Genomic DNA, 56,840 nt, shown 5'->3' with positions numbered 1-56,840 from the left:
AGCCCCCGGTCGGTCAGGACCGCCGGGTGGATGCCGCGCGCCAGGTCCCGCAGCTCCTGCAGCGCCGTCTTCACCTCGCCGTGCGCCTCGTCCACCATGTGCGCCGCGGCCCGCGGGTCCTCCCGCAGCTTCTCCTTCGCCAGCCCCAGATCCATGGCCAGGTTGACCAGCCGGGCCTGCGCCCCGTCGTGCAGATCGCGCTCGATGCGCCGCAGATCCTCCGCGGCGGTGTCGAACACCACGCCCCGGTCGGACTCCAGCTCCACCACCCGCGTCACCAGCCGCGACGGTCCGAGCAGACCGTGCACCAGCAGCCGGTCCACCATGGTCAGCGCGCGCACGATCCACGGCGTGGCGATGGTGAACAGCAGCCCGATCAGCGCGGTCACCGTGATCTCGAAGGGATTGTCCAGATAGATCCGGTGCTGTCCGTCGCCGTACAGCTGGATCCCGCCCTGACCGGCGTACATCGGGAAGACCCAGAACCACAGCGGATACGTCAGCAGCGACCAGCCGATCGTCCAGACGGTCACCGAGACGACGAAGGAGAACGTCGCCCACGGCAGATGCAGCACCGCGTACAGCAGGGCCCGCCACGAGGCGCCGCTCTTGAGCACCGCCCCCATCCAGGCCGCGAACCCCTGACGCTTCATCCGCAGCGGCTCCGGCTCGGCCACGTCCAGGCCCAGCAGACCCCGGGCCCGCGTCCGCTCCAACGCCCCGAACCCGCGGCATCCGGCGAGTCCGGCGGCCAGCACCGGAACACCGAGGAAGGTCACCAGCAGACCGGCGCCCAGCGACACCATCGTGACCGCGTAGGTGAAGAGCAGAATGCCGATCGGCAGACCCAGCAGCACATATCCCAGCTCGCGCCAGGCCCGTCCCTCGACCGGGGCCCGCAGCACGGCCGGCAGCCGGTGCCGCCGCTCACCGGCCCTCCCGGGCCGCCCTGCGGGCGTGCTGTCGAGCCCGTAGCCCTGTCCGTACTCCGTGGCCATCGGCGTCGTCCTTCTCCTCGTCCGGCGGCGGTGCTGTCGTGTCTCCAGACTGCTGGGCCGCAGGGCCGCGGACCATGGAGCACGTCGCAGTCTTGGACGGGGGGTTTTCCCCACCCCTCTCGGCCCACGACACCCCGCCCCGCCTCGTCGCCGCCTCGTCCCCGCCTTGTTTCTGCCTCGTCCCCGTTCGCGGACGGGTCGGTCGCCTACGGGCGCGGGCGGGCCGCCCGCGCCTCCTCGGCGAGGGCGCCGGAGCGGTCCCGCCACGGCAGCTCCGCCGTCACCGTCGTCGGGCCGCCCTCCGGCGACTCCACGACGAACAGGCCGTCCACCGCGCCCAGCCGCTCCGCGAGACCCCGCATCCCCGTACCGCCGTCCAGACTCGCGCCCCCGCGGCCGTCGTCCTCCACCTGGATGAGCAGCCGGCCGTCCGCCCGCCACACGTCGACCGCGGCCGAACGCGCCGCGCTGTGCTTGCTGACGTTCTGCAGCAGCTCCGAGACCGTGAAGTACGCGATGCCCTCGATCGCCGCGGCCGGCCGCTCGGCGAGGTCGACCGTCACCTTCACCGGCACCGTGCAGCGGGAGGCCACCGACGACAGGGCCGCGTCCAGCCCCCGGTCGGTCAGGACCGCCGGGTGGATGCCGCGCGCCAGGTCCCGCAGCTCCTGCAGCGCCAGCTTCACCTCGCCGTGTGCCTCCGCGACCATCGACGCCGCCGTGTCGGGATCCTCCAGCAGCTTCTCCTTGGCCAGACCCAGCCCCATGGCCAGGTTGACCAGCCGGGCCTGCGCCCCGTCGTGCAGATCGCGCTCGATGCGCCGCAGATCCGCCGCGGCGGTGTCGAACACCACGCCCCGGTCGGACTCCAACTCGGCTATGCGCCGCTCCAGTTCGTCGGAGGGGGAGAGCAGGCCGCGCACCATGGCCCGGTCCGCGTTGGCCAGTCCCCGCGCGATGAACGGCAGCACCGGCCACAGCACGAACAGCGAGGTCAGCGTGACGGTGAAGGTCACGATGCCCCAGGGCAGCCGTATCGCCTCGTAGAGCATCGTGCGCCAGCCCACCGGGTCCTTCAACGCCATCCACATCCGAGGCAGGAACCCTCCGGGACCACGCAGCGGCAGCGGGCTCGGCTCCTCCACCCGCACCCCGAGCAGTGCCCTGGCCCGCGCCCGCTCCGCCCTGCCCAGCCACCGCGCACCCGCCAGACCGGCCGCGAGCAGCGGGAACCCGATCACCGTGACCGTCAGCCCGAGACCGGTGAACAGCACGGTCGTGACGTAGATGAAGCCCACCAGCGCCGCCGGAAGGTTCGCCAGGAGGTGGGCGATCTCCTTCCAGGTGTGCCGGTCGTAGGCGAGGCGGACCGGCGGCGGACGGTCGTCGGGAGCGGGGAAAGGTTCGGTCATGGGTCTTAGCGTGCCCGGCCGGGGGGACCCGCGCCATGAGGTGGGCCCCTGAGATGCACGGGGGAAATCCCCACCTCCCACATCCGGGTGCGACGGGCTGCTTACGGCCTCCTTATAAGGGCCTAGACTCCCGTGCGTACAGATCGTCGACAGCGAGGGGCGGACGTGCGGGAACCGAGCGGCGTCGATCCGGCCGTGATCGCTTCACAGTACGTCGCGGCGGAGTACTTCCAGGCGTATGCGGTCGTCGGGCTGCTCGCCGTCGTCGGTGTGCTGTTCGTCGCCGTCGCCTTCGGCGCGGGACGCCTGCTGCGGCCGGTGGTCCCCACCCCCGAGAAGCTCATGACGTACGAGTGCGGGGTCGACCCCGTCGGCGAGGGCTGGGCCCACACCCAGGTCCGCTACTACGTCTACGCCTTCCTCTACGTGATCTTCGCGGTCGACTCGATCTTCCTCTTCCCCTGGGCCACCGTCTTCGCCGCCGACGGTTACGGCGCGACCACCCTGGTGGAGATGTTCATCTTCCTCGGCTTCCTCGCCGTCGGCCTGCTGTACGCATACAAGAAGGGCGTCCTGACATGGACGTGACCCCCGCCAACCCGACGGGCGTCGGAGCCGGCCCCGGAGCGGCATCCGGGACGGGCTCCGAACCGGTGCTGCTGCCGGATCCCGCCGTGCTCCCCGCCGAGGGCGCAGGAAGGCTCGGCGCGCTCTCCCGACTCGCCCCCGAGCCGATGAAGGTCATCCTCAACTGGGGCCGCCGCTACTCGCTCTGGGTCTTCAACTTCGGCCTCGCCTGCTGCGCGATCGAGTTCATCGCCGCGTCGATGGCCCGTCACGACTTCATCCGCCTCGGGGTCATCCCCTTCGCGCCGGGGCCGCGCCAGGCCGACCTGATGGTCGTCTCCGGCACGGTCACGGACAAGATGGCGCCCGCGGTGAAGCGCCTGTACGAGCAGATGCCCGAACCGAAGTACGTCATCTCCTTCGGCGCGTGCAGCAACTGCGGCGGCCCGTACTGGGACTCCTACTCCGTCACCAAGGGCGTCGACCAGATCATCCCGGTCGACGTCTACGTCCCCGGCTGCCCGCCGCGGCCCGAGGCGCTGCTCCAGGGGGTCCTGAAGCTCCAGGAGAAGATCGCGCGGGAGTCGCTGGGAGAGAGGTACGGGGCGGGCGAGCGGGGCGCCCCGGGCACCCGGGGCGCGTCGGCGGCGGCGCTGCGGAGCGGACTGGTGAAGCCGCCCACGCCGGGGGAGCCCGGTGCGGCGACGTCCGGCGAAGGGGAGGACCGGTGACCGGGGTCGGCTGGCTCCCCGCCGACGCCGAGGAGCTGTTCGGTACGGAGGCCACGGCCGAGGAGTCGTACGACGTCCTGACCGTCGACGTCCCGCCGGCCTCCTGGATCCCCGCCCTGGAGGCCGCCCGTGACCGGCTCGGCTGCACGTACTTCGACTGGCTGAGCGCGGTCGACGAGCCCGGCACCGGCTTGTACGTCACCGCGCACGTCGTCGCCCTCTCCCCGGTACGCCGCCTGCTGCTGCGGACGACGGTCCCGCACGACGCCCCGGCGCTGCCCTCCGCCGTGGAGGTCTACGCGGGGGCCGCCTGGCACGAGCGCGAGACGCACGAGATGTTCGGTGTCGACTTCACCGGCCACCCGGCCCTGGACCACCTGCTCCTGCCGGACAACTTCGAGGGCCACCCGCTGCGCAAGGACTTCGTCCTCGCCGCCCGCGTCGCCAAGGCCTGGCCGGGCGCCAAGGAGCCCGGGGAGCCCGCGGCGGGCGTCGAGCACGGCGGCCCGAAGCGCCGCCAGATGCTCCCCCCGGGCGTCCCCGACCCGAACGAATGGGGCCCCCTGAAGGGCAAGCTCCCCGCGGCTCCGGCCCGCGCCGCGGGCCGGACGGCCGCCGGCCCGGGGCGCACTCCCGGCGAACGCCCGGTCCGCCGCACCCGTACGGCGGCGCAGGGCTCGGCGAGCCAGTCCGCCCCGACAGGGGCCGGGAGCGGCCCCGAGGACCGGACCGTGGGCCGGCCCACGGCGCGGGCGACGGGGCCGCGTCGCACCCGCTCGGCCGCTGAGGGCTCCGCGAGCCAGCGGGCCGACCGGGCCGCCCCCGAAGCACCGGCCCCCGAAGTGCCGGCCCCCGAAGTGCCGGCCGCCGACACCGCGGCACGGCCCGAAACGACCGCACCGGCCACCCCGACCGCGCCTCCTGCCCGTCCCGCGCGGCCCCCGCGTCGTACCCGCAGCGCGAGCGAGGGGTCGGCGTCCCAGCGTGCCGAGGCGACACCGCCGGAGCCCACCGGAACAGAGGCATCGGACGGGTCCGGGGCGTCGGACTCCGGGCCCGCTGCCGCACCGCGCAGTCCGGACGCCCCCTGGCACCACGCCCGTCCCGCCTTCGGCCGATCCGAACGCGACCCCGAGCCCCGCCCCGGGGACGCCCCGGAGCCGCAGTCGAAACCGGGGCCGAAACAAGAACCGAAACAGGAACCGGAACCGGAACCCCCGGCTTCCGATGACCCCGACCCCTCAGGAGGTCCGTAGTGAACGACGTACTCGACGTCGCCCTGCGACTCCTGCTCGTCTTCGTCGTCTTCCTCACCTTCCCCCTGATCGTCGGGCAGACCGAGCACAAGGTGATGGCCCACATGCAGGGCCGTCTGGGCCCGATGTACGCGGGTGGCTTCCACGGCTGGGCCCAGCTCATCGCCGACGGTGTGAAGTTCGCGCAGAAGGAGGACGTGGTTCCGGCCGGCGCGGACCGCCGTGTCTTCCAGCTCGCCCCGGCCGTCTCCCTCCTGCCGTACCTGCTGGTCCTGCTCGCCGTCCCGATCGGGCCGGGCGAGGGCGCCGTCGGACAGGTGCTGGACGCGGGCGTGTTCTTCGTGCTCGCGGTGATGGGCGTCGGCGTCCTCGGCTCGCTCATGGCCGGGTGGGCCTCCGCCAACAAGTACTCCCTCCTCGGCGGTCTGCGTACCGCCGCCCAACTCCTCGCCTACGAACTGCCGATGCTGCTCGCCGCCGCCTCGGTGGCGATGGCGGCCGGCACCGTCTCGCTCGTCGGCATCCTCGACGCCTTCGCGTGGTGGTGGCTGCCCTGGCAGATCGTCGGCGCGATCGTCTTCTTCGTCGCCGGCCTCGCCGAACTCCAGCGTCCGCCCTTCGACATGCCCGTCGCCGACTCGGAGATCATCTTCGGGGCGTACACCGAGTACACCGGTCTGCGGTTCGCGCTCTTCCTGCTCGCCGAGTACGCCGGGATCGTCGTCCTGTGCGCCCTGACCACCGTCCTCTTCCTGGGCGGCTGGCACGGCCCGTGGGGTGCCGACGGCCTCGGCTGGGTCTGGACCCTGCTGAAGACCGCGGTCCTCGCCTTCGTCGTCATCTGGCTCCGCGTCACCTATCCCCGGCTGCGCGAGGACCAGCTGCAGAAACTCTCCTGGACCCTCCTCGTTCCCCTCGCCCTCGCCCAGATCGCCCTCACCGGCGTCGTCAAGGTGGTGATCTCCCCGTCATGACACCCCCTCCTGGCTTCCCCGGCTCCGGCCTGGCCAAGGGCCTGGCCGTCACCCTGCGGACGATGACGAAGAAGTCCGTCACCGGCCAGTACCCGGACGTCCAGCCCGACCTCGCGCCCCGCACCCGCGGTGTGATCGGCCTGTTCGAGGAGAACTGCACGGTCTGCATGCTGTGCGCCCGCGAGTGCCCGGACTGGTGCATCTACATCGACTCCCACAAGGAGACCGTCCCGGCGACGACACCCGGCGGCCGTGACCGCAGCCGCAACGTCCTCGACCGCTTCGCCATCGACTTCTCCTTGTGCATGTACTGCGGTATCTGCATCGAGGTCTGCCCTTTCGACGCCCTGTTCTGGTCACCCGAGTTCGAGTACGCCGAGACCGACATCCGCGACCTCACCCACGAACGCGACAAGCTCCGCGAGTGGATGTGGACGGTCCCGGCCCCGCCGGCCCTCGATCCCGCCGCCGAGGAACCGAAGGAACTCGCCGCCGCCCGCAAGACGGCCGACAGACTGGCCGCCGCCCAGGCCGCCGCGGAGGCCGACCCACAGACCGGGCCACAGACCGGGCCACAGCCCGAGCCGCCGACCGCCGGCCCGACCGAGCCGAAGAGGGAGGAACCGTGACCCTCGCCGCAGCCGCCGGTACGGCCCCGCAGGGCTTCCTCTCCCCGACCGGTGTGGAGATCGCCTTCCTCCTCGTCGGCCTGGTCACCTTCGGCGCCGCCGTCGTCACCGTCACCACCCGGCAGCTGGTGCACGCCGCCCTGTGGCTGGTGGTGGCCCTCGGCGGACTCGCCGTCGAGTACCTCCTGCTCACGGCCGAGTTCATCGCCTGGGTGCAGGTCCTCATCTACGTGGGTTCGGTCATCGTCCTCCTGCTGTTCGGTCTGATGCTCACCAGAGCCCCCATCGGCCGCTCCCCGGACGCCGACTCCGGCAACCGCCCGGTCGCCCTCGCCGTGGCCGTCGCCGCAGCCGCCGCCCTGGTCTGGGTGGTCGTCGACGCCTTCCGCACCACCTGGATCGACCTGGACGGCGCGCCCGCAGGCTCCACCGACGTGATGGGCGCGAGCCTCTTCCAGCACTGGGTCCTCCCCTTCGAGGCCCTCTCCGTCCTCCTCCTGGCCGCCCTCGTCGGCGCGATCGTCCTCTCCCGCCGGGCGAAGGCGGGCACGAAGACGGACGCCCCGCGCGGCACGGAGGGGGAACGCTGATGCACCTCGCCTATCCCGCCGTACTGTCCGCCCTCCTGTTCTGCACCGGCCTGTACGGAGTCCTCGCCCGCCGCAACGCGATCCTGGTCCTCATGTCGGTCGAGCTGATGCTCAACGCCGTCAACCTGAACCTGGTCGCCTTCGACGTCTGGCTCAGCAAGGCCGCCGAGGAGACCCTGCACTCCGGTCAGGCCCTCGCCCTGTTCACCATCGCCATCGCCGCGGCCGAGATCGGCATCGGCCTGGCGATCGTCCTCGCCGTCCACCGCAGCCGCGGGACCGCGGACATCGACAAGCTCCGCGACACCGCCGAGGGCCACGACCCCGACAGCGACGCCGACGCCCCCACGACCCGGGCGGCCGTCACGAAGGCTGAGGCCACCGCGTGACCACGACCACCCTCGCCGTCCTCGTCCCCCTCCTCCCCTTCCTCGGTGCGATTGCCGGACTGCTCCTGGGCCGCACGGCCCCCGGTTTCGTCCGCCCGCTCGCCGTCCTGCCGACCGCCGCCTCCCTCGTGACGGCCGCCGCGGTCGCCGCGCGCCAGGGAGGCGACCGGGCCGTCGACGCCGCCACCGAGCTGACCCCCACCGGCTCGGTCCCCATCGAACTCGCCCTGTACATCGACGGCTTCGCCGCCCTCACCGCCGTGCTCGTCGGTGTCGTCGCCACCTGCGTGCAGATCTACTCGACCGGCTACCTCCGCGACGATCCGCGCTATCCCTCCTACGCCGCTCTCGTCTCCCTGTTCACCTCCGCGATGCTCCTCGTCGTCTACTCCGGCGACCTGATCGTGCTGCTGGTCGGCTGGGAGGTCATGGGCATCTGCTCCTACTTCCTGGTCGGCCACTACTGGGAGACCCCCGAGGCCCGCGCCGCCTCCCTGAAGGCCTTCCTGGTCACCAAGCTCGGCGACGTCCCCTTCCTCATCGGCCTGTTCGCCCTGGCCACCGACGCCGGGTCGTTCCGCATCACCCGCGTCCTCGACGCCGTCGCGAACGGCGGCATCGACCACCCCACACCGATCGCCCTGCTGCTCCTGGCGGGCGTGGCCGGCAAGTCGGCGCAGTTCCCGCTGCACACCTGGCTCCCCGACGCGATGGCGGGCCCGACCCCCGTCTCCGCGCTGATCCACGCCGCGACGATGGTCGCCGCCGGTGTCTACTTCGTCGCCCGCCTCCTTCCGCTCTTCGAGGCATCCCGGGCCGCGATGACCGTCCTCGCCGTCATGGCCGCCGTCACCATGGCCGGCTCGGCGCTCGCCGCTCTCGCCCAGGACGACATCAAACGGGTCCTCGCCTACTCGACGATCGGCCAACTCGGCTACATGACCGGCGCACTCGCCCTCGGCGACCGCGGAGCCGCCGTCTTCCACCTCCTGTCCCACGGCGCCTTCAAGGCGCTCCTCTTCCTCGCCGCCGGCGTGATCATCCACGCTGCCGGCACCAACTCGCTGGCCGCCATGTCCCGCATGAGCCACCTGCGCGACCGCGTCCCCGACGCCTACTGGACGATGACCGTGGCGCTCCTCGCGCTCGCCGCGATCCCGCCGTTCAGCGGTTTCTTCTCCAAGGAGGCCGTCCTCGGAGCCGCCGAACACGTCGTCACCGGCCACACCGAGCAGACCTCCGCCGCCGTGGGCTGGATCGTCCTCCTCTCCGGCCTCGCCACCGCCCTGCTCACCGCGGCGTACGCGATGCGCCTGTGGCTGCTGGCCTTCCGCGGACACGGCACCGAGGTCCCCGACCACGGCAGACAGCCCCTCACCATGACCGCCGTGCTGTGGGTGCTCGCCGTCCCGTCCCTCGCGCTCGGCGGTTTCGCCTTCCGCGTACTGCCCGACTGGTTCGACGGCCACGACCTGACCCCGACCCTCACCACTTCCGTGCTCGGCACGGGCGTGGCCCTGGTCGGCGGCATCGTCACCTACGCCACCTGGCGCCACACGACCGCACACGCCGCCCGTACCCCCCTCGGCGCCGTCGCCGCCCACCCGCACGGCGACGCCGGGCAGGTCGAGGCGGAGGCCGTCGCCAGTCACGAACCCGCCTACGGGGACATCGCGTACGCACCGGACCCCTCGGACCCCGGACGGCTGCTGCTCGGCCCGCTGCACCGCCACGCGGCCGTCGGCTTCCACCTCGACGCCGTGTACACGACCCTCTTCGTCCGCCCCGTCCGGGCCGCGGCCTCTCTCGTCCGGTTCCTCGACCGAGAGGTCGTCGACACCTACGTACGCGGCGCGGGAACGCTGCCCCGGTGGCTCGGGACCGCCGTACGAGGCGCCCAGACCGGCAACCTGCAGACCTATGTGAGCGCGCTGCTCGCCGGCACCGTCGTCCTCGCGGTCGCCGTCGTCCTCGTCGCGACGGGAGTGTGAGCAGACGTGATCGATATCAGCGAGTCCGTGATGCAGTTCCTCCTGGCGTTCCTCGTCGTCGGCCCGCTCCTCGGCGCCGCCACCGCCCTCCTGCCTGCTCCACCCGGACTCAAGGGGAGATCACCCGACCAGGCCGTGCTCCGGCACGGCGTGACGGTCACCGGCGCCGTCCTCATCGCTGCGATCGTCCTCGCGCTCGGCTTCGACCACGACCAGCCGTCGAAGATGCAGGCCACGACCGACATCAGCTGGATCCCCGCACTCGACGTACGGATCCACCTCGGCACCGACGGCATCTCCCTCCCCCTTCTGGTCCTGACCGCGCTGCTGACCTTCCTCAGCGCGCTGTACACCTACTTCGAACCGCCCGCGGGCCCGTCCCCGAAGGCGTTCGTCGCCCTGCTGCTCGTCCTCGAATCCGGCACCCTCGCGACCTTCGCCGTCCTGGACCTGATCCTGTTCTTCCTCGCCTTCGAGACGGTCCTGATCCCGATGTACTTCCTCATCGCCCGCTGGGGCGGCGAGGGCCGGGCCGAGGCCGCCTGGAAATTCATCCTCTACACGCTGCTCGGCTCCGTGGTCATGCTGCTCGGCCTGCTCCTGATCGGAATCAAGGCGGGCACATTCGACATGGTGGCACTCGCCACTGACAACGGCCGGTCACTGACCGTGTCCGTGCAGGTCATCGCCGTTCTGGCGATCGGGATCGGGCTCGCGGTCAAGACCCCGATGTGGCCGCTGCACAGCTGGCTGCCCGACGCCCACACCGCCGCCCCCACCGTCGGCTCGGTCCTGCTGGCCGGCGTCCTGCTGAAGATGGGCACCTACGGGTTCGTACGGATCCTGCTCCCCGTCGCACCGGACGGTTTCCGCACCTTCGCGCCCTACCTCGGCGCCTTCGCCGTCGTCGGCATCATCTACGGGTCCCTCGCCTGTCTGGCCCTCGCCAAGGAAGGCGCCAAGGGCGACCTCAAACGCCTCATCGCCTACTCCTCCGTCGGCCACATGGGCTTCGTCCTCCTCGGCATCGCCACCATGACCCCGACCGGCGTCAACGGCGCCCTGTTCGCCAACATCGCCCACGGCCTCATCACCGGCCTGCTCTTCTTCCTGGTCGGCGCCCTCAAGGACCGCACCGGCACCGTCGACCTCGACACCCTGGCCCGCGCCTCCTCCGACCCGCACGCCCCGGCGACCGGCGCCGCCCTCTACGGCAGGGCACCGCGCCTCGGCGGGCTGCTCGCCTTCGGCGCCGTCGCCTCCCTCGGCCTGCCCGGCCTCGCCGGATTCTGGGGCGAGATGCTGGCCCTCTTCGGCGCCTTCGAACCCGCCGCCGGACTCAGCCGTCCCGCCTTCCTCACCTTCATGTCGATCGGCGCCTTCGGCACCCTGCTGACCGCCGCGTACCTGCTGATCGTGGTCCGCAGGGTCTGCATGGGCGCCGATCCGCAGCACGCCCCGGCCCTCCCCGACGTCCGCGGTCACGAGTTCGCGTCCTGGACCCCGCTCGTCGTCCTCACCGTCGTCACCGGACTGTGGCCCGGCGCCCTGATCGGACTGACCGACCCGGCCGTGCAGCAGCTCCTCGCAGGAGGCAACCGATGAGCTCCCTCGTCCAGTCCGTCGACTGGCTGGCCATCGCACCGCCCACCATCGCGGCCCTCGTCGGACTCGCCGTCCTCGTCACCGACCTGTTCGTCAGCGAGGCCAGGAAACAGCTGCTCGGCTGGCTCGCGGTCGCCGGACTCACCGCCGCCACGCTCATGCTGCTGCCCCTCCTCGACGCCGACCGCAGCACGTTCTGCCTGGTCGGCGACCCCGGAGTGTGCAGCTACACCGCCGACCGCTTCACCCTGGTCATCCAGTTCCTGGTGCTCGGCGGCGCGCTCCTGACCGCCCTCCTGTCGGCCACCGCCCTCAAGGACGCCGACAGACGGCTCCCCGACGGCGAGTACTGGTTCCTGCTCCTGTCCTCCGCCGCGGGCGCCGCACTGCTGCCCGCCGCCCGCGACCTCGCGACCCTCGTCGTCGCCCTGGAGGTCGCCTCCCTGCCCGCCTTCGCCCTGGTCGGCCTCCGCCACGGCGACCGGAAGTCGTCCGAAGCGGCCCTGAAGTTCTTCCTGTCCTCCGTCACCGCCACCGCGGTCAGCCTCCTCGGCGTCAGCTTCCTCTACGCCACCACCGGAACCCTCCACCTCACCCTGATCGCCGAGCGCGTCCAGAGCGTCGACGGACAGCTCCACACACTCGCCCAGACCGGCGTCGTCCTCACCCTCGTCGGCTTCGCCTTCAAGACGGCCGCCGTCCCCTTCCACTTCTGGGTGCCCGACACCTACGTCGGAGCCCCCCTGCCCATCGCCGCCTACCTGTCCGTCATCGGCAAGGCGGTCGGCTTCACCGGCCTGATCCTCGTCACCGTCGTCGCCCTCCCGTCGTACGCCGACGTCTGGGGTCCGGCGCTCGCCGCGCTGGCCGCCCTCACCATGACCGTCGGCAACGTCGGCGCCCTCAGACAGCAGGCCACGCGCGCGTACAGCGCGGTACGCCTCCTCGCCTGGTCCTCCGTCGGCCAGGCCGGCTACCTCCTGGTGCCGATCGCCGCCGCCGCGTACTCCGGCGACGCCGAGAAGTCGATCGGCTCCACGCTCGCCTACGCCCTCATGTACGGCGCGGTGAACCTCGGAACCTTCGCCGTCGCCGCCCTCGTCGGCCGCACGCGGCCCCTCAACCGGGTCTCCGACTACCGCGGCCTGTACGCCTCCGCCCCGCTCACCGCCCTGCTCCTGGGCTTCTTCCTGCTGTGCCTCGCCGGGCTCCCGCCCGGCCTCATCGGCCTCTTCGCCAAGGTCACCGTCTTCTCCGCGGCCGTCGACGCCGGACTCGGCTGGCTCGCCGTCGTCATGGCCGTCAACGTCGTCATCGCCCTGGTCTACTACCTCCAGTGGACGGCACTGCTGTTCCGCGCCCCCGAGGGCGAACCGGCCGGGCACCGCTTCCCGGTCCCGCTCACCACCGCGATCACCCTCACCGGAGTCCTCGGCATCGTCCTGTCCGGCGCGCCCCAGCTGATCCTGCGCCTCACCGACACCGGCCTCTTCTGACGCTCAGGGCGCCAGGAGACCGCCGGTTCCGGCCACCGGACCGAGCGGCGAGCACGGCGTCACAGCCGCCGCCACCACCGCCGCCCCCGCTGCCGTCACCCGAACGGCTTACACGCGCCACCGCGCGCACAAGGGAACCGGGGACCTTCGCCCGGCGTTGACGAGTAAGGGAGGGTCCACTGGACGTGAGGCCGGGACAACCCGGGGCCCTCGCAGGTCAGAAGGAAGATCAGCGAACCGGGGTTCCCCCGCCGCACGACTTGGAGGACGTACCGTGCACCGCCGGCACAACGGGCTCAGGACCGCGCTCCTCCTCGGGGGACTGTCCGCACTCATCATCGTCATCGGCAGCTTCTTCGGCCGCATGGGGCTCGTTGTCGCCGTCGTGATCGCCCTGGGCACCAACGCCTACGCGTACTGGAACAGCGACAAGCTCGCCCTGCGCGCGATGCGCGCCCGTCCGGTGAGCGAGTTCGAGGCCCCCGGGCTGTACCGCATGGTCCGCGAGCTCTCCACCCAGGCCCGCCAGCCCATGCCACGCCTGTACATCTCCCCGACCGAGGCGCCGAACGCGTTCGCCACCGGCCGCAACCCGCGCAACGCCGCCGTGTGCTGCACCGAGGGCATCCTGCGCCTGCTGGACGAGCGTGAACTGCGCGGCGTCATCGGCCACGAACTCAGCCACGTCCACAACCGCGACATCCTGATCTCCTCGGTCGCCGGAGCCCTGGCCTCCGTGATCATGTTCCTGGTCAACTTCGCCTGGCTGATCCCCATCGGCCGCTCCGACGACGACGACGGCCCCGGTCTCCTCGGCATGCTGCTGATCATGATCCTGGGCCCGCTCGCCGCCTCCCTCATCCAACTGGCCATCAGCCGCTCCAGAGAGTACGAGGCCGACGCCTCCGGCGCCCAGCTGACCGGCGATCCCCTTGCCCTCGCCAGCGCACTGCGCAAACTGGAACTGGGCACCAGACAGCTCCCCCTGCCGCCCGAGCCCCGCATCGAGACGGCCAGCCACATGATGATCGCGAACCCGTTCCGCCCGGGCCAGGGGATCACGAAGCTGTTCTCCACCCACCCGCCCATGACCGAACGCATCGCCCGACTCGAGAAGATGGCAGGTCGCCCGCAGTGAAGACCATCCTGAACATCATCTGGCTCGTCCTGAGCGGCTTCTGGCTGTTCCTCGGCTACCTGCTCGCGGGCGTCCTCCTGTGCATCACGATCATCGGCATCCCGTTCGGCATCGCCGCTTTCCGGATCGGTGTCTACGCCCTCTGGCCCTTCGGGTACACGGCGGTCGAGCGCCGGGACGCGGGCGCCCCCTCCTGCATCGGGAACGTGCTGTGGCTGGTGCTCGCCGGCTGGTGGCTGGCCCTCGGCCACATCGCCACCGGCATCGCCCTGTGCGTGACGATCATCGGCATCCCGCTCGGCATCGCCAACTTCAAGCTGATCCCCGTCTCGTTGCTCCCGATGGGCCGCGAGATCGTACGCACCGACCAGCCGTTCTCAGCCCGCCTGTAGCGCGGGGGAGCGGTACGGGCGGGAAGAGGTACGGCGGGGGAGCAGGCCGGCACCGGCATCCGGGGCGGCCCGTTCCCCCGCCGTACTCGCTGCATCCGCCGTACCCGCCCTGTGCGCCCTGCTCGTGGTGCCCTACCGCCCGGCGGTTCCCCACCCACGCCACCGCCGCACCCCGTAGGCCGCCGCGCCCACCGCCAGCACTCCCGCGCCGACGGCCACGGAGGCCCCGGGCAGTGAGAACGCCAGGACCAGGCACCCGGCCAGTCCGAGAGCAGGCAGCACCCGGGCCGTCGGCCCCGGACGAAGCGTCCAGGCCGACGCGTTGGCCACCGCGTAGTACGCCAGCACCCCGAAGGAGGAGAACCCGATCGCACCCCGTACGTCCACCGTCGCGGCCAGGACGGCGACCACCGCTCCCACGGCCAGCTCCGCCCGGTGCGGCACCTGGAACCGGGGGTGGACGGCGGCCAGGGCGCCCGGCAGATGCCGGTCCCGGGCCATGGCGAGTGTGGTCCGCGAGACACCCAGGATCAGGGCGAGCAGCGACCCCAGCGCGGCTGCGGCCGCCCCCACCCGTACCACCGGCGTCAGCTCCGCGAACCCGGCCACCCGCACCGCGTCGGCCAGCGGCGCGCCGGCACCGCCCAGTCCCTCCGCCCCCAGCACCGAAAGGACGGCGATCGCGACAGCCGCGTACACGACCAGCGCGATACCCAGCGCCAGCGGGATCGCGCGCGGGATGGTGCGTGCCGGATCCCGCACCTCCTCACCGAGGGTCGCGATCCGGGCGTACCCGGCGAAGGCGAAGAACAGCAGGCCGGCCGCCTGGAGGACTCCGCCCACGCCGCCCGACGCCCCGACGGTCAGGCGCCCGGCAGCGGCCTGCCCCGAGGTCAGGGACACGACCACCACGAAAGCGAGGACAGCCAGGACCACGGCCACGATCACCCGCGTCAGCCACGCCGACTTCTGCACACCGCCGTAGTTCACCGCGGTCAGCGCCACGACGGCGGCGACCGCCACGGCGTGGGCCGGCCCCGGCCAGACGTACGCGCCGACGGTGAGCGCCATCGCCGCACAGGAGGCGGTCTTCCCGACCACGAACGCCCAGCCCGCGAGATAGCCCCAGAACTCCCCCAGCCGTTCCCGCCCGTAGACGTAGGTGCCGCCGGAGGCCGGATACCGGGCGGCGAGGCGGGCCGAGGACGTGGCGTTGCAGTAGGCGACCACGGCGGCGACCGCCAGCCCGAGGAGCAACCCGGATCCCGCCGCCTGCGCGGCGGGCGCCAGGGCGGCGAAGATCCCGGCCCCCACCATGGAGCCGAGACCGATGACGACGGCGTCGCCCACGCCGAGCGTGCGGCGCAGTTCGGAACCGGAGTGGGAGGTCATGGGATCGCACCCTACTGATCACGGCAACCGTCACATGTACGGGCGGCGTCCTCCACACCAAGACAGCACGAACACCCACCTGGACCGGACGCACCGGCCGGAGCAGGTGAGAGCACGGAGCGAGAGGGGCAGGGTTCACGGTATGACGATCATCAGCTGGATCATTCTGGGGCTGCTGGCCGGAGCGATCGCGAAGTTCCTGCTCCCGGGCCGCGATCCGGGCGGCTTCATCGGCACGACCCTGATCGGCGTCGCCGGTGCGTTCATCGGCGGCTGGATATCGGCCCGCTGGCTCGACCACCCGATCACCAAGGACTTCTACGACGGCGCCACCTGGGCCGCCGCGATCGGCGGCTCACTGGTCCTCCTGGTCGCCTACCGCATCCTGTTCGGCCACTCACGCGACTGACTGCGCCCCGGAGACCCGTCCGACGGACGAGGAGGGCGGGCGCACCAAGGCACCCGCCCTCCTCACACACGCGGTGCGCGACACGCACGCGTCACCCACGGACGTCACCGGCGAGAGCCCACGCCCGCCCTCACCCCACGCCCATGACCCTTCCGCCTAGCGGTAGTTGACGAACTGCAGGGCGAAGTCGAAGTCCTGTCCCTTGAGCAGGGCGATGACGGCCTGCAGGTCGTCACGGCTCTTGGAGCTGACCCGCAGTTCCTCGCCCTGCACCTGGGCCTTCACACCCTTGGGGCCCTCGTCGCGGATGAGCTTCGCCACCTTCTTCGCGTTCTCCTGGGAGATGCCCTCCTGGATCGACGCGAAGATCTTGTACTCCTTGCCCGAGAGCTGCGGCTCGCCTGCGTCCAGGGCCTTCAGCGAGATGCCCCGCTTGATCAGCTTGGACTGGAAGACGTCGAGGACGGCCTTCACCCGGTCCTCGGAGTTCGCCTCCAGGAGGATCTTCTCCCCGGACCACGAGATCGAGGCACCCACGCCCTTGAAGTCGTAGCGCTGCGAGATCTCCTTGGCGGCCTGGTTGAGGGCGTTGTCGACCTCCTGCCGCTCGACCTTCGAGACGATGTCGAAACTGGAGTCGGCCATGTCCTGTGGCTCCTTGTATCAGGGTCCGTATCGGGCCGCGATCGGGCTGCGACCCGGATGCGTACCGGCTACCGGCATACGGGGGCGGCCCTCGGGCCCGGCATCGGTCCCGGGCCGCCATCCGCACAAGCCTAGTCACCCCCGGGCTTCCGGGCGGTGATCAATCGGGTGGCGAAGCACCCCCGCTCATCAGGTATCGTTTACGTCGTTGCCATGGAGCGCCACCGCAAGGCGGTTCGAAACGGCAATCTTGGCGGTGTGCCCGAGCGGCCAAAGGGAGCAGACTGTAAATCTGCCGGCTCAGCCTTCCCAGGTTCGAATCCTGGCGCCGCCACACAGAAGCGAGGGGCCCGTGACCTGCTGAAACAGCAGGTCACGGGCCCCTCGTCATGTGCTGCTGTGATTGACGGACCGTCTCACTCTGTCTCGCGTCTGAACGTCCCACCTCGGGATGCGCGGACGGAGCGTGGACGGGATTTTCCGCCCGTCACCCGTGCTGTCCCAGACGTGCGGAGATCCTGGCGTCCGCGGCCTCGTCTCCGTCCTTGAGGAACTAGGCGTACACGCGGAAGAGCACCGCCACGCTGTGGCCGGCGCGCTCGCTACGAGCTGAGGTTCCACGTCGGAGCTGAGCCACGTGGATACCGCCGCATGACGAAGGTCATACGGCCGCTCGGCCAACACCGACTCGAATTCCGCCGGGGGGGGGAGCGCTCGCGAGCGAGCCTCGGCCCAGACTTCGCCGTACCCGGTGTCCTGGATGAGCCCGCCGCGGCGCCTCGCCGAACACGGCCGCGAGGTCCGTGAGCGGGTCCCGCTCCTCGCCGCGGTCGAGTACCCGCAGCGTGGTCACCCCGTCGCGCAGCCGCCTGGCGCGTTCGGCCACCTCGGTGGCGGTCTCGATGTCGATGTAGTGGGTGCGCGCCGTGAGGGAGGACTGGCCGACCGGAATGGCAATGCCGTGGGAGGCGACCACCACGGTGCCCTTGTCCAGACCGGGGCGCAGCAGGTTGGGGACGGCGCCGCTGTCGACGGCCTTGTCCCCAACGCCATTCGGGCCTGCGGCTCGGTGCCCAGGACGAGGGAGGCGCGGGGGTGGGCGCCCTCGCGGACGAGTTCGGGAAGGTTCTGGTCGGTGGGGCCCTGGGTGCCCTGCCACAGCAGCACGTCGACCGCCCGGCCCTGGTTGTGGATCTTGCGGGTGGCCATGAAGCAGCGGGAGGTGGCCTTGGCGCCGCCGTAGGGGCGTCCGTCCTCGCCCTTGGCGGGGCACAGGAACGCCACCCGCGCTTCGTCTGCCAGGATGATGAGTGACGGGAACGTCGCGCTCGGGTCGGTGCGGCGCACCTCGATCCGCCGGTTCATCCCCTCGACCGCGTTCTCGACCATCTCGGTGGCTTGAATGACGTGGTCGTCGGACGGGCCCTCGACGAGCACCTCGGCGATGCCGTCGTACATGCTCCAGTCACCGACGCCCTTGAGGTCGGCAATCCAGAACTGCACGGAGCGGTCCAGCGACAGCCACAGGGCGAGCGAGCGCAGGGCGGTGGTCTTGCCCTGGTGGGAGCGGCCGGTGATGAGCAGGTGACGCTGATACACGCTCAGCTCTGCGGCGTCCCCGCGCAGGTTCCGGCCCCACGGGGCCTTGACCTTCTTGCCGTCGGCGGTGATCGTCTCGTCCGTGACCGGCGGAGAGGGGCCGATCGGCTCGTCCAGCGCCCCTGAGCCGGCGATCCACAGCCGCACCGTGTCCACGCGGCGACACGCTTCGCCTGGACGTACGACTTCAAGGTTCCTGACTCAGCGAAAGCGGAGGGCGAGAGCAAGTGATCTCACCACAGGCATGGGCCGACGCTCAACGGCTCTGGGACTTCCAGCAGATGAGGCACGAGCTGCGTCCATGCTCTGTCGCGGTCGGACTCGGCAGCCATGACCTCGGAGTCGCGGACACCACCGCCGATCTCTACCACCGGGGCATGATGCCGCTGATCGTCTTCACCGGGGCGACCAGCCGCACCACACGCGACCGCATGCCGCGCGGCGAGGCCGAGCACTACCGCGAGCGGGCGATGGAACTGGGGGTGCCGGCCGATGTCATCCTCGTTGAGCCGCGGGCCCGGAACACGGGGGAGAACATCCGCTTCTCGCGCGCACTGCTCGAGGAGCACCAGGTCGCTGTGTCGTCCGTCCTGCTGGTCAGCAAACCGTACGAGGAACGACGGGCCTATGCGACCGCACGCAAACTGTGGCCCGAAGTCGAGTGGCTCAGCACGTCCACGCCCATGACCTTGACCGAGTACGTCGACTCCCTCGGGGACGCGCGCCTGGTGATCGACATGTTGGCCGGGGCCCAGCAGCGGCTCATGGTCTACCCGCAGCAGGGATTCATGATCGACCAAAGCATCCACGAGGACGTGGCCGCAGCGTATGAGCGCCTGCGCGACGCCGGCTTCACGAGTCGACTCGGTCCGGACGCTGCAGAGCGGAAGTGATGGTGCTGGAGGAGCCCCGCGTGACGTGCTGCGGCCATGCTTCAGCCATCACGAGGTGCCTCGTGCGCTCTGCAGAAGCGCACGGCGCGGACGCACACAGCCTCTATGGCTGGATCGGTCAACTCCGTTCCGCCGACCCATGCCGCCAGGACACGGCCTGGAAAGCGCAAGGTCGCCGGTTCGACCCCGGCCCCGGCCACAGTCCGAAGACCCCGTTCGCCGGAGCGGGTCCTTCGTCGTACAAGCGGGCGCACATGGCAGGTGGGTCGGGGGCCGTTGGGCACCGGACTGCTGAGGCCGTGACGTCGCTCCTCGAGAGCACGAACGAAGCCGCTCCGGGAGGTGAGCTGTACCCGCTTCACCGGATGGCTGCGGTCCTTCCGGAGTAGTAAAAGTCGCCGATGCTTGTCCTGCGAGATGCGCTGAGCAGGTGGTCGGGAATCTGAGTGCCGAGGGGCTTCGTCGTGTTGCACGTCGGCGTGGTGTCAGTCGGCGTCGACACCACGGCAGACCTGCGCCGTCCAGGTCCGAGGGCCGGGACCGGGTGCAGTGGGTGGGTCTGATCGCGGTAAGTCTCCCAGGGCTCGCCGCTCTGGGGGCGCTGCTGTTCACCTGGATGCAGGTCGGACAGGCCGGCAAGGAACTCCGGATCTCCGAGCAGGGACAGATCACCACTCGGTTCAACGCCGCAATCGGCAACCTGGGGTCGCAGTCCCTGGACATCCGCCTGGGCGGTATCTATGCCCTGCAGCGCATCATGGAGGACTCCGTCCGTGACCACCCCGCGGTTGTGTCCGTACTGGGCGCCTATGCACAGCGGCATGCCGGGTCGAGTACAGAAAGCTTGAAGAAACCGCTTGGCGACATTTCTGACTCCGTGACGCCGAAGCCAGACGTCCTGGCAGCCATCGCCACACTGGCCAGGCGCAACCCCGACCGAGACGCCGGAGCATTCATCGACCTGAGTAAGACCGATCTCCGCGGCCTCCACTTTCCTGGTAAAGCCGCCATCAAGCTCCCTGGGGTGAGCTTGTACAACGCGGACTTGCGCCATACGGATTTGCGCGGAGCGGATCTTCGGGCCGCGAATCTGAACGGCGCGCACCTGAACAGTTCTTATCTAGACAAGATCAATCTCCAGGGGGCGATCCTGGCCAGGGCGACCCTCGCTCAAGTGAGTCTTCGGGACGCGAATCTACGGGACGTGGAAGTGACATGCGGGGTCATTGGGCTGCCCAGGCGAGAAAAATGCGTAGACCTGCAATGGAGCATTCTAGACGGGGCGGATCTTCGAAACGCCAAGTTGAGCGACGTGAACCTTAGCGATGCGTCTTTGAGGGGTGCAGATCTTCGTGGCGCGGACCTTACTCGCGCGAATCTGACCGGCACGGACTTCAGCGGCGCCAAGCTGGCCGGCGTGAAGCTGGAGGGCGCAAAGCGGGCCGACGCCACCGGGCTGCCAAAGGAGGGGTAGCGGACTGGCAGGAGCCGCCCGATGGAGAAGAGCGGCCGCTTCGTGAGTCGCATGTGGACCAACGCCTCGTGATTTCGTTGGCGCTGAGGCTTTCGCACAGATCAGACAGGGGGCTGCCATGAAGCTCTACGTCCTGGAAACCGTCATGGCAGCCACGCCAGCAGCGGGGGAAAAGTGGCATGACGTCCGGGAGCGTCCTCACGGTGATCTCGCACGCCTACTGCACGCAAGGAGGCAGGAAGCCGCGCGAAGCCGTGTTTCCCCAGCCTTCCCCAACTGATGGCATAAACGGGTGAAACCATGGGTCACAGTGAGTGGACTCAGCCCGCTTTAAAGCTGCCGCCTCTTGCAATGGCATCCTCCTGATGAGGTGTGAATGAAGACAGGCAGACGAACCGTCGCGGTGGCCACGCTCGTTGGGGCGCTGGGGCTCCCGGTGCTGAACGCGCCGACGGCTCAGGCGGCGGACACCGGTATCACCGTGTCGGACATCGTCATCAACAACGGCAAGCCGATCGTCGTCGGCACGTCGAAGGAGGTGGAGCCGCCCATCAGTTTCAACATGGCGCTGCCTTCCGGGTACAGCACTGCCGACCCCTCCCGCTACGATGCGTACCCCTTCCTCTACCGCGGCAGCATCAAGACGGCGGCCGACACCGGAGAGGACTTCATCCAGCCGGGCAGCTACACCTGCTACGAGATCGACTCCAAGCGTGCTCGCTGCGAGGGCAACCTCTACATCGACCCGCACCCGAGCCAGGAGCACGTCGACTCCAACAGCGACGCCACGACCTGGAAGGTCGGCGTCTCGCTGAAGCTGTGGAAGGCCAGTGGCGGCCTCAAGGCCGGGGAACTGGAGACGCGGTCCACGACCGCCCAGCTCAAGCGTGCGGCCAAGGCAACCACCAACGCCTCGCCGGAGCCGGTCACCAAGGGCAAGCCGATCACCGTCACGGGCAAGCTGACCCGCGCGAACTGGAGCACGAAGAAGTACGGCGCTTACAGCGGCCGTAAGGTCAGCCTTCAGTTCCGCGCCAAGGGCGCCGACACCTTCAAGACGGTCGAGAAGGCCACCACCAGCAGCACCGGGGGCCTGAAAGCCACGGTCACCGCCTCGGTCGACGGCTCGTACCGCTGGGTGTACTACGGCAACTCCACGACTGGCGTCGCCACCAGCGCGGCCGACTACGTCGACGTGCGCTGACGCCCTCGGTACAGGGTCGGGATCTCGCCGCTCTCGGCCCTCGTCAGTGTGACCCCCCATCAGGCCGCGTAACCCGCGTTCCGCCACGGCGGCGGTCGGTGGGGTGCCTGTGGGGCAGATGGGCGGCAGGCCGAACAAGAACCAGGCCAGGCGGATCACCTCACGCGGTCTGTGAATCTGCCGGCTCAGCCTTCCCAGGTTCGAATCCCTGCGCCGCCACAACCGAAGACCCCCTCCCCACCGCGGAAACGCGGTGGGGAGGGGGTCTTCGGTTTACGGGGTGTGCCGTGGGGCGAGGGGCGGGGGACACTGGCGCCATGTCGTCCCGTCGTAGGCAGTGCCCCGAGTGCCGTCGTGAGATCGCCGTAGTGGCCGGACGGTATGCGCGTCACGATCCGCCCGGCGCCCGGGGGACCGGAGAGCTCACCTCGTGCGCGGGTTCCCGTCGACACGCCGGGCTCGGTGCCGGGCAGCCCGCGCTGGACGGGTACGTCGTACCGGAGTTCCCGGGACAGATGCCGCTGTTCTAGCGGCATCTGTCCCGGGAAGCCTGTCGGCGGCTGAGCGGCTCAGTTTCCCGCGACCGACTTCACCGCCACCGAGACCGGCACGGGCCCGCTGATCAGTTCCAGGGTCAGGCCCGCTGTCGCGGAGTTCTCCACCAGTTCCGCCAGGACGGCGGCCACGTCGTCCCGGGGGATCGGGCCCCGGCCGGTGTGCGCCTCCAGACGGACCAGGCCGGTGCCGGCTTCGTCGGTGAGCATGCCGGGGCGCAGGATCGTCCAGTCGAGGGCGTCCAGGCCGCGTACGTACGCGTCGGCCTCGCCCTTCGCGCGCTGGTACACGTCGAAGACCTCGTCCCCCTCGTGGGCGGGGTCCGCGCCCATCGAGGAGACGACCACGAACCGCCGTACGCCCGCACGGACCGCCGCGTCGGCGAAGAGGACCGCCGCGGCCTTGTCCACCGTCTCCTTGCGTGCCGCGCCGCTGCCCGGACCGGCGCCAGCGGCGAACACCGCGGCGTCCGCGCCCCGGAGTTGCTCCGCCACCTCCTCCACCGACGCCGACTCCAGGTCGAGTACGACCGGTTCGACGCCGAGCTGCCGCAGCGCGTCGGCCTGTTCGGGTTTGCGGATGACGCCCGCCACTTCGTCCCCGCGCGCGACGAGCAACCGCTCCAGCCGCAGCGCGATCTGACCATGACCACCAGCGATGACAATGCGCATGTCTTCGACCGTACGCCGGGACGATCGCATCCGCCCGCGACGCCCCGAACACGGCCTCCCGAACGGGACAGGCCTACGACGTCTCGCCACGTCCCTGCCGGGGCAGCCCTCGTCCCGGCTCCGCGGGCGGTGCCGTCGTCGGACCGCAGTACTCGCGCACCGCGCTCGTGCGGGTCACCACGCGCCCTCGGTGCACCACGACCCGGCTGTACGCCAGAGACAGGGCCGCCGGCAGCCGGTCGCCGCGGACCGCGAGGAGTTCGGCGGGGAAACCCGCCTCCACCCGTACCTCGGGAAGCCCCAGGGCCGCCCGTGCCGAGGTGCTCACCGCGTCGTAGGCGTCCTCGGGGGACAGTCCGTGACGGGAGGCCAGCAGGTACGCCGCCTCCAGCGGGTCGCCCCGGCCGACCGGGTTCGACACGTCCCGCAGGGCACCGCTCCCGGCCACCACCCGGACGCCCGCCGCGCGCAGCAGCCGTACGGGAGCCGTGCCCCGGCGGTCGACGCTGCCGCAGCCGCCCTGCGGCAGGCACACCACGGTCACCCCGGCCGCCGCCAGTTGGTCCGCGGTCCGCGAGGCCGCTTCGGCGGGCAGCCGTCCGAGGCCGCCGCACGGGCTGAGCGTCACCCCCGGTCGCAGCCCGCCCGCCATCGCCGCGAGCCGGGCCAGGCGGGCGGGGTCGGCGGTGTCGGTGTGCAGATCGACGGGGACGCCGTGCTCGGCGGCGACCTCCAGGACCGCCTCCACATACCCCGTGGGGTCGGGGTCGAGGTCCGGACAGCCGCCCACCACCGACGCGCCCATCTTCACCGCGTCCCGCAGCATCGCGAGCCCGTCCGCTCCGGCCGCCCCGGTCAGCACGCGCGGCATCGCCGCCGTCGTCAGCTCGGTCAGCCCGCGCAGCGCGTGTTCGACCTCCAGTACGGCGGTCAGTGCGCCGAGCCCGGTCACGTCGTCCACGCGGACATGCGCCCGCAGTGCCGTCGCCCCGTGCCCGAGCTGGAGCAGCGCGGCCTCCGTCGCCCGGCGCCGGACGTCCTGGGGGTCGTAGGAGACGGGGCCGTCGGTGTCGGCGGAGAGGGCGGTGTCGGCGTGACTGTGCGGCTCGGCGGGGGCCGGAAGGAGCAGATGGCCGGTGAGATCGACCCGGGTGCCGCCTTCACGGGTGCCGTCCGAGGTCAGGCTGCCGGCCGTGCCGACCGCCTCGATGCGCCCGCCACCCAGCCGCACGTCCACGGTCCGGCCGTCGGTGAGCCGCGCGCCGCACAGCAGGAGCGGCTCCGGGGCGACCGGGCCGAAGGGCGACGAGGGCGACGAGGGGGGCGGCGGCTGAGGCCGACTGTCGGGCATCGCGCTCCTGGGGCTCGGACTGCGCGCGGTCGTCGCAGGATCACACAGAGAGAAGATCACGCAGAGTGAGTCGAGCCTAGGGTGGTCGCCCACCCCTCGCCGGGAGGAGCGCAATAGTCGTACCGGCGTGGTCGAGCGGGAGCTGCTTCGCCCGCGGGACGTGCGCGCCACGGGGTGGGTCAGGGGTCGCGAAACGGATTTGGGTGAACGGCGGCGGAGCGTGTAATGTCTTCCTCGCTCGCCCCAATAGCTCAGTCGGCAGAGCGTCTCCATGGTAAGGAGAAGGTCAACGGTTCGATTCCGTTTTGGGGCTCTGGTGTGTGAGGTTCCCGCCGCGAGGCGGGGCCCGACCGCATCGCAGCGGTGTAGCTCAGTCGGTAGAGCAAGCGGCTCATAATCGCTGTGTCACCGGTTCAAGTCCGGTCACCGCTACACGCAGTAGCCGATTGCGGGGTCGGTCCTTCAGTCGGCTACTCTTTCTGTGTTCATTCGTCTATCCGTTCGTCAAGGAGCACTCACGTGGCTGCCACCGACGTCCGCCCGAAGATCACGCTGGCCTGCGTGGAGTGCAAGGAGCGGAACTACATCACCAAGAAGAACCGGCGTAACAACCCGGACCGTCTTGAGATGAAGAAGCACTGCCCGCGTTGCAATGCGCACACCGCGCACCGCGAAACGCGATAAATCAGGCTCGCACGCGAGGCCGTCCCCGTTGTCAGGGGGCGGCCTCGCGTCGTTCTGCCCACCGGCCGACCACGGCCGTACCGGATTCAGGCCGCCCAGGGCCGGACCAGACACAGCCAGACACAGGAGGTGCCGCGCGCATGGCGCTCGACCAGTCCTTCGTGGGACGGAGCTACCCGCCCACCGATCCCTATGAGGTGGGCCGGGAGAAGATCCGCGAGTTCGCCGAAGCGGTGGGGGACGCCAATCCGGCGTACACGGACGCGGAGGCCGCCAAGGCGCTCGGCCACCCCGATGTGATCGCCCCGCCGACCTTCGTGTTCGCGATCACCTTCAAGGCCGCCGGCGAGGTCGTCGCCGATCCCCGGCTCGGTCTGGACTACAGCAGGGTGGTGCACGGCGACCAGAGGTTCGCCTACCGCCGCCCGGTGCGCGCCGGAGACCGGCTCACCGTCACCTCGACCATCGAGGCGATCAAGTCGATGGCGGGCAACGACATCCTGGACATCCGCGGCGAGGTGCACGACGAGGCCGGCGAGCACGTCGTGACCGCCTGGACCAAGCTGGTGGCCCGGGCCGCCGAGGAGGCGTGAGCAGCATCATGACGGCGAAGATCCCCTACGCCGACGTCGAGGTCGGCACCGAGCTGCCCGCGCAGACGTTCCCCGTGACCCGGGCCACCCTGGTCCAGTACGCGGGCGCCTCCGGTGACTTCAACCCCATTCACTGGAACGAGAAGTTCGCCAAGGAGGTCGGCCTGCCCGACGTCATCGGGCACGGCATGTTCACCATGGCCGAGGCGATCCGTGTGGTCACCGACTGGGTGGGCGATCCGGGTGCGGTCGTCGAGTACGGCGTCCGCTTCACCCGGCCGGTCGTCGTCCCCAACGACGAGCAGGGCGCCACCATCGAGGTCAGCGGCAAGGTAGCGGCCAAGCTCGACGACCACGAGCGCACGGTCCGCGTCGACCTTACGGCGACCAGCGCCGGGCAGAAGGTGCTGGGGATGTCCCGGGCGGTCGTACGACTCGCCTGACCCGCGGGTTCCCGTGCCAAGGGGCGTCCTCCGCGGAGGACGCCCCTTGAGCCGTCCCGCCGCGCCTCGCTTCTTTCCGCGGTCAGCGCTTGACCGAGTTAGTGATTGAGTACTAACTTCGTTGCATGGCCAGGATGAGTGCGGAGGAGCGGCGCGAGAGCATCGTCCGCGCGGCGAGCGCCGAGTTCGCCCGCGGCGGCTACCACGGCACGTCGACCGAGGCGATCGCCAAGCGGGTCGGCGTCTCGCAGCCGTACCTCTTCCGGCTCTTCCCGGGGAAGAAGGCCATCTTCCTGGCCGCGGCGGAACGCTGCGTGGCGGACACCATCCGCATGTTCACGGAGGCCTCCGAGGGGCTGGAGGGCGAAGAGGCCCTGCACGCCATGGCGAGCGCTTACACGCGGACCATCGCGGAACGCCCCGAGCTGCTGATGATGCAGATGCAGATGTACCTCGCGGTGGCGGCCGCCGAGCAGGAGGGTGACCGCGAGTTCGGTGAGACGGTGCGCGCCGGCTGGCTGCGGCTGTGGGACGTCGTCCACCTCGCGCTGGGGGCCGACGCCCACGAGACGACGGACTTCATGGCCCACGGCATGCTCATCAACTGCCTGGCCGCCATGGGGTTCCCGGCCGGACACCGGGTCTGGGAAGGGCTCGACCTGTCGGCGCGACTCAAGGGCGCGCCGGAGGAGTAGCGGAGGGGGAAGGGGCGGGAGGCCGCCGCCGTCTTTCCATGAGCAGGAAAGTTAGTCATCAATAACTAACAAGATCATCCCCCGGGGGAGCGATGACACGGATGACGCAAACGGCACAACGGACCACCGCACGTGGAGGGCAGGCCGTCTGGGCCCTCGTCATCACCAGCGTCGCCGGCTTCATGGCGGCCCTCGACAACCTCGTCGTCACCACCGCACTGCCCTCCATCCGCGAGGACCTGGGCGGCGCCCTGCACGACCTGGAATGGACCGTGAGCGCCTACACGCTCACCTTCGCCGTCCTGCTGATGTTCGGCGCGGCCCTCGGCGACCGCTTCGGCCGCCGTCGGCTCTTCATCACCGGGATCACCGTCTTCACCGCGGCCTCCGCCGCGGCGGCCATGGCACCCGGCATCGACTCACTGATCGCCGCCCGCGCGGTGCAGGGCGCCGGCGCCGCGGTCATGACGCCCCTCACCCTCACCCTGCTCACGGCGGCCGTGCCCGAAGCCCGGCGCGGCGCGGCCTACGGCGTCTGGGGAGCGGTGAACGGCCTCGCCGTGGCCTCGGGGCCGCTGGTCGGCGGCAGCCTCACCGAGCACATCTCCTGGCAGTGGATCTTCTGGCTGAACGTCCCGCTCGGCCTGGCCCTCATCCCGCTGGCCCGCCTGCGCCTCGCCGAGTCCCACGGCACCGGGGCCCCGCTCGACCTGCCCGGCACCCTGCTCGCCGGCGGCGGCCTCTTCGGCATCGTCTACGGCCTGGTCCGCGGGCCCGTCGACGGCTGGACCGGCACCACCGTCCTGACCGGCCTGTTCACCGGGACGGCGCTGCTCGTCGGCTTCGTCCACCACAGTGTCCGGGCCAGGAACCCCATGCTGCCGATGCGGCTGTTCCGCTCCCGCGCCTTCTCCGGCATCAACGCGGCGAGCCTGCTGATGTTCCTCGGCATGTTCGGCTCGATCTTCCTGCTCAGCCAGTACATGCAGGGCGTACTCGGCTACTCGCCCACCGAGGCGGGCCTGCGGATGCTGCCCTGGACCGGCATGCCGATGCTCGTCGCCCCGATCGCCGGCATCCTCTCCGACCGCCTCGGCGGCCGCCCGGTCGTCGCCACGGGCCTGTTCCTGCAGGCGCTCGGCCTCGCCCACCTCGCGGTGGTGGCGACGGCCGACGCCTCCTACGCCGCCCAGCTGCCCGCCCTGATCGTCAGCGGCATCGGCATGGCGCTGTACTTCGCCCCGGCCGCCCACCTGGTGATGTCCAGCGTCCGCCCGGAGGAGCAGGGCATCGCCTCCGGAGCCAACAACGCCCTGCGCGAGGTGGGCGGCGCACTCGGCATCGCGATCATGGCGTCGATCTTCGCGGCCCGCGGCGGCTACGAGTCCGGCCGGGCCTTCGTCGACGGCATGCGGCCGGCGCTGGTCACCGGCGCCGCGGCAGTCGCCTTCGCGGGCATCGCGGCCCTGTTCGTGCCGGGCCGCGGGCCCGCCGCCCCCCGCCCGACCTCGGCCGCTCAGACGCCGGAGAAGGCGCCGGAGACAGCGCTGGAAACGGCCTCCTGAACGTCTCGAAGCACCACTCACCCGCGCACCCGCGCCCACTCCCAGCACGGAAGGACCCGGCCATGCCCACCCTCCCCTGGACCGTCCCGAACCCCCCGCCGCCCCACACCGAAGTGCACGTCTTCGCCTCCCGCTTCGAGACCCGCACCCTCTGGGGAGCCCTGCGCTTCCTCCTCAGGACCCCCGGCGTGTGGCGGCAGGTCAGCAGGGCCCCCGGCGCGTACGGAGCCTCCCTGAAGGCAGAGCCGCTGCGCCGGACCTTCTGGACCCTGTCCGCCTGGGAGTCCAAGAGGGCCCTCGGCGAGTTCGCCCGCACCGGCCCGCACGGACCGACTGCCCGAGGGCTCGCCGCACAGATGCGCGACGCCGAGTTCGCCGGCTGGACCGCGAAGAGCGAGGACCTCCCCGTCGACTGGTCCGAGGTCCGGCGCCGCCTCTCCTGAGGGCACCCGTGTGAAGGCGCGCCCACCGCCCCCGCCGGCCCGTTCCGGCGGGGGCCTTAGTCTTGAGCCCGTGCAGGAACTCCACGACGCCCCCCTCGCCCCGCTGACCACGTTCCGCCTGGGCGGACCCGCGACCAGGCTGGTCACCGCGACGACCGACGACGAGGTGATCGCCGTCGTCCGCCAGGCCGACGCCGACGGCACGCCGCTGCTGCTCATCGGCGGCGGTTCGAACCTGGTCGTCGGCGACAAGGGCTTCGACGGCACCGCGCTCGTCATCGCCACCAAGGGCGTCACCCTCGACGGCACCCGCCTGGAACTGGCGGCGGGCGAGGTGTGGAGCGACGCCGTCGCCCGCACCGTGGAGGCCGGACTGGCTGGCATCGAATGCCTGGCCGGCATCCCCGGCTCGGCGGGCGCGACCCCGATCCAGAACGTCGGCGCGTACGGCCAGGAAGTCTCCTCCACGATCACCGAGGTGGTCGCCTACGACCGCACCGCCGGTGAGACGGTCACCCTGGCCAACGAGGAGTGCGCCTTCTCCTACCGCCACAGCCGCTTCAAGGCCGACCCCGAGCGCTACGTCGTCCTGCGGGTCCGCTTCGAGCTGGAGGACGCCGACGGCCTCTCCGGCCCCGTGAAGTACGCCGAGACGGCCCGCGCCCTCGGCGTGGAACAGGGCGACCGCGTCCCCCTGGCCGCGGCCCGCGAGACGGTGCTGGGGCTCCGCGCGGGCAAGGGCATGGTCCTGGACCCCGAGGACCACGACACCTGGTCGGCCGGCTCCTTCTTCACCAACCCCATCCTGACCACCGCGGAGTTCACGGCCTTCCGGGACCGGGCGCGGCAGCTCCTCGGCCCCGACACGGAACCCCCCGCGTACCCCGCGGGCGAGGGCCACACCAAGACCTCCGCCGCCTGGCTGATCGACAAGGCCGGCTTCACCAAGGGCTACGGCGACGGCCCGGCCCGCATCTCCACCAAGCACACCCTCGCCCTCACCAACCGTGGCCACGCCACCACCGAGGACCTCCTGGCCCTCGCCCGCGAGGTCGTGGCCGGCGTCCACCGGACCTTCGGCATCACCCTCACCAACGAGCCGGTGACCGTGGGCGTCACCCTCTGACCGCCGGCCCCCTCGGCCCGGGCCCCTCCGACGGCGCCCTCACGTCCCCGGCCCCACCAGCCACGCGTCGATCCCCGCCAGCAGCTCCGCCTTGACCTCCTCCGGCGCCACCGACCCCCGCACCGACTGCCGTGCCAGCTCCGCCAGCTCCGCGTCCGTGAACCCGTGGTACTGGCGCGCGATCTCGTACTGCGCCGCCAGCCGCGAGCCGAACAGCAGCGGATCGTCCGCCCCCAGCGCGAGCGGCACGCCCGCCTCGAACAGCCGCCGCAACGGCACGTCCCCCGGCTTCTCGTACACCCCCAGCGCCACGTTCGACGCCGGGCACACCTCGCACGTCACCTGCCGGTCCGCGAGCCGCTGCAGCAGCCGCGGGTCCTCCGCCGCCCGCACGCCGTGCCCGATCCGGTCGGCCTCCAGGTCGTCCAGGCAGTCCCGCACGGACGCGGGCCCGGCCAGTTCACCCCCGTGCGGCGCCGACAACAGCCCGCCCTCGCGCGCGATGGCGAACGCCCGGTCGAAGTCCCGGGCCATTCCGCGCCGCTCGTCGTTGGACAGACCGAACCCGACGACCCCCCGGTCGGCGTACCGCACCGCCAGCCGGGCCAGCGTGCGCGCGTCCAGGTGGTGCCTCATCCGGTTCGCGGCGACCAGCACCCTGATCCCGAGCCCGGTGTCCCGCCGCGCCACGTCCACCGCGTCCAGGATGATCTCCAGCGTCGGGATCAGCCCGCCCAGCCGCGGCGCGTACGACGTGGGGTCCACCTGGATCTCCAGCCAGCCCGAGCCGTCCTTCAGGTCCTCCTCCGCCGCCTCCAGCACCAGCCGGTAGATGTCCTCCGGCTCCCTCAGACAGGAGCGGGCGGCGTCGTACAGCCGCTGGAACCGGAACCAGCCCCGCTCGTCCGTGGCCCGCAGACTCGGCGGTTCCCCGCTGGTCAGCGCGTCGGTCAGCGTCTCGGGGAGGCGCACGCCGTACTTGTCGGCCAGCTCCAGTACGGTGGCGGGCCGCATCGACCCGGTGAAGTGCAGGTGCAGATGGGCTTTCGGCAGCAGGGAGACATCACGTACACGTTCCATTCCAGGATGGTGCCGCACGTCCCGGCAGCCCCGGTAGCGCTTTCCCTGAACGTGGTCTTGCTCGCACATGAGACCTGGTGAACGGAAGCGGGCCGCCTCCCGCGAAGGGGAGGCGGCCCGCCGGGGCGCTCACGGTGCGGGGACTCAGTCCCGCGCCTCCGCCAGCAGCTTCTGGATCCGGCTCACGCCCTCCACCAGGTCCTCGTCGCCCAGCGCGTAGGACAGCCGCAGGTACCCCGGGGTGCCGAAGGCCTCGCCGGGCACGACCGCGACCTCGACCTCCTCCAGGATGAGCGCGGCCAGTTCGACGGAGTTCTGCGGCCGCTTGCCCCGGATCTCCTTGCCGATCAGGGCCTTCACCGACGGGTAGGCGTAGAACGCGCCCTCGGGTTCCGGGCAGACCACGCCGTCGATCTCGTTGAGCATCCGCACGATGGTCCGGCGCCGGCGGTCGAAGGCCTCACGCATCGTGGCGACCGCGTCCAGGGAGCCGGAGACCGCGGCCAGCGCTGCCACCTGGGCGACGTTCGACACGTTCGACGTGGCGTGGGACTGCAGGTTGGTCGCCGCCTTCACGACGTCCTTCGGGCCGATGATCCAGCCGACCCGCCAGCCGGTCATCGCGTACGTCTTGGCGACGCCGTTGACCACGATGCACTTGTCCCGCAGCTCGGGCAGGACGGCGGGCAGCGAGGTGAAGACGGCGTCGCCGTAGACCAGGTGCTCGTAGATCTCGTCGGTCAGCACCCACAGCCCGTGCTCGACCGCCCAGCGGCCGATCGCCTCGGCGTCCTCGGCGCTGTAGACCGCGCCGGTCGGGTTCGAGGGGGAGACGAACAGGACGACCTTGGTCTTCTCCGTCCGCGCGGCCTCCAGCTGCTCCACGCTGACCCGGTAGCCGGTCGTCTCGTCGGCGACGACCTCGACCGGGACACCGCCGGCCAGCCGGATCGACTCCGGGTACGTCGTCCAGTACGGCGCCGGGACGATGACCTCGTCGCCCGGGTCGAGGATCGCGGCGAAGGCCTCGTAGATGGCCTGCTTGCCGCCGTTGGTGACGAGGACCTGGGCGGGGTCCACCTCGTAGCCGGAGTCGCGCAGCGTCTTCGCGGCGATCGCGGCCTTCAGCTCGGGCAGTCCGCCGGCCGGCGTGTACCGGTGGTACTTCGGGTTCCTGCACGCCTCGATCGCGGCGTCGACGATGTAGTCCGGAGTCGGGAAGTCGGGCTCACCGGCTCCGAAGCCGATCACCGGGCGCCCGGCGGCCTTGAGGGCCTTGGCCTTGGCGTCCACGGCGAGGGTGGCGGACTCGGAGATCGCACCGACCCGGGCGGAGACCCGGCGCTCGGTGGGAGGAGTTGCAGCGCTCATGAACCCATCGTTCCAGACCGGAAACCCGTCCGGCAGGGGGGTTTCACAGACTGAGCAGATGCCGGCAAACCCCTGAACACCAGTCCGTATCCGTTCTTCCGGAGCCCCGCGGCCTGGACGATCTTGCACCAGAAGGCCCGTCCCGGGCGCTTTCTGTTCGACGCCCGGCGTCGGAACACGTACACTCACACCTCGTTGGCCTTCACCGGCTGCCCTCGCCGGGTGCACACCAAGCATCCGTGTGAATGCGGTACGTTGGGGGACACACAAAGGGTCGTAGCTCAATTGGTAGAGCACTGGTCTCCAAAACCAGCGGTTGGGGGTTCGAGTCCCTCCGGCCCTGCTGCACACACCTCAGCCAGGATGTGTACGCATGTACGTACAGCAATGCATCGCCGTGCGGCTCATACCGGGCGCGGCACGGCCACGACCCGGAATCAGGTGAGGACGAGTGACGGACGCCGTGGGCTCCATCGACATGCCTGATGCCGAGGACGAGACGCCGGACGCCAGGAAGAAGAACCGCAGGGGCGGCAAGCGGGCCAAGAAGGGCCCACTGAAGCGTCTGGCGCTCTTCTACCGGCAGATCGTGGCGGAGCTTCGTAAGGTTGTCTGGCCGACACGCAGCCAGTTGTCTTCGTACACCACCGCGGTGATCATCTTCGTGGTCTTCATGATCGGCCTGGTCACTCTGTTCGACTATGGGTTCGGTCAAGCCGCGAAGTACGTCTTCGGCTGAGCCGCCAGCGAAGAGCGCCGAGGTACCCGGCGCTCATTTTCGCGTGTTCCACCCCTATGTATCCAGGAAGAAGCAGCCACCGTGTCTGACCCGAACGTGAACGACGCCGTTGAGCCTCGCGGCGAAGGGGCCGAGTCCGTCGAGGACCAGCTCGACGCCGTCGAGGACGCGGACAGCGAGGTCTCCGGGGCCTCCGCCGAGGTCGAGGCTGCCGACGCCGCCGAGGACGAGGCCGGGGAAGCCGACGCCGCCGAGGAGGTCGAGGAGGTCGAGGACGTCCGCGACCCGGTCGAGAAGCTCCGCGAGGAACTGCGGATGCTGCCCGGCGAGTGGTACGTCATCCACACCTACGCGGGCTACGAGAAGCGCGTGAAGGCCAACCTGGAGCAGCGGGCCGTCTCGCTCAACGTCGAGGACCTCGTCTACCAGGCCGAGGTGCCCGAGGAAGAGATCGTCCAGATCAAGAACGGTGAGCGCAAGACGGTCAAGCAGAACAAGCTGCCCGGCTACGTCCTGGTCCGCATGGACCTCACCGACCAGTCCTGGGGCGCGGTGCGGCACACGCCGGGCGTCACTGGCTTCGTCGGCGACGCCTTCAACCCGTACCCGCTGACCCTGGACGAGATCGTCAAGATGCTGGCCCCGGAGGCCGAGGAGAAGGCCGCCCGCGAGGCCGCCGAGGCCGAGGGCAAGCCGGTTCCGCAGCGCAAGGTCGAGGTCCAGGTGCTGGACTTCGAGGTCGGCGACTCGGTCACCGTCACCGACGGCCCGTTCGCCACGCTCCAGGCGACCATCAACGAGATCAACCCGGACTCCAAGAAGGTCAAGGGCCTGGTGGAGATCTTCGGCCGCGAGACGCCGGTCGAGCTCTCCTTCGACCAGATCCAGAAGAACTGACCCATCCCGAACCGCCGGCTCCGCCGGCTCCGCTGGGCAGAGTCCAGGACAAACGCTTCCGCGCAGGTCAGGCGAACGCTCAGGCGCCCGCCTGACCTGCGCGGTTTTTGGCCGCACATCCATACCCGCTATCGTTGTGCGGTATGCCTGCGTCCGGGCTGGTCCCGTCGCGCAGGCAGGACCCGAATGGAAAGGACCCGGAGAGCCATGCCTCCCAAGAAGAAGAAGGTCACGGGGCTCATCAAGCTCCAGATCCAGGCCGGTGCCGCCAACCCGGCCCCGCCGGTCGGTCCCGCGCTGGGCCAGCACGGCGTCAACATCATGGAGTTCTGCAAGGCCTACAACGCCGCGACCGAGTCGCAGCGTGGCTGGGTCATCCCGGTGGAGATCACGGTCTACGAGGACCGTTCCTTCACCTTCATCACCAAGACCCCGCCGGCCGCGAAGATGATCCTCAAGGCCGCGGGCGTGGAGAAGGGCTCCGGCGAGCCGCACAAGACCAAGGTCGCGAAGATCACGCGTGACCAGGTCCGCGAGATCGCCACCACCAAGCTGCCCGACCTCAACGCCAACGACCTGGACGCCGCCGAGAAGATCATCGCCGGCACCGCCCGTTCCATGGGCGTCACGGTCGAGGGCTGACCTCCACCTCCGTAAGCCAAGCAGAAGTGTGGAAGGGCCGGCTCGGCCCGGACCACGACTCCTAAGAACCCACAGGAGCTTTAAGTGAGCAAGCGCAGCAAGTCTCTCCGCGCTGCGGACGCCAAGATCGACCGGGAGAAGCAGTACGCCCCGCTCGAGGCCGTCCGTCTCGCCAAGGAGACCTCCACGTCCAAGTTCGACGGCACCGTCGAGGTCGCCTTCCGTCTGGGTGTCGACCCGCGCAAGGCCGACCAGATGGTCCGTGGCACCGTGAACCTCCCGCACGGCACCGGCAAGACCGCCCGGGTCCTGGTCTTCGCGACCGGCGACCGTGCCGAGGCCGCGCGTGCCGCGGGCGCCGACATCGTCGGCGCCGACGAACTGATCGACGAGGTGTCGAAGGGCCGTCTGGACTTCGACGCCGTCGTCGCCACCCCGGACCTCATGGGCAAGGTCGGCCGCCTCGGCCGCGTGCTCGGTCCCCGTGGTCTCATGCCGAACCCCAAGACCGGCACCGTGACCCCGGACGTCACCAAGGCTGTCAACGACATCAAGGGTGGCAAGATCGAGTTCCGCGTCGACAAGCACTCGAACCTGCACTTCATCATCGGCAAGACGTCCTTCGACGAGACCAAGCTGGTGGAGAACTACGGCGCCGCGCTGGACGAGATCCTCCGTCTGAAGCCGTCCGCCGCGAAGGGCCGCTACATCAAGAAGGCCTCGATGACGACCACGATGGGCCCGGGCATTCCGCTCGACCCGAACCGCACCCGCGACCTCCTCGTCGAGGAGGACCCGGCGGCGGTCTGAGCCTGACGGCTCGCCCCGATCGGTCACGGGCCCCGCGTCCGCAGCGTCCCTGCTGCGGGTGCGGGGCCCGTTCCGGTCCCGGTGGGTGGGCCGGGTGGTCTGCGCTACGGTGCGGCCACGGGGTTCGCACGGGAGAGGGCGGGGGCGGACAGGGGTGGGACCGGGACCGATGACGATCACGACCGTGCACCGTACGGGCCTCGTGCTCGCGGCGACGATCGCGCTCGCGGCGCTGACCACGCTGACCGCGATCTCCGCCTGCATCTCCTCGACCGCCTCCGGCCCTTCCGGTTCCGACGGCCGTGGTGCCGGCGCCGGAGAGCGGGACGAGGCGTCCCGCCTGCGGTCCGTCACGGCGCTGCGGTCCGCCGAGCGCGCCACCGCCGACGCGGGCTCCGCCCGTGTCGAGTCCACCACGACCATGGGCTCGCTGATGTCCATGACGGCCGCCGGCACCCTCGCCTGGGACGGCGGACTCGTCGGCGCCCTGACCATCACGTACACGGACGGCGCGGTGGCCGACGCCATGCGCCGCCTCGGCAGCACGTCGATGGAGGCCCGCTACCTGCCCGACGCCTACTACGCGCGCATGGGCGACACGTTCGCCGCGCGGACGGGCGGCGCACGCTGGCTCCGGTACGGCCACGACGAGCTCGAGGACGTCGCAGGCGGTGGGGCCGCCGGTCTCGGGCACCGGATCCAGGGCTTCACCCCCCAGCAGTGCGTGAAACTGCTGCTGGCCTCCGGCGACGTGCGGAGGGTCGGTGAGGAACGGGTACGGGGCACGCCCGCCACGCGCTACTCCGGCACGGTGGAACCGGCCCGCCTGAAGACCCGGGACCCGGGCCCCGGTGCGGGGCGGGCGGACGGACCGGCGGATCTGGCGGAGCAGTTGACCAAGGCCGGGGTCACCGCCCAGACGGTGGACGTCTGGGTCGACGACCGGGGCCTGCTGGTCAAGAAGGTGGAGCGGGCGAAGACGGCGACGGGCCGGCTCACCCAGACCGCCTACTACGCCGACTACGGCGTGAAGGTGACGGTCGAGGCTCCCCCCGCCGCCGACACCCAGGACGCCACGAACATGCCGGACGGCCGACGCGCCATCCCCTGAGCCGTCGTCCGCCGCATCCCCCAGCAAGCCCCTCCGGGAGCCTCCGGCAGAACTCGAAGGCCGCTGTCAAAGGTGTGAGATAGGGTCAAAAACCTTGCTGTGCACAAGCTATGCGTTCCCTGGGGGGATTCGATGAGAGCGTCCATACCTGCCGCCGGACTCACCGCACTCGTTCTTGCGGCCGGCGCGGTCGGCTGCTCCGGTGGCTCCGAGGAGTCGCCCGAGATGACGCCGGCGGCTGCCGTGGCCAAGGCGGCGAAGACCACCGAGGACATCACCTCCTTCCGCTACACGATGACCGGTGAGGTCCCGGAGCAGGGCAAGATCGAGATTGAGGCCTCGATGCGAGCCAAGCCCGATGTCGCCATGAGCATGCAGATAACGGCTCCCGGCGAGGGTGCACAGGAGAAGGTGGAGATCCGGCTCGTCGACAAGGCCATGTACATCGGCGGCGGCGCCGAGATGGCCAAGGAGATGGACGGCAAGAGCTGGATGAAGTTCGACATGGCCGCGCTCGGCGCCGACGCGGAGTCGAACGAGCTCGGCGCCCCCCGCCAGGCCGAGCAGGACCCGGCCACCGAGTCCACCTTCCTCGCCGGCGCCAAGGACGTGAAGAAGATCGGCACCGAGAAGATCGACGGGGTCGAGACCACCCGCTACTCGGGCACCATCACCCTCGACGACCTGCGCGACTCGCTCAAGAAGAAGGACGCCAAGGCTGCCGAGGCCGGGGAGAAGAGCCTCAAGAAGTACGAGAAGATGGGTGCCGAATCGCTCACGATGGACATATGGGTCGACGGCGAGGATCACACCAAGCAGTTCCGGATGCGCGGCGAGACGCCCCAGGGCCCGCTGGACATGACCACCAAGTTCCTCGACGTCAACAAGCCGGTGATGATCGAGGCCCCGCCGGCCGAGGAGACCGCCGACCTGGCCGAGATGATGAAGGAAGCCGAGCAGGGCTGACCGGCCTGGTCCGCCCCGGACTGGGCGGGTCGGCCGGCTCCGGGGAACGGATTTGCCTCGCGGCGATCCGTTCCCGTACTCTCCTGAAGAAGCCAAAGACCGCTGGTTGTTGCCGTGCGCTCGTCAGAGGGTGCGGTGGCCGAAGGATCCGCTGAACTGCGGACGGCCCGCGCAGGTGACAGTGGAAGAGTTCCCGGAATTCGCTGCCGCGAGGATGCGAATCACCGGTTGAGCCTCGCCCCGTGCGCCTGCGCCCGGGGCGTTTCGTTTTTCCCAGTCCTCCTTCGGGTCCGCGCGGTCCGAATCACCCGGAAGGAGGCCGAGACTCTATGGCGAGGCCCGACAAGGCTGCTGCGGTTGCCGAGCTGACGGACAAGTTCCGCAGCTCCAACGCCGCTGTGCTGACCGAGTACCGCGGTCTCACCGTGGCGCAGCTCAAGACGCTGCGTCGTTCGCTCGGTGAGAACGCTCATTACGCCGTGGTGAAGAACACGCTGACCAAGATTGCGGCCGACGAGGCCGGGATCACGCTGGACGACCAGCTCTTCGCTGGTCCGACGGCGGTCGCCTTCGTCACCGGTGACCCGGTGGAGTCGGCGAAGGGTCTCCGTGACTTCGCCAAGGACAACCCGAATCTCGTCATCAAGGGCGGTGTCCTTGACGGCAAGGCGCTGTCCGCCGACGAGATCAAGAAGCTTGCGGACCTCGAGTCCCGCGAGGTTCTGCTCGCCAAGCTGGCGGGCGCCTTCAAGGGCAAGCAGACCCAGGCTGCCCAGGTCTTCCAGGCGCTCCCGTCGAAGCTCGTCCGCACCGTGGACGCGCTCCGTGCCAAGCAGGACGAGCAGGGCGGTGCCGAGTAATTCGGCTCGCTTTCCGGCCCTCGCCGCATGAGGTGAGGGTCGCTGCGGGCCCGACGTCTGCGCAGTAATGCCGTAAGGCACACGCCCGCCTCACCCAGTACATCCGGCATCTGCCGATTTAGTGGAAGGACCGCCATCATGGCGAAGCTCACCCAGGACGAGCTGCTGGCCCAGTTCGAGGGCATGACCCTGATCGAGCTCTCCGAGTTCGTGAAGGCCTTCGAGGAGAAGTTCGACGTCACCGCCGCCGCCGCGACCGTGGCCGTCGCGGGCCCGGCCCAGGGTGGCCCGGCCGCCCCGGCTGAGGAGGAGAAGGACGAGTTCGACGTCATCCTCACCGGTGCCGGCGACAAGAAGATCCAGGTCATCAAGGTCGTGCGCGAGCTGACCTCCCTCGGCCTGAAGGAGGCCAAGGACCTGGTCGACGGTGCGCCGAAGCCCGTCGTCGAGAAGGTCAACAAGGAAGCCGCCGACAAGGCCAAGGAGGCCCTCGAGGGCGCCGGCGCCTCCGTCGAGGTCAAGTAAGACCTTCCGGGTCCGACAGGACTCCAGCGGCCCGGCTGAGCCGGTTCCGCACCGCGTCCACCAGGACGTGTAACGCGTAAGCGCCGAGGAGCGATCATCCAACCGGGTGGTCGCTCCTCGGTGTCTCCGGGGCCCGGTGGCGGCTGCCTTGCCCCCGGGACGGCGGAGGGTATGGTGATCTTCGATGCGGCTCTCCACGGGCCGCGAAGAGTCGCCTGTTGAAGGGCGGTTCGGGCAAGGGGGGCCTTGACGAACTGCACGCAGCGCGCAATTCTCAGGACGCGTCGTCACAAGGATCCGAATCCGAGGCATGGATCGACGGCGAAGAGGGCAGTATCACGGTGCGTCGAGGGCACGACTGTGCCGCAGGAGTTGAGAACAACGAGGGCCTCTGAGGGTCTCGAAAACCCGCACTGGACATCAGTGTGCCAAGTGGCTACACTGACCCTTTGCGCTGCCTGTTAGCTGTCCCCTGCCCGTCACCAGGGGTCTGCCCTCACTTGAGCACAGACGATCAGACCTCTCTGACCTGGTCTTTTCCGGTCGGACGGAGAAGTGTCTGGCATCGTGTCCCGTGGGGGGCCGGCACGCGCGTAGTGAGTCCGAGCCCTCGGAAGGACCCCCTCTTGGCCGCCTCGCGCAATGCCTCGACCGCGAATACGAACAACGCTGCCAGCACCGCCCCGCTGCGCATCTCCTTTGCAAAGATCAAGGAGCCCCTCGAGGTTCCGAACCTTCTCGCGCTGCAGACCGAGAGCTTCGACTGGCTGCTCGGCAACGACGCCTGGAAGGCTCGCGTCGAGGCCGCTCTGGAGAACGGTCAGGACGTCCCCACCAAGTCCGGTCTGGAGGAGATCTTCGAGGAGATCTCCCCGATCGAGGACTTCTCCGGGTCGATGTCGCTGACCTTCCGCGATCACCGCTTCGAGCCGCCGAAGAACTCCATCGACGAGTGCAAGGACCGTGACTTCACGTACGCGGCGCCGCTCTTCGTCACCGCCGAGTTCACCAACAACGAGACCGGCGAGATCAAGTCCCAGACCGTCTTCATGGGCGACTTCCCGCTCATGACGAACAAGGGCACCTTCGTCATCAACGGCACCGAGCGTGTCGTGGTGTCGCAGCTGGTCCGTTCGCCCGGTGTCTACTTCGACTCCAGCATCGACAAGACGTCCGACAAGGACATCTTCTCCGCCAAGATCATCCCGTCCCGGGGTGCCTGGCTGGAGATGGAGATCGACAAGCGCGACATGGTCGGCGTCCGCGTCGACCGCAAGCGCAAGCAGTCCGTCACCGTCCTGCTCAAGGCGCTCGGCTGGACCACCGAGCAGATCCTCGAGGAGTTCGGCGAGTACGAGTCCATGCGCGCCACCCTGGAGAAGGACCACACCCAGGGCCAGGACGACGCGCTGCTCGACATCTACCGCAAGCTGCGTCCGGGCGAGCCCCCCACCCGCGAGGCCGCGCAGACGCTGCTCGAGAACCTCTACTTCAACCCCAAGCGCTACGACCTGGCCAAGGTCGGCCGCTACAAGGTCAACAAGAAGCTGGGTGCCGACGCGCCGCTCGACGCGGGCGTGCTGACCGTCGAGGACGTCATCTCGACGATCAAGTACCTGGTGAAGCTGCACGCCGGTGAGATCGAGACCGTCGGCGACAGCGGCCAGACCATCGTCGTCGAGACGGACGACATCGACCACTTCGGCAACCGGCGCCTGCGCAGCGTCGGCGAGCTCATCCAGAACCAGGTCCGTACTGGTCTGGCCCGGATGGAGCGCGTCGTGCGTGAGCGCATGACCACGCAGGACGTCGAGGCGATCACGCCGCAGACCCTGATCAACATCCGGCCGGTCGTCGCCTCCATCAAGGAGTTCTTCGGCACCAGCCAGCTGTCCCAGTTCATGGACCAGAACAACCCGCTGTCCGGGCTGACGCACAAGCGTCGTCTGTCCGCGCTCGGCCCGGGTGGTCTCTCCCGTGAGCGGGCCGGCTTCGAGGTCCGTGACGTGCACCCCTCGCACTACGGCCGCATGTGCCCGATCGAGACGCCCGAAGGCCCGAACATCGGTCTGATCGGCTCGCTCGCCTCCTACGGCCGGGTCAACGCGTTCGGCTTCGTCGAGACCCCCTACCGCAACGTGAGCGACGGCCAGGTCACCGACGACGTCGACTACCTGACCGCCGACGAGGAGGACCGCTTCGTCATCGCGCAGGCCAACGCGCCGCTCACCGACGACCTGCGGTTCGCCGAGCCCCGCGTGCTGGTCCGCCGCAAGGGCGGCGAGGTCGACTACGTCAGCCCCGACGAGGTCGACTACATGGACGTCTCGCCGCGCCAGATGGTGTCGGTCGCGACCGCCATGATCCCCTTCCTCGAGCACGACGACGCCAACCGTGCCCTCATGGGCGCGAACATGATGCGTCAGGCCGTGCCGCTGATCAGGTCCGAGGCCCCGCTCGTCGGCACCGGCATGGAGTACCGCTCCGCCGCCGACGCCGGTGACGTGGTCAAGGCCGAGAAGTCGGGTGTGGTCCAGGAGGTCTCCGCGGACTACATCACCACCACCAACGACGACGGCACGTACATCACGTACCGCCTGGCCAAGTTCGCCCGCTCCAACCAGGGCACCTCGGTCAACCAGAAGGTCATCGTCAACGAGGGCGACCGCGTCGTCGAGGGCCAGGTCCTCGCCGACGGTCCGGCCACCGAGAACGGTGAGATGGCGCTCGGCAAGAACCTGCTGGTCGCGTTCATGCCGTGGGAGGGCCACAACTACGAGGACGCGATCATCCTGTCGCAGCGCCTCGTGCAGGACGACGTCCTCTCCTCGATCCACATCGAGGAGCACGAGGTCGACGCCCGTGACACCAAGCTCGGCCCCGAGGAGATCACCCGGGACATCCCGAACGTCTCCGAGGAGGTCCTCGCCGACCTCGACGAGCGCGGCATCATCCGCATCGGCGCCGAGGTCGTCGCCGGCGACATCCTCGTCGGCAAGGTCACGCCCAAGGGCGAGACCGAGCTGACCCCCGAGGAGCGCCTGCTGCGCGCGATCTTCGGTGAGAAGGCCCGTGAGGTCCGCGACACCTCGCTGAAGGTGCCGCACGGTGAGATCGGCAAGATCATCGGCGTGCGCGTCTTCGACCGCGAGGAGGGCGACGAGCTTCCCCCCGGTGTCAACCAGCTGGTGCGCGTCTACGTCGCGCAGAAGCGCAAGATCACCGACGGTGACAAGCTCGCCGGCCGCCACGGCAACAAGGGCGTCATCTCGAAGATCCTGCCGATCGAGGACATGCCGTTCCTGGAGGACGGCACCCCGGTCGACATCATCCTCAACCCGCTGGGTGTGCCGTCCCGAATGAACCCGGGACAGGTACTGGAGATCCACCTGGGCTGGCTCGCCAGCCAGGGCTGGGACGTCTCCGGCCTCGCGGACGAGTGGGCCGAGCGCCTCCAGACGATCGGCGCCGACCGCGTCGAGCCCCGGACTAACGTGGCGACCCCCGTCTTCGACGGTGCCCGTGAGGACGAGCTCAGCGGCCTGCTGGAGCACACCATCCCGAACCGCGACGGCGAGCGCATGGTGCTCCCGAGCGGTAAGGCGCGGCTGTTCGACGGCCGCTCCGGTGAGCCGTTCCCGGAGCCGATCTCGGTCGGCTACATGTACATCCTCAAGCTGCACCACCTGGTCGACGACAAGCTGCACGCCCGCTCGACCGGTCCGTACTCGATGATCACCCAGCAGCCGCTGGGTGGTAAGGCCCAGTTCGGCGGCCAGCGCTTCGGTGAGATGGAGGTGTGGGCGCTGGAGGCGTATGGCGCCGCGTACGCCCTCCAGGAGCTGCTGACCATCAAGTCCGACGACGTCACCGGCCGTGTGAAGGTCTACGAGGCCATCGTCAAGGGCGAGAACATCCCCGAGCCGGGCATCCCCGAGTCCTTCAAGGTCCTCATCAAGGAGATGCAGTCCCTGTGCCTGAACGTGGAGGTGCTGTCCAGCGACGGCATGTCCATCGAGATGCGTGACACCGACGAGGACGTCTTCCGCGCTGCGGAGGAGCTCGGCATCGACCTGTCCCGGCGCGAGCCGAGCAGCGTCGAAGAGGTCTGACGGGAGTTCCGGTCCGGAGGTTCAGCGATGAGGATCCCTGAACCTCCGGCCGGCCCCAGGACCCCCGTTTCAGACCCCACGACTTACGACCCTGAGAGGGATTGACGCATAGTGCTCGACGTCAACTTCTTCGACGAGCTCCGGATCGGCCTGGCCACCGCTGACGACATCCGTCAGTGGAGCCACGGCGAGGTCAAGAAGCCCGAGACCATCAACTACCGCACCCTCAAGCCGGAAAAGGACGGGCTCTTCTGCGAGAAGATCTTCGGTCCGACCCGGGACTGGGAGTGCTACTGCGGCAAGTACAAGCGCGTCCGTTTCAAGGGCATCATCTGCGAGCGCTGTGGCGTCGAGGTCACGCGTGCCAAGGTGCGCCGTGAGCGGATGGGCCACATCGAGCTGGCCGCGCCCGTCACGCACATCTGGTACTTCAAGGGCGTCCCGTCGCGCCTCGGCTACCTGCTCGACCTCGCCCCGAAGGACCTGGAGAAGGTCATCTACTTCGCGGCGTACATGATCACGTACGTCGACGAGGAGCGCCGCACCCGCGACCTGCCCTCGCTGGAGGCGCACGTCTCCGTCGAGCGCCAGCAGGTCGAGAACCGTCGCGACGCCGACCTCGAGGCCCGCGCCAAGAAGCTCGAGACCGACCTGGCCGAGCTCGAGGCCGAGGGCGCCAAGGCCGACGTGCGCCGCAAGGTGCGCGAGGGCGCCGAGCGTGAGATGAAGCAGCTGCGCGACCGCGCGCAGCGCGAGATCGACCGTCTCGACGAGGTGTGGAACCGGTTCAAGAACCTCAAGGTCCAGGACCTCGAGGGCGACGAACTGCTCTACCGCGAGCTGCGTGACCGCTTCGGCACGTACTTCGACGGCTCGATGGGTGCCGCGGCGCTGCAGAAGCGCCTGGAGTCCTTCGACCTCGAGGAGGAGGCCGAGCGCCTCCGCGAGATCATCCGGACCGGCAAGGGCCAGAAGAAGACCCGCGCGCTCAAGCGCCTCAAGGTCGTCTCCGCGTTCCTGCAGACCAGCAACAGCCCCAAGGGCATGGTGCTGGACTGCGTGCCGGTCATCCCGCCGGACCTGCGTCCGATGGTGCAGCTGGACGGTGGCCGCTTCGCGACCTCCGACCTGAACGACCTGTACCGCCGCGTGATCAACCGCAACAACCGCCTGAAGCGGCTTCTCGACCTCGGCGCGCCCGAGATCATCGTGAACAACGAGAAGCGCATGCTCCAGGAGGCCGTCGACGCGCTCTTCGACAACGGCCGCCGCGGCCGCCCGGTGACGGGCCCCGGCAACCGCCCGCTGAAGTCGCTGTCCGACATGCTCAAGGGCAAGCAGGGCCGCTTCCGTCAGAACCTGCTCGGCAAGCGCGTGGACTACTCCGCGCGTTCCGTGATCGTCGTCGGTCCGCAGCTGAAGCTGCACCAGTGCGGTCTGCCGAAGGCGATGGCGCTGGAGCTGTTCAAGCCGTTCGTGATGAAGCGCCTGGTCGACCTGAACCACGCGCAGAACATCAAGTCGGCCAAGCGCATGGTCGAGCGCGGCCGCACCGTGGTGTACGACGTCCTCGAAGAGGTCATCGCCGAGCACCCGGTCCTGCTGAACCGTGCGCCCACCCTGCACCGCCTCGGCATCCAGGCCTTCGAGCCGCAGCTGGTCGAGGGCAAGGCCATTCAGATCCACCCGCTCGTCTGCACCGCGTTCAACGCGGACTTCGACGGTGACCAGATGGCCGTGCACCTGCCGCTGTCCGCGGAGGCACAGGCCGAGGCCCGCATCCTGATGCTGTCCTCGAACAACATCCTCAAGCCGGCCGACGGCCGTCCGGTGACGATGCCGACCCAGGACATGGTCCTCGGTCTGTTCTTCCTCACCACCGACGGCGAGATGCGCGACACCAAGGGCGAGGGCCGGTCCTTCGCCTCGGTCGCCGAGGCGATCATGGCCTTCGACGCGGGCGAGCTGTCGCTCCAGTCGAGGATCGACGTCCGCTTCCCGGTCGGCACCATCCCGCCGCGTGGGTGGATCCCGCCGACGCGCGAGGAAGGCGAGCCGGAGTGGCAGCAGGGTGACAGCTTCCGGCTGAACACCACCCTGGGCCGTGCGCTCTTCAACGAGCTGCTGCCCGAGGACTACCCGTTCGTCGACTACGAGGTCAGCAAGAAGCAGCTCTCCGAGATCGTCAACGACCTCGCCGAGCGCTACCCGAAGGTCATCGTGGCGGCGACGCTCGACAACCTGAAGGCGGCCGGCTTCCACTGGGCCACCCGTTCCGGCGTCACCGTCGCCATCTCCGACGTCGTCGTCCCCGAGGCGAAGAAGGAGATCGTCCACGGTTACGAGGCGCAGGACGAGAAGGTCCAGAAGCAGTACGAGCGCGGTCTGATCACCAAGGACGAGCGCACGCAGGAGCTCATCGCGATCTGGACCAAGGCGACCAACGAGGTCGCCGAGGCGATGAACGACAACTTCCCGAAGACCAACCCGATCTTCATGATGGTGAACTCGGGTGCGCGCGGCAACATGATGCAGATGCGTCAGATCGCCGGTATGCGTGGTCTGGTGTCGAACGCGAAGAACGAGACGATCCCGCGGCCCATCAAGGCCTCGTTCCGCGAGGGTCTGTCCGTGCTGGAGTACTTCATCGCCACGCACGGCGCCCGCAAGGGTCTGGCGGACACCGCGCTGCGGACCGCCGACTCGGGTTACCTCACCCGTCGTCTGGTCGACGTCTCCCAGGACGTCATCATCCGCGAGGAGGACTGCGGCACCGACCGCGGTCTGAAGCTGCGGATCGCCACGCGGGAGGCCGACGGCACCCTGCGCAAGGCGGACGACGTCGAGACCAGCGTGTACGCCCGCATGCTCGCCGAGGACGTCGTCATCGACGGCAAGGTGATCGCGCCGGCCAACGTCGACCTCGGTGACGTGCTCATCGAGCAGCTGGTGCACCACGGTGTCGAGCAGGTCAAGACCCGCTCGATCCTGACCTGCGAGTCCGCCGTCGGCACCTGCGCCATGTGCTACGGCCGTTCGCTGGCCACCGGCAAGCTGGTCGACATCGGTGAGGCGGTCGGCATCATCGCCGCCCAGTCCATCGGTGAGCCCGGCACCCAGCTGACGATGCGTACCTTCCACACCGGTGGTGTGGCCGGCGACGACATCACCCAGGGTCTGCCGCGTGTCGTCGAGCTCTTCGAGGCCCGTACCCCGAAGGGTGTCGCCCCGATCTCCGAGGCCGCCGGCCGCGTCCGGATCGAGGAGACCGAGAAGACGAAGAAGATCGTCGTCACCCCGGACGACGGCAGCGACGAGACGGCGTTCCCGATCTCGAAGCGCGCCCGTCTGCTGGTCGGCGAGGGCGATCACGTCGAGGTGGGCCAGAAGCTCACCGTGGGTGCCACCAACCCGCACGACGTGCTGCGCATCCTGGGTCAGCGGGCCGTCCAGGTCCACCTGGTCAACGAGGTGCAGAAGGTCTACGACTCGCAGGGCGTGTCGATCCACGACAAGCACATCGAGATCATCATCCGGCAGATGCTGCGCCGCGTGACGATCATCGAGTCCGGCGATGCCGAGCTGCTGCCCGGCGAGCTGGTCGAGCGGTCGAAGTTCGAGGCCGAGAACCGTCGTGTGGTGCAGGAGGGCGGTCACCCCGCTTCCGGCCGTCCGCAGCTGATGGGTATCACCAAGGCCTCGCTGGCGACCGAGTCGTGGCTGTCGGCGGCGTCCTTCCAGGAGACGACCAGGGTCCTCACGGACGCGGCGATCAACGCCAAGTCCGACTCCCTGATCGGCCTCAAGGAGAACGTCATCATCGGTAAGCTCATCCCGGCCGGTACGGGCCTGTCCCGTTACCGCAACATCCGGGTCGAGCCGACCGAGGAGGCCAAGGCCGCGATGTACTCGGCCGTGGGCTACGACGACATCGACTACTCGCCGTTCGGCACCGGCTCCGGCCAGGCCGTTCCGCTGGAGGACTACGACTACGGTCCGTACAACCAGTAGGCGAGTCGCCCGAAGTACCGCAGGGCGGTCACCCCGTACACACCGGGGCGGCCGCCCTGCGGCGTTCCGCGACCGGGCCGGTGAGGTACGCGAGCGACCTGTACCGGTTTCGTGACGCGCAGCCCGTGCCGTAAGGCTTTGCGCGGGCGCATGATGGAATGACGTGTGAAGTCGGGGGAGGTACCTGGTGTCGCAGTCGCCGTATCCGTCGTGGCAGCCCTGGCAGGGGCGAGGTGTTCCGCAGCCGTGGGGCGGACCGGGCGGGCCGCAGCAGGGCGGGCCGCCGATGCTGGCCTCGCACGCGGACCGGGAACGCACCGTGGACGTGCTCCGGGCCGGGTACGCGGAGGGCCGTCTGGACCAGCAGGAGCTCGAGCGGCGGGTGGCGCGGGCCTACCAGGCCCGTACGGTGGCGGATCTCTCGCTGCTGGTGGCCGATCTGCCGCAGGGCCCCGTGCCGCAGACCGCGGCGGTGCAGCAGAGCGCGGCGCTGCAGCAGCACGCCGCCCCCATGGCGCCCGCGACGTTCCTGCCCCGGCAGAAGACCAACGAGAAGGCGATCGGGTCGATGGTGTGCGGGGTGCTGTGCCTGGCGACGGGCGGGGTGACCGGCATCCCGGCCGTGGTGCTGGGGCACATGGCCCGTGCGGAGATCCGGCGCTCGGGGGAGCAGGGGGACGGGCTCGCGGTGGCCGGGCTGGTGCTCGGCTGGCTGTCCACGGCCGGCTGGGCCGCTTTCCTGCTTCTCCTGATCATGCTCGGTGCCGCGTCGGGGTGACACGCAGGGGAACGGGAAGGGGGCCGGAGCCGCCCTTTCGAAGATCATTCCCTTTCGCGGGCTTCACTCGCTCCGCGCGGAGGTGGGGCGACGGCCCATTTGTTTTGACCGCAGCCAATGCTATAGGTACGCTCAGACCTTGTGCCTGGGGTGTGCCCTGGCCTCCGCGTGTGCCGTCAGACCGCGCCGGGGGCTGTGAACGGCCACCGCGATCATGCGCTTCTTTCTGCCTTGCGCCGGGAGTCCGCGGGATTCGACACACCCGACCGCGTGGGTCGGTGACGTTCCAGGTTAGCTGTACCTATCGGCACACAGAAACCGGAGAAGTAGTGCCTACGATCCAGCAGCTGGTCCGCAAGGGCCGGCAGGACAAGGTCGAAAAGAACAAGACGCCCGCACTCGAGGGTTCCCCTCAGCGTCGCGGCGTCTGCACGCGTGTGTTCACCACCACCCCGAAGAAGCCGAACTCGGCCCTCCGTAAGGTCGCGCGTGTGCGTCTGACCAGCGGTATCGAGGTCACTGCTTACATTCCGGGTGAGGGGCACAACCTGCAGGAGCACTCCATCGTGCTCGTGCGCGGCGGCCGTGTGAAGGACCTGCCGGGTGTTCGCTACAAGATCATCCGTGGCTCCCTCGACACCCAGGGTGTCAAGAACCGCAAGCAGGCCCGCAGCCGTTACGGCGCCAAGAAGGAGAAGTAAGAATGCCTCGTAAGGGCCCCGCCCCGAAGCGCCCGGTCATCATCGACCCGGTCTACGGTTCTCCTCTGGTGACCTCCCTGATCAACAAGGTGCTGATGAACGGCAAGCGCTCCACTGCCGAGCGCATCGTCTACGGCGCCATGGAGGGCCTTCGCGAGAAGACCGGCAACGACCCGGTCATCACGCTGAAGCGCGCTCTCGAGAACATCAAGCCGACCCTCGAGGTCAAGTCCCGCCGTGTCGGTGGCGCCACCTACCAGGTGCCGGTCGAGGTCAAGCCCGGCCGCGCCAACACCCTGGCGCTGCGCTGGCTGGTCGGTTACTCCCGCGCCCGTCGCGAGAAGACCATGACCGAGCGTCTGCTCAACGAGCTCCTCGACGCCAGCAACGGCCTCGGCGCCGCTGTGAAGAAGCGCGAGGACACGCACAAGATGGCCGAGTCCAACAAGGCCTTCGCGCACTACCGCTGGTAGTCGCTACCCACATCGAGACCGAGAGAAGACTGAAGCCTTATGGCTACCACTTCACTTGACCTGGCCAAGGTCCGCAACATCGGGATCATGGCCCACATCGACGCGGGCAAGACGACCACCACCGAGCGGATCCTGTTCTACACCGGCGTGTCGTACAAGCTTGGCGAGACCCACGAGGGTTCCGCCACGATGGACTGGATGGAGCAGGAGCAGGAGCGTGGCATCACGATCACCTCTGCTGCGACGACCTGTCACTGGCCGCTCGAGGACAACGACTACACGATCAACATCATCGACACCCCGGGGCACGTCGACTTCACCGTAGAGGTGGAGCGTTCCCTGCGTGTGCTCGACGGTGCCGTGACCGTGTTCGACGGTGTCGCCGGTGTCGAACCGCAGTCCGAGACGGTGTGGCGTCAGGCCGACCGTTACGGCGTGCCGCGTATCTGCTTCGTCAACAAGCTGGACCGTACCGGCGCGGACTTCCACCGCTGCGTCGGCATGATCAAGGACCGCCTGGGTGCGCAGCCGCTGGTCATGCAGCTGCCGATCGGCGCCGAAGCCGACTTCAACGGTGTCGTGGACCTGGTCCGCATGAAGGCGCTCGTGTGGTCCGCCGAGGCCGCCAAGGGCGAGATGTACGACGTCGTCGACATCCCGGCCACGCACGTCGAGGCCGCCGAGGAGTGGCACGGCAAGCTGGTCGAGGCCGTCGCGGAGAACGACGAAGAGATCATGGAGCTGTACCTGGAGGGCCAGGAGCCCACCCAGGAGCAGCTGCACGCCGCGATCCGTCGCATCACCATCGCGTCCGGCAAGTCCACCGACACCACCATCACCCCGGTGTTCTGCGGCACCGCGTTCAAGAACAAGGGCGTTCAGCCCCTGCTCGACGCGGTCGTGCGCTACCTCCCGACCCCGCTCGACATCGAGGCCATCGAGGGCCACGACGTCAAGGACCCCGAGGTCGTGATCACGCGCAAGCCGTCCGTGGACGAGCCGCTGTCGGCCCTCGCGTTCAAGATCGCGAGTGACCCGCACCTCGGCAAGCTCACCTACGTCCGGGTCTACTCGGGCCGCCTGGTGTCCGGCACCGCCGTGCTGAACTCCGTCAAGGGCAAGAAGGAGCGCATCGGCAAGATCTACCGCATGCACGCCAACAAGCGTGAGGAGATCGAGTCGGTGACCGCCGGCGACATCGTCGCCGTCATGGGCCTGAAGCAGACCACCACCGGTGAGACGCTCTCCGACGACAAGCAGCCGGTGATCCTGGAGTCCATGGACTTCCCGGCGCCGGTCATCCAGGTCGCCATCGAGCCCAAGTCGAAGGGCGACCAGGAGAAGCTGGGCGTCGCGATCCAGCGCCTGGCCGAGGAGGACCCGTCCTTCCAGGTCCACTCGGACGAGGAGACCGGCCAGACCATCATCGGCGGTATGGGCGAGCTGCACCTCGAGGTGCTGGTCGACCGCATGCGCCGTGAGTTCAAGGTCGAGGCCAACGTCGGCAAGCCGCAGGTCGCCTACCGCGAGACGATCCGCAAGGCCGTCGAGCGCGTGGACTACACCCACAAGAAGCAGACCGGTGGTACCGGTCAGTTCGCCAAGGTGCAGATCGCGATCGAGCCCATCGAGGGCGGCGACGCCTCGTACGAGTTCGTGAACAAGGTGACCGGTGGCCGTGTGCCGAAGGAGTACATCCCTTCGGTGGACGCCGGTGCGCAGGAGGCCATGCAGTTCGGTATCCTCGCCGGCTACGAGATGACGGGCGTCCGCGTCACGCTTCTCGACGGTGGCTACCACGAGGTGGACTCCTCCGAGCTCGCGTTCAAGATCGCCGGTTCGCAGGCCTTCAAGGAGGCCGCGCGCAAGGCTTCGCCCGTGCTCCTCGAGCCGATGATGGCCGTCGAGGTCACCACGCCCGAGGACTACATGGGTGAGGTCATCGGCGACATCAACTCCCGCCGTGGCCAGATCCAGGCCATGGAGGAGCGGGCCGGTGCTCGCGTCGTGAAGGGCCTCGTGCCCCTTTCGGAGATGTTCGGCTACGTCGGGGACCTCCGCAGCAAGACGTCGGGTCGCGCAAGCTACTCGATGCAGTTCGACTCCTACGCCGAGGTTCCGCGGAACGTCGCCGAGGAGATCATCGCGAAGGCCAAGGGCGAGTAACGGACTCCGTTCACACGCTTTAGGCTTGACTCCGGAGCCTGCTTGGGGCATTCCATCGCAAACCGATGGAATGCCCCCGGCCCCGGGCTTTCCAGCAAAGATCACCTGGCGCCGATGAGTAAGGCGTACAGAACCACTCCACAGGAGGACCCCAGTGGCGAAGGCGAAGTTCGAGCGGACTAAGCCGCACGTCAACATCGGCACCATCGGTCACATCGACCACGGTAAGACGACCCTCACGGCCGCCATTACCAAGGTGCTGCACGACGCGTACCCGGACCTGAACGAGGCCTCGGCCTTCGACATGATCGACAAGGCGCCCGAAGAGCGCCAGCGTGGTATCACGATCTCGATCTCGCACGTCGAGTACCAGACCGAGCAGCGTCACTACGCCCACGTCGACTGCCCCGGTCACGCGGACTACATCAAGAACATGATCACGGGTGCCGCCCAGATGGACGGCGCCATCCTCGTGGTCGCCGCCACCGACGGCCCGATGCCGCAGACCAAGGAGCACGTGCTCCTGGCCCGCCAGGTCGGCGTTCCGTACATCGTCGTCGCCCTGAACAAGGCCGACATGGTGGACGACGAGGAGATCCTGGAGCTCGTCGAGCTCGAGGTCCGTGAGCTCCTCTCCGAGTACGAGTTCCCGGGCGACGACGTTCCCGTCGTCAAGGTCTCCGCTCTGAAGGCCCTCGAGGGCGACAAGGAGTGGGGCAACACCGTCCTCGAGCTGATGAAGGCCGTGGACGAGTCGATCCCCGCTCCCGAGCGTGACGTCGACAAGCCGTTCCTGATGCCGGTCGAGGACGTCTTCACGATCACCGGTCGCGGTACGGTCGTCACCGGCCGTATCGAGCGTGGCATCCTCAAGGTCAACGAGACCGTCGACATCATCGGCATCAAGACCGAGAAGACCACCACCACGGTCACCGGCATCGAGATGTTCCGCAAGCTGCTCGACGAGGGTCAGGCCGGTGAGAACGTCGGTCTGCTGCTCCGCGGCATCAAGCGCGAGGACGTCGAGCGCGGCCAGGTCATCATCAAGCCCGGTTCGGTCACCCCGCACACCGAGTTCGAGGCCCAGGCCTACATCCTGTCGAAGGACGAGGGTGGCCGTCACACCCCCTTCTTCAACAACTACCGTCCGCAGTTCTACTTCCGTACGACGGACGTGACCGGCGTCGTGACCCTCCCCGAGGGCACCGAGATGGTCATGCCGGGTGACAACACCGAGATGAAGGTGGAGCTCATCCAGCCGATCGCCATGGAAGAGGGCCTGAAGTTCGCCATCCGTGAGGGTGGCCGGACCGTGGGCGCCGGCCAGGTCACCAAGATCAACAAGTAAGCTCCGGCTGCTTGCTGATCCGACCTGGTAGCTCCACCGCGAGCACCTGAGAGGGCCCGCACGACTTCGGTCGTGCGGGCCCTTTCGTGTTGCAGGGGGCCGACGGTGTCAATCTCCATGTCCTGCCTGTCACTCGATCGCGGGAAGGGTTGGCATATGCGCTCCGTAGGGCGGGAGTCGGACCTGGTTTCGGATCATGCTCAGCTCATCCCATGAGGCCCTGCACCGGATCTTCCAGGAGGACCCGGGCCTCTTCGCCCGTGCCGTCAGAGGGCTCGGTGTTTCCTTTCCGCCGCCTGTTTCCGCTTCCCCGCTTCCCACCGACCTCACGGAGAACCGTCCGATGGAGCGACGGGTGGACACACTGCTGAGGATGGACACCGAGGACGGCGAGTTCATCCTGGCGGTCGAGTCCCAGGGAAAACGGGCCCCCGACAAGCCCGCGAGCTGGGCGTACTATCTCTCCCACCTGTACGCCAAGTACGGCATCCCCCCGGTCCTCCTCGTCGTCTGCGCGGACCGGTCGACCGCGGCCTGGGCGGCCCGGCAGGTGGACATCGGCCCGCCGCAGTGGCCCTCGCTCACCCTGCGTCCTCTGGTCCTGGGGCCGGACAGTCTGCCGGTGATCGCCAGCCCCGACGAGGCCGCTCGCGACATTCCGCTCACGGTCCTGTCGGCGGCTCTGCACCGCCGGGGTCCGGACGCCGATGCCATACTGAATGCGCTGGCAAGGCACTGAAGGGCTTGTCGGCCGACGACGAGGACACCGCGGGCACCTTCATCGAACTCACCGAACAAGGCCTCGGCAAGACGCCGGCCGCGGATCTCTGGAGGCACCTGATGGCTGTCGACCTCTCTTTCTTCCAGTCGGAGACTGCTCAGAGGCTTCGGGCGGAGGGCCGTGACGAGGGCCGGATCGAGGGCCGGGCGGAGGACATTCTGCGGCTGCTCGACGGCCGGGGCATCGAGGTGTCCGCGGAGGAGCGGGAGCGTATTGCCGGGTGCGGTGACCTGGACACGTTGGATGTCTGGTTCACCCGGGCGATCACGGCCACGTCGGCGGCGGAGGTCCTCGAGAGCGGCGAGACGGACTGAGCCGGTTCGGCGGTGCGGCAGCGATGCGCCGCCGGGACCCCCTGGAGCGGCTCGGCCCGCGTGAGCGGGAGGTGCTGGCCCTGATCGCAGAGGGCAGGTCCAACGGCGCCATCGCCCGTGAACTCGTCGTCTCCGAGGCGGCCTTGGGCAAGCACATCGGTGGCATCCTCACCAAGCTCGACCTGCCCCCGGCGACCGAGACGCACCGCAGGGTATGGGCGGTCCTGGCGTACCTGAGGGGCTGACGCGGCGCACCGTGAGCATCCGGCAACCGGCCCGTGGTGTCGGACTGTCCGCCCTCCTGCCGTTGCCTGGTGGACTGGGAACGGGCCCAGGCGGCCGTTGGATACGGGCGATCGCCGGGTTCGCGGTACGGCAGGAGCGACGGGTGGGCGATGCTCAGGAATTCAGAGGCAGCAGGGCCTGATCAGCCGCCGGTCCCAGATACGCGCCCTAGGTGGCCCGCGCGATCCCGACGGCGTCCAGGCGTTGTCTGAACCGCACTCGGAAGTGGAGGTTGGCCGCAAGGCATGGCCTGGCGTGCGATTTCCGAGTCGTATCCCCGGCTGCGGAGCCGGGCCGTCCGCGAGGAGACGGGCGAGGCGGGCACTGCGTGGCGTAGAGGACAGCAGCACGCTGAAGGGAGGCAAACGGCGGGTTGGTTGAGCCGTGATGCCGACGGTTTCCTGGTGCACGGCACCCAGAGTGACGACCTGGATTCATCGCTGTGCGTGATTTTCGAGGTGCATGCGGAAACTGCCGGTGATGTGTTCGATGCGTTCGGCGTTGTCGGCGCGGGTGCGGCGGGAACCGTGCACCGCGAGTACGCGAGACAGCGGTCCCAGCGCTGCCGTGCCTGCCTACGATCACATGCTGACCGGTGGAGCAGGGGGAACGAAGGGGGTTTGTGATGGCTGAGCTCGTGCAGCGGTTGCACCTGGAGGCGGATGTGGGGTATCACGCCTTTGCTCTGCAGGAGTCCGATGACGGTGACCTGCCGGTGCCGTTTCCGGATGACTACGAGCAGGGCGTGTTCATGAACGGGTTCCCGGGGCGCCTCGACTTCTACAGCGGTGGCCACACCCATACCGCCACGGTCATCGTAGAGGTGTGGGACGAGCAACCGCCTGCGCAGGACATTTCGGCCTGGGACGAGCAGGCCGAGGCCGAATTCGAGTCGGTCAGCGGAGAGGTCGCTGTCTGGTCGGGGAGTTCGGGGCGTACGGAGGAACTTTTCGCGCTCGGCTCTCCGGGACCGTGGCGAGTCCGGGCATACTGCGTGGGTCGTGCCGAGGCCGCTGCCCTGTCGGAGGGCGAGGGCGAGGGCGTAGGAGAAGGTGTCGAGACGTACCTCGTGCAGTTCTGGGCTGCCAAGCCGTGACCGCGAGGCGGGTGGGGGGCGGCCGGACGCCGTCCCCACCCGCCTGTGGGGTTGATCAGGAGCGGATCTTCACGATGAATCCGTCGTCCATGCCGTCGATGACGCGGTTCTTCGCGTAGAAGCTGAGCAGGATGGTGCCGCCCGCTCCGTTCTCCTTCGCCGGGATCGGCTTCACGGAGAAGTTGAACTTCTTCGCCTCCGAGTCGTGGTCCGCCTGTGCGGCGCCCTCGTAGGTGGTGGCGAAGGGGTACTCATCGCACTCCAGCGTGCCGCCCTGGGTGTAGTTGGCGCCCCAGTAGCGCTTGCACTGCTTGACCGCGGCCTTGCGGTTGTCGCTCTTGCGAGTCTTGTTCACCAGCCGGTGCAGCGGCTCCTTCGCGCTCTGACCGGGCACCTTCTTCGCCGACATGTACGGCTTGGTGTCCTGCGGGACGGTGAAGGCCGTCCTGATGTGCTGGGCCACGCCCCGCTCCTCAGCGCCCTGCTTGGCGCTGTAGGTGAGGGTCGGTACGTAGCTGAAGGTAGCCGCTCCCTTCTTGTCCGGCTTGCCGCCGCCAGTGGAGTTGGCCAGGTACGACGCGGCGTCCCAGCGCGGGGCGAGCATGAACAGCTTTCCGCCCAGATCGCCCGTGAGCTTCCACGGCGCGGGCGGGATGTAGCTGATGGCCGGCTCGTACACCGTGAAGATGAGGTCCGCGGAGCCCCTGCCCTGTCCGGGCTTGGCGGTCACGGTCTGCTTGAACGTGCGCAGCGCTTTGAGCTCGGTGAACGTCTTCGTTCCGGGCATGTCTCCGCCACGGGTGTAGTTCACGCTTGAGGGCCAGCTCTGCGGCATGCCGGCCTTTGTGGTGATCGGCATGGCCGCCGCGCCGGTGGTGCCGGCGGTGGCGAAATCGGTGAAGTGGTACTGGAAGGTGATGGTGCGGCTGTTCTTGGCGATGGTGCCGACCACCCGGACGTTGAACATGCTCGTGCCGACCGGCTGGTTGTTGCGCGTCCAGGTCTGCACGAAGGACGCTCCGTTGCAGACCGCGAAGCGGGACTTGACGTAGAACTTCTTGTCGCTGCCAAGGCCCTTCACGCACTCGTCGTACGTCATCGTCCGCGCGGGTTCCGGTGCCGTGGCCAGCGGGCCGAGCGCGGCGGTCTGCCGCGTGCCCGTGGTGCCGTCGGCAGGCGGTGAGCCGGACGGGCGCCGGGACAGCGGGGCGACGGAGGCCGCCGGGCCTGCTGTCTCCTGCGCCAGCCGGGCTTGCGGCTCGGTCGTCGTGGCCAGTCGGCGTAGACGCTTCATCCCCTGGCCGCTCCGCAGCTCCTCCAGTGACGGCTTCGGGGCGCCGGCGGGCAGTACATAGGACTCCACCCGTAGTTCCGCCGTGGAGCCCGTGCTCGCGGCGGACGGCGCGGCCATCGGCAGCAGGGTGGCTGCCGCCGTCACGGCGAGTATGCGTATGCCGGTACCTCTGAACCCTTCCTGGCGCATCTGATCGAACCCCCGGTTCTCTGGACGGTGCCGGGCCTGGTGCCCGGCACCGGGTCGAGAACAAGAGTTATCGAATGAATGATCGAAATAGGGGGCGGCGTACCCCAAGTGACTTGATGATGACGGCAGTTGGCTTGGATCGCAGGGTGGGGAAGGTCAGTCGCAAGGGGCGCGGCACTTCTCGAACGTGTGAATTGTGTGTTCAGCCCGCCTGAGGGGTTCATGTGGCGATCTGGCGTGAGTTGTGACGGGCCGGCCACGCATGGTGACTGTTCGTTGGTTGTCCGGTGCTGTCCGGGCGGGCGGAGCGGTTGGTACGGGTAGGGCGTCGCGGTACGGCGCGGGACGACGGAGAGGCGCGACATGTCGGTGGACGGCGAG

The 56,840-nt window shown here is 69.3% G+C and carries 49 protein-coding genes, 4 tRNA genes and 5 pseudogenes (2 of these 58 only partly in view); 47 read left to right on the top strand and 11 right to left on the bottom strand.

Annotated elements, in window-relative coordinates; genetic code table 11:
- Positions 1–998, bottom strand: the 5' portion of a protein-coding gene (locus tag ACWEQO_RS06640) for a sensor histidine kinase (protein ID WP_452979585.1). The gene continues 370 nt to the left of window position 1, outside the view; the window shows 998 of its 1,368 coding nt (coding positions 1–998); its start codon is at positions 996–998; its stop codon lies beyond the left edge, outside the window.
- A 206-nt stretch (positions 999–1,204) separates the two neighbouring features.
- Complete coding sequence (locus tag ACWEQO_RS06635; protein WP_452979582.1) at positions 1,205–2,410, bottom strand: sensor histidine kinase; 1,206 nt, start codon at positions 2,408–2,410, stop codon at positions 1,205–1,207.
- 165 nt (positions 2,411–2,575) lie between these two features.
- On the opposite strand from ACWEQO_RS06635, the gene ACWEQO_RS06630 reads away from it, so the two are divergent.
- The 12 genes from ACWEQO_RS06630 to ACWEQO_RS06575 all read left to right on the top strand — a co-directional run bounded on the left by ACWEQO_RS06630 (position 2,576) and on the right by ACWEQO_RS06575 (position 14,168).
- Positions 2,576–2,998: an NADH-quinone oxidoreductase subunit A gene (locus tag ACWEQO_RS06630; RefSeq protein ID WP_361449764.1), complete on the top strand. Its 423-nt coding sequence runs from the start codon at positions 2,576–2,578 to the stop codon at positions 2,996–2,998.
- A complete protein-coding gene (locus ACWEQO_RS06625; protein ID WP_361449767.1) occupies positions 2,989–3,708 on the top strand; it encodes an NADH-quinone oxidoreductase subunit B in 720 nt (239 codons plus the stop codon). The genes ACWEQO_RS06630 and ACWEQO_RS06625 overlap by 10 nt, the downstream gene beginning before the upstream one ends.
- Positions 3,705–4,964: an NADH-quinone oxidoreductase subunit C gene (locus tag ACWEQO_RS06620; RefSeq protein WP_452979577.1), complete on the top strand. Its 1,260-nt coding sequence runs from the start codon at positions 3,705–3,707 to the stop codon at positions 4,962–4,964. The genes ACWEQO_RS06625 and ACWEQO_RS06620 overlap by 4 nt, the downstream gene beginning before the upstream one ends.
- The gene (locus tag ACWEQO_RS06615; RefSeq protein ID WP_361449773.1) at positions 4,964–5,938 is read left to right on the top strand and encodes a complex I subunit 1/NuoH family protein; all 975 of its coding nucleotides are present in this window, start codon (positions 4,964–4,966) and stop codon (positions 5,936–5,938) included. The genes ACWEQO_RS06620 and ACWEQO_RS06615 overlap by 1 nt, the downstream gene beginning before the upstream one ends.
- The gene (locus tag ACWEQO_RS06610) at positions 5,935–6,567 is read left to right on the top strand and encodes a NuoI/complex I 23 kDa subunit family protein (RefSeq protein ID WP_452979573.1); all 633 of its coding nucleotides are present in this window, start codon (positions 5,935–5,937) and stop codon (positions 6,565–6,567) included. The genes ACWEQO_RS06615 and ACWEQO_RS06610 overlap by 4 nt, the downstream gene beginning before the upstream one ends.
- Positions 6,564–7,157 (top strand): NADH-quinone oxidoreductase subunit J family protein, encoded by a 594-nt coding sequence (locus ACWEQO_RS06605; RefSeq protein WP_452979570.1) that lies wholly within the window; start codon positions 6,564–6,566, stop codon positions 7,155–7,157. Before ACWEQO_RS06610 ends, ACWEQO_RS06605 begins: the two co-directional genes overlap by 4 nt.
- Positions 7,157–7,546 (top strand): NADH-quinone oxidoreductase subunit NuoK, encoded by a 390-nt coding sequence (nuoK, locus tag ACWEQO_RS06600; RefSeq protein ID WP_361449782.1) that lies wholly within the window; start codon positions 7,157–7,159, stop codon positions 7,544–7,546. The genes ACWEQO_RS06605 and nuoK overlap by 1 nt, the downstream gene beginning before the upstream one ends.
- Positions 7,543–9,537 (top strand): NADH-quinone oxidoreductase subunit 5 family protein, encoded by a 1,995-nt coding sequence (locus ACWEQO_RS06595; RefSeq protein ID WP_452979566.1) that lies wholly within the window; start codon positions 7,543–7,545, stop codon positions 9,535–9,537. The genes nuoK and ACWEQO_RS06595 overlap by 4 nt, the downstream gene beginning before the upstream one ends.
- Positions 9,538–9,543: 6 nt before the next feature.
- Complete coding sequence (locus ACWEQO_RS06590) at positions 9,544–11,142, top strand: complex I subunit 4 family protein (RefSeq protein ID WP_361449788.1); 1,599 nt, start codon at positions 9,544–9,546, stop codon at positions 11,140–11,142.
- Positions 11,139–12,638 carry an NADH-quinone oxidoreductase subunit N gene (locus ACWEQO_RS06585; RefSeq protein WP_452979562.1) on the top strand — a complete coding sequence of 500 codons (1,500 nt, stop codon included), beginning with the start codon at positions 11,139–11,141 and terminating at the stop codon, positions 12,636–12,638. Before ACWEQO_RS06590 ends, ACWEQO_RS06585 begins: the two co-directional genes overlap by 4 nt.
- 274 nt (positions 12,639–12,912) lie before the next feature.
- On the top strand, positions 12,913–13,776 hold the full coding sequence (htpX, locus tag ACWEQO_RS06580; protein WP_361449794.1) for a zinc metalloprotease HtpX: 864 nt from the start codon (positions 12,913–12,915) through the stop codon (positions 13,774–13,776).
- Positions 13,773–14,168 (top strand): YccF domain-containing protein, encoded by a 396-nt coding sequence (locus tag ACWEQO_RS06575; protein ID WP_361449797.1) that lies wholly within the window; start codon positions 13,773–13,775, stop codon positions 14,166–14,168. The genes htpX and ACWEQO_RS06575 overlap by 4 nt, the downstream gene beginning before the upstream one ends.
- A 132-nt stretch (positions 14,169–14,300) precedes the next feature.
- Here ACWEQO_RS06575 and ACWEQO_RS06570 read toward each other — a convergent pair whose 3' ends face one another.
- On the bottom strand, positions 14,301–15,560 hold the full coding sequence (locus tag ACWEQO_RS06570; RefSeq protein ID WP_452979558.1) for an APC family permease: 1,260 nt from the start codon (positions 15,558–15,560) through the stop codon (positions 14,301–14,303).
- Between the two features lie 142 nt (positions 15,561–15,702).
- Between ACWEQO_RS06570 and ACWEQO_RS06565 the strand changes: the two genes are divergently transcribed.
- Positions 15,703–15,969: a GlsB/YeaQ/YmgE family stress response membrane protein gene (locus ACWEQO_RS06565; protein WP_361449803.1), complete on the top strand. Its 267-nt coding sequence runs from the start codon at positions 15,703–15,705 to the stop codon at positions 15,967–15,969.
- 156 nt (positions 15,970–16,125) lie between these two features.
- Here ACWEQO_RS06565 and ACWEQO_RS06560 read toward each other — a convergent pair whose 3' ends face one another.
- On the bottom strand, positions 16,126–16,614 hold the full coding sequence (locus tag ACWEQO_RS06560) for a YajQ family cyclic di-GMP-binding protein (RefSeq protein WP_109381551.1): 489 nt from the start codon (positions 16,612–16,614) through the stop codon (positions 16,126–16,128).
- 252 nt (positions 16,615–16,866) lie between these two features.
- Between ACWEQO_RS06560 and ACWEQO_RS06555 the strand changes: the two genes are divergently transcribed.
- A tRNA-Tyr gene (locus tag ACWEQO_RS06555) sits at positions 16,867–16,948 on the top strand.
- A 222-nt stretch (positions 16,949–17,170) separates the two neighbouring features.
- Here ACWEQO_RS06555 and ACWEQO_RS06550 read toward each other — a convergent pair.
- Both ACWEQO_RS06550 and ACWEQO_RS06545 read right to left on the bottom strand, forming a co-directional pair.
- Positions 17,171–17,388, bottom strand: a pseudogene (locus ACWEQO_RS06550) (site-specific integrase); the annotation flags it as partial.
- Positions 17,384–18,363 (bottom strand): annotated as a pseudogene (locus tag ACWEQO_RS06545) (FtsK/SpoIIIE domain-containing protein); the annotation flags it as partial. The pseudogenes ACWEQO_RS06550 and ACWEQO_RS06545, both read right to left, overlap by 5 nt.
- A 77-nt stretch (positions 18,364–18,440) precedes the next feature.
- Between ACWEQO_RS06545 and ACWEQO_RS06540 the strand changes: the two are divergent.
- From ACWEQO_RS06540 to ACWEQO_RS06525, 4 genes are all read left to right on the top strand, one after another.
- A complete protein-coding gene (locus ACWEQO_RS06540) occupies positions 18,441–19,106 on the top strand; it encodes a YdcF family protein (protein ID WP_452979554.1) in 666 nt (221 codons plus the stop codon).
- A gap of 553 nt (positions 19,107–19,659) precedes the next feature.
- Positions 19,660–20,580, top strand: a complete 921-nt coding sequence (locus tag ACWEQO_RS06535) for a pentapeptide repeat-containing protein (protein WP_452979551.1) — start codon at positions 19,660–19,662, stop codon at positions 20,578–20,580.
- Between the two features lie 376 nt (positions 20,581–20,956).
- Positions 20,957–21,784 carry a hypothetical protein gene (locus tag ACWEQO_RS06530; RefSeq protein WP_452979548.1) on the top strand — a complete coding sequence of 276 codons (828 nt, stop codon included), beginning with the start codon at positions 20,957–20,959 and terminating at the stop codon, positions 21,782–21,784.
- A gap of 317 nt (positions 21,785–22,101) precedes the next feature.
- Complete coding sequence (locus ACWEQO_RS06525) at positions 22,102–22,314, top strand: hypothetical protein (protein ID WP_361449809.1); 213 nt, start codon at positions 22,102–22,104, stop codon at positions 22,312–22,314.
- Between the two features lie 39 nt (positions 22,315–22,353).
- Here the strand turns inward: ACWEQO_RS06525 and ACWEQO_RS06520 are convergent, their stop codons facing one another.
- On the bottom strand, positions 22,354–23,010 hold the full coding sequence (locus ACWEQO_RS06520) for an NAD(P)H-binding protein (protein WP_361449812.1): 657 nt from the start codon (positions 23,008–23,010) through the stop codon (positions 22,354–22,356).
- A 73-nt stretch (positions 23,011–23,083) separates the two neighbouring features.
- A complete protein-coding gene (locus ACWEQO_RS06515; protein WP_452979544.1) occupies positions 23,084–24,361 on the bottom strand; it encodes an amidohydrolase family protein in 1,278 nt (425 codons plus the stop codon).
- Positions 24,362–24,601: 240 nt separating this feature from the next.
- Here ACWEQO_RS06515 and ACWEQO_RS06510 point away from each other — a divergent pair.
- The 9 genes from ACWEQO_RS06510 to ACWEQO_RS06470 all read left to right on the top strand — a co-directional run bounded on the left by ACWEQO_RS06510 (position 24,602) and on the right by ACWEQO_RS06470 (position 29,910).
- Positions 24,602–24,674: transfer RNA gene (locus tag ACWEQO_RS06510), tRNA-Thr, on the top strand.
- A gap of 46 nt (positions 24,675–24,720) precedes the next feature.
- Positions 24,721–24,793, top strand: a tRNA-Met gene (locus ACWEQO_RS06505).
- 87 nt (positions 24,794–24,880) lie between these two features.
- The gene (gene rpmG, locus ACWEQO_RS06500) at positions 24,881–25,045 is read left to right on the top strand and encodes a 50S ribosomal protein L33 (RefSeq protein ID WP_003948671.1); all 165 of its coding nucleotides are present in this window, start codon (positions 24,881–24,883) and stop codon (positions 25,043–25,045) included.
- Positions 25,046–25,185: 140 nt separating this feature from the next.
- A complete protein-coding gene (locus ACWEQO_RS06495) occupies positions 25,186–25,638 on the top strand; it encodes an FAS1-like dehydratase domain-containing protein (RefSeq protein WP_452979541.1) in 453 nt (150 codons plus the stop codon).
- An 8-nt stretch (positions 25,639–25,646) separates the two neighbouring features.
- Positions 25,647–26,081 carry a MaoC family dehydratase gene (locus ACWEQO_RS06490; RefSeq protein WP_361450343.1) on the top strand — a complete coding sequence of 145 codons (435 nt, stop codon included), beginning with the start codon at positions 25,647–25,649 and terminating at the stop codon, positions 26,079–26,081.
- A gap of 125 nt (positions 26,082–26,206) precedes the next feature.
- Positions 26,207–26,776, top strand: coding sequence for a TetR/AcrR family transcriptional regulator (locus ACWEQO_RS06485; protein WP_361449821.1), 570 nt, complete (start codon positions 26,207–26,209; stop codon positions 26,774–26,776).
- Positions 26,777–26,877: 101 nt separating this feature from the next.
- Positions 26,878–28,341, top strand: a complete 1,464-nt coding sequence (locus ACWEQO_RS06480; RefSeq protein WP_452979537.1) for an MFS transporter — start codon at positions 26,878–26,880, stop codon at positions 28,339–28,341.
- A 62-nt stretch (positions 28,342–28,403) separates the two neighbouring features.
- Entirely contained in the window at positions 28,404–28,784 is a 381-nt protein-coding gene (locus ACWEQO_RS06475; protein ID WP_361449827.1) for a DUF3291 domain-containing protein, read from the top strand.
- Positions 28,785–28,854: 70 nt separating this feature from the next.
- Positions 28,855–29,910, top strand: coding sequence for a UDP-N-acetylmuramate dehydrogenase (locus ACWEQO_RS06470; protein ID WP_361449830.1), 1,056 nt, complete (start codon positions 28,855–28,857; stop codon positions 29,908–29,910).
- Positions 29,911–29,949: 39 nt separating this feature from the next.
- Here ACWEQO_RS06470 and ACWEQO_RS06465 read toward each other — a convergent pair whose 3' ends face one another.
- Positions 29,950–30,990: an adenosine deaminase gene (locus ACWEQO_RS06465; protein WP_361449833.1), complete on the bottom strand. Its 1,041-nt coding sequence runs from the start codon at positions 30,988–30,990 to the stop codon at positions 29,950–29,952.
- Positions 30,991–31,134: 144 nt separating this feature from the next.
- The gene (locus ACWEQO_RS06460; RefSeq protein WP_361449836.1) at positions 31,135–32,361 is read right to left on the bottom strand and encodes a pyridoxal phosphate-dependent aminotransferase; all 1,227 of its coding nucleotides are present in this window, start codon (positions 32,359–32,361) and stop codon (positions 31,135–31,137) included.
- A 270-nt stretch (positions 32,362–32,631) separates the two neighbouring features.
- Here ACWEQO_RS06460 and ACWEQO_RS06455 point away from each other — a divergent pair.
- The 19 genes and pseudogenes from ACWEQO_RS06455 (at position 32,632) to ACWEQO_RS06365 (ending at position 54,976) form a co-directional block, all read left to right on the top strand.
- A tRNA-Trp gene (locus tag ACWEQO_RS06455) sits at positions 32,632–32,704 on the top strand.
- Between the two features lie 108 nt (positions 32,705–32,812).
- Entirely contained in the window at positions 32,813–33,100 is a 288-nt protein-coding gene (secE, locus tag ACWEQO_RS06450; RefSeq protein WP_361449839.1) for a preprotein translocase subunit SecE, read from the top strand.
- A gap of 81 nt (positions 33,101–33,181) precedes the next feature.
- Entirely contained in the window at positions 33,182–33,997 is an 816-nt protein-coding gene (gene nusG, locus ACWEQO_RS06445; RefSeq protein ID WP_361449842.1) for a transcription termination/antitermination protein NusG, read from the top strand.
- Between the two features lie 207 nt (positions 33,998–34,204).
- Complete coding sequence (gene rplK, locus ACWEQO_RS06440) at positions 34,205–34,639, top strand: 50S ribosomal protein L11 (RefSeq protein ID WP_004984556.1); 435 nt, start codon at positions 34,205–34,207, stop codon at positions 34,637–34,639.
- Positions 34,640–34,723: 84 nt separating this feature from the next.
- Positions 34,724–35,449 (top strand): 50S ribosomal protein L1, encoded by a 726-nt coding sequence (rplA, locus tag ACWEQO_RS06435; RefSeq protein WP_361449846.1) that lies wholly within the window; start codon positions 34,724–34,726, stop codon positions 35,447–35,449.
- 169 nt (positions 35,450–35,618) lie between these two features.
- Positions 35,619–36,560: a hypothetical protein gene (locus ACWEQO_RS06430; RefSeq protein WP_361449849.1), complete on the top strand. Its 942-nt coding sequence runs from the start codon at positions 35,619–35,621 to the stop codon at positions 36,558–36,560.
- A 132-nt stretch (positions 36,561–36,692) separates the two neighbouring features.
- The gene (locus ACWEQO_RS06425; protein ID WP_452979529.1) at positions 36,693–37,526 is read left to right on the top strand and encodes a DUF1396 domain-containing protein; all 834 of its coding nucleotides are present in this window, start codon (positions 36,693–36,695) and stop codon (positions 37,524–37,526) included.
- Between the two features lie 329 nt (positions 37,527–37,855).
- On the top strand, positions 37,856–38,386 hold the full coding sequence (rplJ, locus tag ACWEQO_RS06420) for a 50S ribosomal protein L10 (RefSeq protein ID WP_361449855.1): 531 nt from the start codon (positions 37,856–37,858) through the stop codon (positions 38,384–38,386).
- 138 nt (positions 38,387–38,524) lie between these two features.
- On the top strand, positions 38,525–38,911 hold the full coding sequence (rplL, locus tag ACWEQO_RS06415; protein ID WP_363041002.1) for a 50S ribosomal protein L7/L12: 387 nt from the start codon (positions 38,525–38,527) through the stop codon (positions 38,909–38,911).
- 626 nt (positions 38,912–39,537) lie between these two features.
- Positions 39,538–43,023, top strand: coding sequence for a DNA-directed RNA polymerase subunit beta (gene rpoB, locus ACWEQO_RS06410; RefSeq protein WP_361449860.1), 3,486 nt, complete (start codon positions 39,538–39,540; stop codon positions 43,021–43,023).
- Between the two features lie 111 nt (positions 43,024–43,134).
- The gene (locus tag ACWEQO_RS06405) at positions 43,135–47,034 is read left to right on the top strand and encodes a DNA-directed RNA polymerase subunit beta' (RefSeq protein ID WP_361449863.1); all 3,900 of its coding nucleotides are present in this window, start codon (positions 43,135–43,137) and stop codon (positions 47,032–47,034) included.
- Positions 47,035–47,221: 187 nt separating this feature from the next.
- Positions 47,222–47,812: a DUF1707 and DUF4190 domain-containing protein gene (locus ACWEQO_RS06400; protein WP_452979524.1), complete on the top strand. Its 591-nt coding sequence runs from the start codon at positions 47,222–47,224 to the stop codon at positions 47,810–47,812.
- A gap of 329 nt (positions 47,813–48,141) precedes the next feature.
- Positions 48,142–48,513: a 30S ribosomal protein S12 gene (rpsL, locus tag ACWEQO_RS06395; RefSeq protein ID WP_003948652.1), complete on the top strand. Its 372-nt coding sequence runs from the start codon at positions 48,142–48,144 to the stop codon at positions 48,511–48,513.
- A gap of 2 nt (positions 48,514–48,515) precedes the next feature.
- Entirely contained in the window at positions 48,516–48,986 is a 471-nt protein-coding gene (gene rpsG / locus ACWEQO_RS06390; protein ID WP_361449869.1) for a 30S ribosomal protein S7, read from the top strand.
- A gap of 39 nt (positions 48,987–49,025) precedes the next feature.
- Positions 49,026–51,152 carry an elongation factor G gene (gene fusA, locus ACWEQO_RS06385; RefSeq protein ID WP_361449872.1) on the top strand — a complete coding sequence of 709 codons (2,127 nt, stop codon included), beginning with the start codon at positions 49,026–49,028 and terminating at the stop codon, positions 51,150–51,152.
- A gap of 154 nt (positions 51,153–51,306) precedes the next feature.
- On the top strand, positions 51,307–52,500 hold the full coding sequence (gene tuf, locus ACWEQO_RS06380) for an elongation factor Tu (RefSeq protein WP_361449875.1): 1,194 nt from the start codon (positions 51,307–51,309) through the stop codon (positions 52,498–52,500).
- A gap of 196 nt (positions 52,501–52,696) precedes the next feature.
- Positions 52,697–53,595, top strand: a pseudogene (locus tag ACWEQO_RS06375) (hypothetical protein).
- A 26-nt stretch (positions 53,596–53,621) separates the two neighbouring features.
- A pseudogene (locus ACWEQO_RS06370) lies at positions 53,622–53,840 on the top strand (response regulator transcription factor); the annotation flags it as partial.
- A gap of 665 nt (positions 53,841–54,505) precedes the next feature.
- Positions 54,506–54,976, top strand: coding sequence for a hypothetical protein (locus tag ACWEQO_RS06365; RefSeq protein WP_452979519.1), 471 nt, complete (start codon positions 54,506–54,508; stop codon positions 54,974–54,976).
- 55 nt (positions 54,977–55,031) lie between these two features.
- On the opposite strand, the gene ACWEQO_RS06360 is transcribed toward ACWEQO_RS06365, so the two are convergent.
- The gene (locus ACWEQO_RS06360; RefSeq protein ID WP_452979516.1) at positions 55,032–56,414 is read right to left on the bottom strand and encodes a NucA/NucB deoxyribonuclease domain-containing protein; all 1,383 of its coding nucleotides are present in this window, start codon (positions 56,412–56,414) and stop codon (positions 55,032–55,034) included.
- 408 nt (positions 56,415–56,822) lie between these two features.
- On the opposite strand from ACWEQO_RS06360, the pseudogene ACWEQO_RS06355 reads away from it, so the two are divergent.
- A pseudogene (locus ACWEQO_RS06355) lies at positions 56,823–56,840 on the top strand (helix-turn-helix domain-containing protein); it runs 857 nt beyond the window's last position.

This window comes from Streptomyces sp. NPDC004051, assembly GCF_053604275.1.
This window is presented reverse-complemented; position numbering and strand designations above follow the sequence as displayed.

What these genes read in the sequence shown, in the direction of transcription:
- ACWEQO_RS06365 (WP_452979519.1), top strand. Translation starts at nt 54,506, where the DNA reads ATGGCTGAGCTCGTGCAGCGGTTGCACCTGGAGGCGGATGTGGGGTAT.
- ACWEQO_RS06460 (WP_361449836.1), bottom strand. Translation starts at nt 32,361, where the DNA reads ATGAGCGCTGCAACTCCTCCCACCGAGCGCCGGGTCTCCGCCCGGGTC.
- ACWEQO_RS06515 (WP_452979544.1), bottom strand. Translation starts at nt 24,361, where the DNA reads ATGCCCGACAGTCGGCCTCAGCCGCCGCCCCCCTCGTCGCCCTCGTCG.
- ACWEQO_RS06465 (WP_361449833.1), bottom strand. Translation starts at nt 30,990, where the DNA reads ATGGAACGTGTACGTGATGTCTCCCTGCTGCCGAAAGCCCATCTGCAC.
- ACWEQO_RS06430 (WP_361449849.1), top strand. Translation starts at nt 35,619, where the DNA reads ATGACGATCACGACCGTGCACCGTACGGGCCTCGTGCTCGCGGCGACG.
- ACWEQO_RS06585 (WP_452979562.1), top strand. Translation starts at nt 11,139, where the DNA reads ATGAGCTCCCTCGTCCAGTCCGTCGACTGGCTGGCCATCGCACCGCCC.
- ACWEQO_RS06530 (WP_452979548.1), top strand. Translation starts at nt 20,957, where the DNA reads ATGAAGACAGGCAGACGAACCGTCGCGGTGGCCACGCTCGTTGGGGCG.
- rplL (WP_363041002.1), top strand. Translation starts at nt 38,525, where the DNA reads ATGGCGAAGCTCACCCAGGACGAGCTGCTGGCCCAGTTCGAGGGCATG.
- ACWEQO_RS06610 (WP_452979573.1), top strand. Translation starts at nt 5,935, where the DNA reads ATGACACCCCCTCCTGGCTTCCCCGGCTCCGGCCTGGCCAAGGGCCTG.
- ACWEQO_RS06570 (WP_452979558.1), bottom strand. Translation starts at nt 15,560, where the DNA reads ATGACCTCCCACTCCGGTTCCGAACTGCGCCGCACGCTCGGCGTGGGC.
- ACWEQO_RS06485 (WP_361449821.1), top strand. Translation starts at nt 26,207, where the DNA reads ATGGCCAGGATGAGTGCGGAGGAGCGGCGCGAGAGCATCGTCCGCGCG.
- rpsG (WP_361449869.1), top strand. Translation starts at nt 48,516, where the DNA reads ATGCCTCGTAAGGGCCCCGCCCCGAAGCGCCCGGTCATCATCGACCCG.
- ACWEQO_RS06495 (WP_452979541.1), top strand. Translation starts at nt 25,186, where the DNA reads ATGGCGCTCGACCAGTCCTTCGTGGGACGGAGCTACCCGCCCACCGAT.
- ACWEQO_RS06425 (WP_452979529.1), top strand. Translation starts at nt 36,693, where the DNA reads ATGAGAGCGTCCATACCTGCCGCCGGACTCACCGCACTCGTTCTTGCG.
- fusA (WP_361449872.1), top strand. Translation starts at nt 49,026, where the DNA reads ATGGCTACCACTTCACTTGACCTGGCCAAGGTCCGCAACATCGGGATC.
- rplJ (WP_361449855.1), top strand. Translation starts at nt 37,856, where the DNA reads ATGGCGAGGCCCGACAAGGCTGCTGCGGTTGCCGAGCTGACGGACAAG.
- ACWEQO_RS06635 (WP_452979582.1), bottom strand. Translation starts at nt 2,410, where the DNA reads ATGACCGAACCTTTCCCCGCTCCCGACGACCGTCCGCCGCCGGTCCGC.
- ACWEQO_RS06490 (WP_361450343.1), top strand. Translation starts at nt 25,647, where the DNA reads ATGACGGCGAAGATCCCCTACGCCGACGTCGAGGTCGGCACCGAGCTG.
- ACWEQO_RS06625 (WP_361449767.1), top strand. Translation starts at nt 2,989, where the DNA reads ATGGACGTGACCCCCGCCAACCCGACGGGCGTCGGAGCCGGCCCCGGA.
- rplK (WP_004984556.1), top strand. Translation starts at nt 34,205, where the DNA reads ATGCCTCCCAAGAAGAAGAAGGTCACGGGGCTCATCAAGCTCCAGATC.
- ACWEQO_RS06560 (WP_109381551.1), bottom strand. Translation starts at nt 16,614, where the DNA reads ATGGCCGACTCCAGTTTCGACATCGTCTCGAAGGTCGAGCGGCAGGAG.
- ACWEQO_RS06480 (WP_452979537.1), top strand. Translation starts at nt 26,878, where the DNA reads ATGACGCAAACGGCACAACGGACCACCGCACGTGGAGGGCAGGCCGTC.
- ACWEQO_RS06475 (WP_361449827.1), top strand. Translation starts at nt 28,404, where the DNA reads ATGCCCACCCTCCCCTGGACCGTCCCGAACCCCCCGCCGCCCCACACC.
- ACWEQO_RS06525 (WP_361449809.1), top strand. Translation starts at nt 22,102, where the DNA reads ATGTCGTCCCGTCGTAGGCAGTGCCCCGAGTGCCGTCGTGAGATCGCC.
- ACWEQO_RS06565 (WP_361449803.1), top strand. Translation starts at nt 15,703, where the DNA reads ATGACGATCATCAGCTGGATCATTCTGGGGCTGCTGGCCGGAGCGATC.
- ACWEQO_RS06520 (WP_361449812.1), bottom strand. Translation starts at nt 23,010, where the DNA reads ATGCGCATTGTCATCGCTGGTGGTCATGGTCAGATCGCGCTGCGGCTG.
- nuoK (WP_361449782.1), top strand. Translation starts at nt 7,157, where the DNA reads ATGCACCTCGCCTATCCCGCCGTACTGTCCGCCCTCCTGTTCTGCACC.